We start from the raw sequence: 57,671 nt of genomic DNA, 5'->3' as shown, positions 1-57,671 counted from the left end.
CGTCCGAGTTCGCCTCCAAGGAACTGCCGGACCTGGACGTGAGCCTGCGCGGCGCGGTGTCCATCGCCCGCCGCCTGCAAGACCCGCTGGCCGAGCTGGTCAAGATCGACCCCAAGAGCATCGGCGTCGGCCAGTACCAGCACGACGTCAACCAGAGCGAGATGGCCCGCGCGCTGGACGCTGTGGTGGAAGACTGCGTGAACAAGGTGGGCGTGGACCTGAACACGGCGTCGAGCGCGCTGCTGGCCCGCGTGTCCGGCCTGTCGGCCTCGGTGGCCGCCAGCATCGTGCGTTGGCGCGACGCGCACGGCGCGTTCAAAAACCGCCAGCAGCTGCTGGACGTGACGGGCCTGGGCCCCAAAACTTTCGAGCAGTCCGCTGGCTTCCTGCGCATCCGCGGCGGCGACAACCCGCTGGACTTCTCCGGCGTGCACCCCGAAACCTACCCACTGGTGGAAAAGGCGCTGGGCCTGCTGAAGCGCCCGGCGGACGAAGTCATCGGCCGCAGCGAGGTGCTGCGCACGCTCAAGCCCGAATTGCTGGCGGACGAGAAGTTCGGCCTCATCACCGTGAAGGACGTGCTGGCCGAACTGGAAAAGCCCGGCCGCGACCCGCGCCCGGACTTCAAGGTGGCGCGCTTCAACGACGGTGTGGAAGACGTGAAGGACCTGCAACCCGGCATGCTGCTGGAAGGCACGGTCAGCAACGTGGCGCAGTTCGGCGCCTTCGTCGACCTGGGCGTGCACCAGGACGGGCTGATCCACGTCAGCCAGCTGAGCAACAAGTTTGTCAACGACGCCCGAGAGGTGGTCAAGACCGGCGACATCGTCAAGGTGAAGGTGCTGGAGGTCGACCTGGCCCGCCAGCGCATCTCGCTCACGATGAAGCTGGACGCCCAAGCCCCGCGCGGCCCCAAGACGGACAACGCCTTCCGCCCGGCCGCTCGGCATGAGCGCCAAGGCGGTGGCGGTGGGCGCGACGTCCAGCCGGCCGGCGGCAACGCCATGGCGGCGGCCTTCGCCAAGCTCAAGCGCTGACGCAGCTCGCTTCCGAGGGTGCCGGTGGGAATCTGACCTTCGTCACCGTCACACCACGCTGTCATGATCGCGGCCCGCGCCCCGGGCTGTCGATTGACGCCCCGGAAACGGCAACTGGTCGCACACCAGATGCGCGCACCCCGCCGCGCCGCTACGCTGCCGGCCGCATCGAACCCTCGGAGTCCTGTTCTTGAAAACCACCGCCCTCGCCTCGCTGCTGTTGCTCAGCCCTGCCTTGGTTCTGGCCCAGCAGGAGGTGGACCGCGCCACCAACGCCGCCCCAACGCCCAGCAACCAGCAGCTGGAGCGCGTGTCGGTCACGCGCCAGCAAACCGACACCGACCTGCGCCGCCGCGAGCCGGTGGCCAAGCAGCTGTACGGCCGCGAGGAGCTGGACAAGTTCGGGGACTCGCAACTCAGCGACGTGCTCAAGCGCCTGCCGGGCATCAATGTGTCGGGCGGCCAACTGCGCATGCGCGGCCTGGGCGGCGCCTACACGCAGATCCTGGTGAACGGCGAGCCCGCGCCCCCGGGATTCAGCCTGGACAACCTGAACCCCGCACAGGTGGAACGCCTGGAGGTCACCAAGGCCCCGACCGCCGACCAAAGCGCCCAGGCCATCGCGGGCACGCTGAACATCATCCTGAAAGATGCCCCGCGCATCGTGCAGAAGGACCTGCGCCTGGGCCTGGCCTATGCCAATGAGAAGCCGGTCATCAACGGCGGCTTCACCTACGGCAACCGCACGGTGGGCGGCCTGGGCTTTGTGCTGCCGGTGTCGGTGTACCAGTGGGACAACCGCAACCACACGGACGGCGAGCGCCTGCGCGACGGCGGCCTGACGCGCCTGAGCAGCACCGGCACCGACCACAGCCACGGCCGCGGCGCCAACGTGTCGCCCCGCCTGAACTGGAAGTTGGGCGACGACGAAACCCTCACGCTGCAGGGCTTCTTCGTCACCAACCGCTTCTTCAACGATGGCGACAACACCACGACCGAAGTGTTCTACGACCCGGTCAAGAGCGTGCGCCCACGCAGCGTGCTGGACACCACGCACAACCGCGGCACGTTCAACGCGCAGCGCTTGAACCTGCAATACAACAACCGCTTCGACGAAGACAAGCGCATCGAGCTGCGGGCCGGCGCCGGCAGCGGCGGCGCGGACTTCAACTTCGACTTCCTCGGCCGCGACAAGAACGGCGTGCAAACCGTGGCCCGCAGCACCACGGGCGAGAATCGCAACCGCAACGCCACGCTGGCCGGCAAGTACAGCCAGTACGCCGGCGAAGCCCACACCGTGACGGTGGGCAGCGAGCTGGAACGCCGCACCCGCGACGAAACCCGCCGCACCACCGAAAACGGCGTGGACCTGCTGCCCGGCATCGAAGGCCAACCCTTTGACGCCACCATCACCCGCAGCGCCGTCTACGCGCAGGACGAGTGGGAAATCAGCAAGCAGTGGTCCGCCTACTTCGGCATGCGCCACGAGCAGATCAAGACGGTCAGCGCCGGCGTGGGCAGCGACTTCAACAGCACCAGCAAGGTCACCACCCCGCTGCTGCACCTGAACTACAAGCCCGATCCCAAGGGCCGTGACCTGGTGCGCGCCAGCCTGACGCGCAGCTACAAGGCCGCCGATGTGCAGCAGCTCATCGCCCGCCCGACCATCAACACCGACTACCCCGCCACCGGCCTGAACGCGCGCACCAACACGCAGACGGCGCCCGACCGCGTGGGCAACCCCAACCTCAAGCCCGAACTGGCCACTGGCCTGGACGCAGCCTGGGAGACCTACCTGCCGGCCGGCGGCATGGTGTCGGTCGGTGTGTTCCACCGCCGCATCACCGGCCTCATCCGCAACGCGCTGGCCCTGGAAAACAGCGTCAGCTGGTCCAGCCAACCGCGCTGGGTGGCCAAGCCGATCAACCTCAGCAAGGCCACCACGGAAGGCCTGGAGCTGGAGGTCAAGGGCCGCGCCGCCGAGCTGTTCCCCAGCCTGTTCGAGCCGACCACGGCGCTGAGCCTGCGGGCCTCGCTGAACCTCTACCGCTCGCATGTGGCTGACATCCCGGGCCCCGACAACCGCCTGGAAGGCCAGCAGCCCTGGCAGTTCAACTTCGGTGCGGACTACCGGTTCAAGGCCGTGCCGCTGAGCATGGGCTTCAGCGCGCAGATTGCGCCGAAGTTCACCGTGCAGCAGACCGCGCTGCAAAGCCAGGACAGCCTCGCCTCCCGCTCGCTCGATGCATTCGCCGCGATGCAACTCAGCAAGCAAGACAGCGTGCGCCTGAGCGTGAATGGCCTGTTCCAGCCCAAGCAGGGCACCCGCGTGCTGATTGCCGGCCTGCCGGACTACAACCTCAGCGAACGCAAGCCCGTGGCGTGGTGGTCCGCGAACTGGGAACACAAGTTCTGAGTTCACGGCGAGTGGGGGCTGACGTCGCCAGAGCAGCACGCAGCCGCCCGGTGCTCGGCTATGGTGTCGGGCAATGACTGCTCTTGCCCTTCAACTCTTTGCCGGCCCGGCCGCCCGGGCCCGCTTGGCCGAGCGCGGCCTGCGGCCCGAGGATGTGGGCCTGATCCCCGCCGCCGCGGGCGGGCCCAAAGGCTTGATCCTCAACGGGCTGGACCGCCTGATATTTGGCGACTGGCTCGCCCAGAGCCGCCACACCGTGCACCTAGTGGGCGCCAGCATCGGCGCCTGGCGCATGGCCACGGCCGCCCTGGCCCACCGGGGCGTGGCCCATGCGTTCGAGGTGATGGCCGAGGCCTACGTCACCCAGGAGTACGACGTGCTGCCGGGCGAAACCCGACCGCGCCCGGAGGGCGTGAGCCGGCGCTTCGGCGAAATCCTGGCGGAGATCTTCGAAGGGCGCGAAGCCGAGGTGCTGGCCCACCCGCGCCTGCGCCTGCACATCGTCACCTCGCGCGGCCGCGCCGGCCTGCTGGCCCGCGAAGGCAAGCTGCGCACGCCGTTGGGCTACTTGGGCGCGTTCGCGGCCAATGCGATGTCGCGCCCGCTGCTGGGGCGGTTCCTGGAGCGGGTGGTCTTCTCCGATCCGCGCGACCGGCTGCCGCTTGGGCTGAACGACTTCACGAGCCGCGAGGTGCACCTGTCACGGGCCAACCTGCGTGGGGCCTTGCTGGCCAGCTGCTCCATCCCGTTCTGGCTCCAGGCCCAACACGACCTGCCGGGCGCGCCGCGCGGTGCCTACTGGGACGGCGGCATCACCGACTACCACCTGCACCTGGACTACCGCGCGCTGCAGCAGGCCAACGCACCGCTGGTGCTGTACCCACACTTCCAGCGCCAGGTCGTGCCCGGCTGGCTGGACAAGGCGCTCAAGCACCGCCACCGGGCAACCGCCTTCCTGGACAACGTGGTGCTGCTGTGCCCGTCGCCCGAGTGGATTGCCAGCCTGCCCGGGGCCAAGCTGCCCGACCGCAACGACTTCATCAAGCTCGACGCCGAGGAACGCCGCCGCCGCTGGCGCACCGCCGTGGCGGCCAGCCAGCGGCTGGCCGATGATTTCGCGGCGCTCACGCGCCAGGACACCATCCAGGCCCTGAGCCTTTAGAATCCGGGCTCCCTCCCCTCACAAGAGCGAGAAAGGCACCCTGGTTATGACACCGCGAACTACGACCACCTTCACCGGTACCTAGTCGGCCGCGGCTCGTCACGCCTGCCTTCGGGCAAGAAACCAAGCGCGGCAAGTGGCCGCGCTTTTTCATTTCTGCCCCACGAACGGAGCACCCCATGATTTCCATCCAACTGCCCGACGGCTCGCGCCGTGAATTCCCTGCCGCCTTGACGGTGGGCGAGGTGGCCGCCAGCATCGGCACCGGCCTGGCCAAGGCGGCCCTCGGCGGCAAGGTCGACGGCAAGGTCGTCGACCTGTCGCACGTCATCGACCGCGACGTGCAACTGTCCATCGTCACCGACAAGGACGAAGACGGCCTGGACATGATCCGCCACTCCACGGCCCACCTGCTGGCCTACGCGGTGAAGGAGCTGTACCCCGACGCCCAGGTCACCATCGGCCCGGTCATCGAGCACGGCTTCTATTACGACTTCGCCTACAAGCGCCCCTTCACGCCGGAAGACCTGGCCGCCATCGAGTCCAAGATGACCGAGCTGGCCAAGAAGGATGAAAAGGTGGTGCGCCGCGTGCTGCCGCGTGACGAAGCCGTGGCGCACTTCAAAGCCATGGGCGAGGCCTACAAGGCCGAGATCATCGAAAGCATCCCGGCCGACCAGGATGTGTCGCTGTACGCCGAAGGCAAGTTTGAAGACCTGTGCCGCGGCCCCCACGTGCCCAGCACGGGCAAGCTCAAGCACTTCAAGCTGATGAAAGTGGCCGGCGCCTACTGGCGCGGCGACCACCGCAACGAGATGCTGCAACGCGTCTACGGCACGGCGTGGGCCAGCAAGGACGACCTGCAGAAGTACCTGACCATGCTGGAGGAGGCCGAGAAGCGCGACCACCGCAAGCTCGGCAAGGAACTGGACCTCTTCCACATCGACGAGCACGCCCCGGGCGTTGTCTTCTGGCACCCCAAGGGCTGGACGGTGTGGCAGGAGGTGGAGCAGTACATGCGCCGCGTCTACCGCGACAACGGCTACCAGGAGGTCAAGGGTCCGCAGCTGCTCGACAAAACGCTGTGGGAAGCCACGGGCCACTGGGACAAGTACCGCGACAACATGTTCACGACCGAATCGGAAAAGCGCGACTACGCGCTCAAGCCGATGAACTGCCCGGGTCACATCCTGATCTTCAAGCACGGCGTGAAGAGCTACCGCGACCTGCCGCTGCGCTTCGGCGAATTCGGCCAGTGCCACCGCAACGAGCCCACGGGCGGCCTGCACGGCATCATGCGCGTGCGCGGTTTCACGCAGGACGACGGCCACATCTTCTGCACGGAAGACCAGATCCTGCCCGAGTGCGTCGCCTACACGGCCTTGCTGCAGAAGGTCTACCAGGACTTCGGCTTCACGGACATCATCTACAAGGTCGCGACGCGGCCGGATGCCCGCATCGGCTCCGATGAAATCTGGGACAAGGCCGAGCATGCGCTGATGGAAAGCCTGCGTGCCTCGGGCGTGGATTTCGTCATCGCCCCGGGTGATGGCGCCTTCTACGGCCCCAAGATCGAATACACGCTGAAAGACGCCCTGGGCCGCCAGTGGCAGTGCGGCACGATGCAGGTCGACTTCTCCATGCCGGGCCGCTTGGGCGCCGAGTTCGTGGACGAAGACGGCCAGCACAAGAACCCCGTGATGCTGCACCGCGCCATCGTCGGCAGCCTGGAGCGTTTCATCGGCATCCTGATCGAACAGCACGCCGGCGCACTGCCCACCTGGCTCGCTCCGACGCAGGTGGTCGTGGCCAACATCACCGATTCCCAGGCCGATTACGTCGCGGAAATCGTGAAATCGCTGCAAAAACAAGGGCTTAGGGCTCAGGCCGATTTGCGCAACGAGAAGATCACCTATAAAATCCGTCAGCATTCCATGCAAAAGCTGCCGTACATCCTCGTCGTGGGTGACAAGGAAAAGGCGAACGGCAGCGTTGCGGTACGCGCCCGTGGCAACCAAGACCTTGGTGTGATGCCCCTGCAGGACTTCCTCGACCGGATCTCCGCAGACATCACCAACAAAGTCTGACCGCCGTCCGGGCGCGATTCGTTTTTGTTTGGGCCCTCGCCTGGGCCCCTTGAAAGGTCCACACCATCGCTACGTTTGCCGACCGTCGTGCGATTCCAGAGCGCAAGCACCGCCTGAACCGCGAAATCATGGCTCCCGAAGTCCGTCTGAACGGCCCCGAGAATGAACCCATCGGGATCGTCAGCATCCAGGAAGCCCTGCGCATGGCGGGCGATATGGATGTGGACCTGGTCGAGATCTCTGCCACCGCCAACCCGCCGGTCTGCCGGCTGATGGACTACGGCAAGTTCAAGTACCAGGAACAAAAGCGCGCTGCGGAAGCCAAGGCCAAGCAGAAGATCATCGAGATCAAGGAAGTCAAATTCCGCCCGGGCACGGACGAAGGCGACTACCAGATCAAGATGCGCAACCTGCGCCGCTTCATCGCTGAAGACGGCGACAAGGGCAAGGTCACGCTGCGCTACCGGGGCCGCGAGATCACGCACCAGGACATTGGCATGCGCCTGCTGGAGCGGATCCGCGACGAACTGGCGGACGTGGCGGTGGTTGAAAACATGCCGAAGCTCGAAGGTCGGCAGATGATCATGGTCCTGGCGCCCAAGAAGCGCTGAGATCGAAGCAGGTTTAACCCGTCGGTTTGGTCGCTGGCGGGTTCACAAGTCTCCTGAGGCCAACAAGTGTGTCGGAGTCTCCGGCACCGCCCCAGGGACATACTTAAAAGGAGCATTCACATGCCCAAGATGAAGACCAAGAGCAGCGCGAAGAAGCGTTTTCGCGTTCGTCCGGGTGGCACCGTCAAGCGCGGTCAGGCGTTCAAGCGCCACATCCTGACCAAGAAGACCACGAAGAACAAGCGTCAGCTGCGCGGCGCTGTGAACGTGCACGAAACCAACATGGGCCACATGGCTCAAATGTTGCCTTTCGCCGGCCTGTAATCCACCAAGACTAGAAGGAGAAACATATGCCTCGCGTCAAACGTGGTGTTACCGCTCGCGCCCGTCACAAGAAGGTCCTGGCCCTGGCCAAGGGCTTCCGCGGTCGTCGTAAGAACGTTTTCCGCATCGCCAAGCAGGCGGTGATGAAGGCGGGTCAATACGCCTACCGTGACCGCCGCACCAAGAAGCGCGTGTTCCGTCAGCTGTGGATCGCCCGTATCAACGCCGCCTCGCGTGGCCTGGGTCTGTCCTACAGCAAGTTCGTGGCAGGTCTGAAGAAGGCCCAGATCGAGATCGACCGCAAGGTCCTCGCCGATCTGGCCGTCAACGACCCGGCTGGTTTCGCCAGCATCTTCGCCAAGGTGAAGGCCGCGCTCGCCTGATTGCGACCCGCTCCGGTTTGCGCCGGAGCACGCAAGCTTTGAGGGCCGGCCCACCAGGGTCGGCCCTTTCTCATTCCAAATTCCCGATGTCTGATCTCGACGCCCTCTTGGCTGCCGCGCAAGCGGACTTTGCCGCTGCCCCGACGCCCGCCGAACTGGAAAACGCCAAGGCGCGCTTCCTCGGCAAGTCCGGCCGCGTGACCGAACTGATGAAGGGCCTGGGCGCCCTCAGCATCGAAGAAAAGAAGACCCGCGGCGCCGAGATCAACCAGACCAAGGTGGCCATCGAGGCCGCCCTGACCGCCCGTCGCGACGCGCTCGCCGCCGCAGAGCTCGAGAAGCAGCTCAAGGCCGAGGCCCTCGATGTGACGCTCCCCGGCCGCCAACGCGGCACCGGTGGCCTGCACCCGATCACCCGCGCCATGGAGCGCATCGAGGCCATCTTCGCCTCCATGGGCTTCGACGTGGCCGACGGCCCCGAGATCGAGACCGACTGGTACAGCTTCTCGGCGCTGAACAACCCCGAGAACCACCCCGCCCGCTCCATGCAGGACACGTTCTACGTCGACATGAAAGACGAGAACGGCAGCTGGCTGAACCTGCGCCCGCACACCAGCCCGATGCAGATCCGCTACGCGCAGGCGCACGCCAAGCGCTACGCCGGCCAGGAAACGATGCCCGAGATCCGCGTCATCGCGCCGGGCCGCACCTACCGCGTGGACAGCGACGCGACCCACTCGCCCATGTTCCACCAGGTCGAAGGCCTGTGGGTGGGCGAGAACATCTCGTTCAAGGACCTGAAGGCGGTCTACCTGAATTTCATCACCGCCTTCTTCGAGACCGACCAACTGCAGCTGCGCTTCCGCCCCAGCTACTTCCCGTTCACCGAACCCAGCGCCGAGATCGACATCATGTTCGAGAGCGGCCCGCTGAAGGGCCGCTGGCTGGAAGTCTCTGGCTCCGGTCAGGTGCACCCGCTAGTCATCCGCAACATGGGCCTCGACCCCGAGCGCTACATCGGTTTTGCCTTCGGCTCTGGCATCGACCGCCTGGCCATGCTGCGCTACGGCGTCAACGACCTGCGCGCCTTCTTCGACGGCGATCTGCGCTTCCTGTCGCAGTTCAAGTGATCCGCCCAGCCTTCTAGTTCACGAGTCATCATGCAATTTCCCGAGTCCTGGCTGCGCGAGTTCTGCAATCCGTCGCTGTCCACCGCCCAACTGGCTGAACTGCTGACCATGTCTGGCATGGAAGTGGAAGAGCTGCGCCCGGTCGCGCCGCCCTTCCACGGCATCGTCGTGGCCGAAATCCTCGAAGCCGAACAGCACCCCAACGCCGACAAGCTGCGCGTGTGCAAGGTCAACGCCGGCGCCGCCTTCAACAACGGCGAACCGCTGCAAATCGTCTGCGGCGCACCCAACGCCCGCGTGGGCATCAAGGTGCCCCTGGCCACGGTCGGGGCTGAACTGCCGCCGGGCGCCGATGGCAAGCCGTTCAAGATCGGCGTCGGCAAGCTGCGCGGCGTGGAGAGCTTCGGCATGCTGTGCTCGGCCCGCGAACTGAAGCTGAGCGAAGACCATGGCGGCCTGCTGGAGCTGGCCGCTGACGCCCCGGTCGGTGAAGACATCCGAAAGCACCTGGCGCTGGACGACACCCTGTTCACCCTCAAGCTCACGCCCAACCTGGGCCATTGCCTGAGCGTCTACAGCATCGCACGCGAGGTGTCTGCGCTGACCGGCGCGCCGCTGCTACAGCCCGAGTTCCCGGCGGTCAAGCCGACGCTGGGCGACAAGCTCGCGGTGCGCGTGGAAGCCCCGGACCTGTGCGGCCGCTTCTCGGGCCGCGTCGTCAAGGGCATCAACACCACGGCGGCCACGCCCGCGTGGATGGTGCAGCGCCTGGAGCGTTGCGGCCAGCGCTCGGTCACGGCGCTGGTGGACATCTCGAACTACGTGATGTTCGAGTACGGCCGCCCCACCCACATCTTCGACCTGGACAAGATCAGCGGCGACCTGGTCGTGCGCTGGGGTCAACCTGGCGAACAGCTGAAGCTGCTCAACGGCAACACCATCACCGTGGACGAGAAGGTCGGCGTCATCGCGGATGCGCGCGAGGTCGAGTCCCTCGCCGGCATCATGGGCGGCGACCACACCGCCGTGTCCGACGACACGAAGAACGTCTACGTCGAAGCCGCCTTCTGGTGGCCCGAGGCCGTCATGGGCCGCGGCCGTCGCTACAACTTCAGCACCGACGCCGGCCATCGCTTCGAGCGCGGCGTGGACCCGTCCAAGACCGTCGAACACATCGAGCGCATCACGCAGCTCATCCTCGACATCTGCGGCACGGCGGACACCCAAGTCGGCCCAATGGACGACCAGTCGCCCAACGTGCCCGTGGCCAAGCCCGTGACGCTGCGCGTCGCGCGCGCCGCCAAGGTTATCGGCATGCCGGTCACCCAGGCGCAATGCGAAGGCGTGTTCACACGCCTGGGCCTGCCGTTCACCGCTGCTGACGGCACCATCACGGTGACCCCGCCGAGCTGGCGCTTCGACATCCAGATCGAGGAAGACCTCATCGAGGAAGTCATCCGCGTGCTGGGCTACCCCACGCTGCCCTCCACTGCGCCGCTCGCGCCCATCGTGGGTCGCACCGGTTCGGAATCGCGCCAGGCCAAGCACGCACTGCGCCGCGCCGTGGCTGCGCGCGACTACTTCGAGACCATCAACTTCAGCTTCGTCGAGGAACGCTGGGAGCGCGAGCTGGCCGGCGTCACCGACCCGATCCAGCTGCTCAACCCCATCGCCGCACCGCTGTCAGTGATGCGCACCAGCCTGATCGGCAGCCTCGTGCAGGTGCTGCGCCACAACCAGGCCCGCCGTGCGACGCGCGTTCGCGTGTTCGAACTGGGTCGCGTGTTCAAGCGCGATACGTCCGTCGCCAACGGGCCGCTGTCCGTCGCCGGTATCGACCAGCCGCTGCGCCTGGGTGGCCTGGCCTGGGGCCCGGCCGAGCAACAGCAGTGGAGCCAGAAAGACCGCGCCGTCGACTTCTTCGACGTCAAGGGCGACCTGGAAGCCCTGTTCGCCCCGCAGGCCTTGACCTTTGAAGCCGCCGAGCATGCTGCGCTGCACCCGGGCCGCAGCGCCTGCGTGCGCCTGAACGGCACGCCCATCGGCATCGTCGGTGAACTGCACCCGCGCTGGCGCCAGGCCTACGAAATCACCGGCGGTGCGCCCGTGGTTTTCGAACTGGACCTGGACGCTGCCCTGACCCGCACGCTGCCGCACGGACAGCCGCTGCCGCGCCAACAGGCGGTGCAACGCGACTTGGCCTTGGTGGTGAAGGACAGCACCTCCCATGACGCGCTGATGGCCGCCATCACCACCGCCGGCGGCGCCCTGCTGCGCTCGGCCAAGCTGTTCGACGTCTTCAAGCCCGCGGCCGGTGCCACCACCGACCTGCAAGCGGATGAGCGCTCCTTGGCCGTTCGCCTGGAACTGCTCGACGACGAGACGACCCTGACCGACGAGCGCATCGACGCCGCCGTGGCGGCCATCGTGGCCGCTGCTGCGAGCCAAGTCGGCGCCCGGCTGCGCGGTTGACCGGAGATTTCATGGACGCCCACGACACCAAGAAGGACGCGGCCGCTGTCGTCATCGGCAGCCTCGAGACGCCCACGCTGACCAAGGCCGAGTTGTCGGAACTGCTGTTCGACAAGCTCGGCCTGAACAAGCGCGAGTCCAAGGACATGGTCGAAGCCTTCTTCGACATCCTGCACGACAGCCTCGTCAAGGGCCAGGATGTGAAGCTGTCGGGCTTCGGCAACTTCAACATCCGGCGCAAGGCCTCGCGGCCCGGCCGCAACCCGCGCACCGGGGAATCCATCCCCATCAAGGCGCGAAACGTGGTCACCTTTCACGCCAGCCACAAGCTCAAGGGCCAGGTTCAAGGCGACGCGCCCGCGACCGAAGACTTCGAGTAGAGTCCGAAGTCCCCTCGGCAAACCTGTTGATTTGCAATGGAAAAGGCGCTTCCCGCCATCCCCGCGAAACGCTACTTCACCATCGGTGAGGTGAGTGAACTGTGCGGCGTGAAGCCCTACGTGCTGCGCTACTGGGAGCAGGAGTTCACGCAGCTCAAGCCCATGAAGCGGCGCGGCAATCGGCGCTATTACCAGCACCACGAAGTGCTGTTGATTCGCCGCATTCGCGACCTGCTGTACGACCAGGGCTTCACCATCAGTGGTGCCCGCAATCAACTCAGCGAAGGCTTGGCGGCTGCCTCCGCGGCCCAGAACTTTCGCGATGAGGCCCACGCGGCAGCCTCGCTGGCCGACAACCTCGACGATCTGCCCGATGAGGACGACGACGGCGAATCGGGTCTGGCTGCTTTGGCGTCGCGGGTCATGCCTGTGAAAGCCGCACCCACTCCTCAACACGCGCGCCCGTTGAAGGCAGCCGAAGCGTCGATCACGCTGCCCGTGCTGGCCGCGGAGAACATCACCTCCCTGGAGCAAGTGCGCGCCGAACTGCTGGCCATTCGCTCCACGCTGCTGACCTGACGCACGAATTGCTCGCCGGCCCTCAAAATCCGGTTATACTTACAGGCTCAGTCGGGGCGTAGCGCAGCCTGGTAGCGCACTTGCATGGGGTGCAAGGGGTCGCGAGTTCGAATCCCGCCGTCCCGACCATTTTATCGAAGTAGATCAACGGGTTACGCCGCAAGGCGTGACCCGTTTTTCGTTGCCGGATCGCGTTCATGAACATCATCTCGTCCTTCTCTCGCCGCCGCCTAGCCCGTTTGAACCGCCGCCAGCGCAAGAAGCTCTGCGTGGGCGAATTCCAGCAAGTGGGATGCTGGATCGAACTGAGCTTCACGCAGCCCCTGGACGAGCAGGGTCTGGATCAACTGCTGGAAGCTGCTGAAGGCCTGACCTCGCCGCTGGGTGTTCAATTGGGCGGTCTGGGCGGCGCCCTGCCGCTGTCGCAGACCGAAGCCTTCCTCGGCGGGGTGAACGGTCAGTCGGTCACGCAAGAGGAGCGCGACGCGATGCTGGCGGGCCTGAAGGCGCTGCCCCAGGTGGCGCAAGTGCGCGTGAGCGATTGGATCGACGTGTGGCACCCGGGCACCGTGCCGGCGTCCCTGCAAACCGTCTGAGTCCACGGCGCCGGGCGGCTGGCCGCCGAGTCAATCGCCCGGGCCCAAGCCCACCTCAGCCTCCAACGGCGCCAGCAAGCGTTCCACATCCGGGACGCTGAATTTGGTGAGCGCACTGCCGTCATCCGCCCCGAGCAGACCATCGGCCAACGCCCGCTTGCGGGCCTGCAGTTCCAGCATGCGCTCTTCGATGCTGCCCTCGGCCACCAGCTGGTAGGCGAACACCGGCTGATCTTGCCCGATGCGGTGGGCCCGGGCGCTGGCCTGGGCTTGTACGGCGGGGTTCCACCAGGGGTCGACATGGATGACCGTGTCGGCCGCCGTCAGGTTCAGCCCCACGCCGCCGGCCTTCAGGCTGGCCAGCAGCACCGGCACCTCGCGCGCCTGGAAGCGCCGCACGATGTCGCCGCGCTGGGACGCAGGCGTGTCGCCGGTCAGGCGCAGATGCGGCACGGGCACCTCGGCGGCAATGAGGTCCAGCATCTCGGTGAACTGCGAAAACACCAGCACACGCCGGCCTTGCGCCACCAGCGCCGGCAGGTGCTCGCGCAGCCATTCGAGCTTGGCGCGCTCGGTGTGCGGCGCCATCTCCACGCCCTTGACGAGGCGCGGGTCGCAGCAGACTTGGCGCAGCTTGAGCATCGCGTCCAGCACGCTGATGAGGCTGGTGGGCGTGAAGCCGTCGCGCTGCAGGATGCGGCGCACCATGTGGTCGGCTGCGACGCGCACGCTCTCGTACAGCTGCTTCTGCTGGCCGACGAGCGGCACGCGCTTGACCAGCTCGGTCAGCGGCGGCAACTCGGTGGCCACCTCGGTCTTGAGCCGGCGCAGGATGAAGGGCCGCACGCGCGCCGCCAGCAGCCGCGCGCGCGGACCGTCGCGGTTGACCTCGATGGGCTTGCGCCAGTGGCGCCCGAACGTGCGCGAGTCGCCGAGGAAGCCGGGCATCAGCAGGTCGAACAGCGACCACAGCTCGCCAAGGTGGTTCTCCAGCGGCGTGCCTGTCAGCGCCAGCAGGTGCCGCGCGTCCAGCCGGCGCAGCGCGCGCGCGGCGCGGGCCTGCGCGTTCTTCACGGACTGGGCTTCGTCGAGGATGAGCAGATGCCAGGGCCGGGCCGACAGCGCGCGCAGGTCGCGCCAGACGAGGTTGTAGGTCGTCAGCACGAGGTCGGCGTCGGCGAGGTCGACGCCTGCGCGGTCCGGGCCGTGCCAGGTCTTGACGCGAAGTCCTGGCGCGATGCGCGCGGCTTCCTGCTGCCAGTTGAACAGCAGCGAGGTGGGCACGACCACCAGCGCCGGGCGGTCCAGCCGGCCCACCTGCTTTTCCGCCCACACATGGGCCAGCGCCTGCGCCGTCTTGCCCAGGCCCATGTCGTCCGCCAGGATGCCGGCGACGTGTTGCTCGCGCAGGTACTGAAGCCAGGCCAGGCCGTGCAGCTGATACGGCCGCAGCGCCAGGCCCAGCCCGGGCGGTTGCTCGAACGCCACCGGCGCGCCGGCCGCCAGCAGCCGCCGGCCCAGCGCCTTCAGGCCGGCATCGCCGTGGATCTGCCAGCGACCGCGCGATTCGTCCTCGATGACACGGATGCGATCCGCGTCCCATTCGTTCAGCTTGAGCGGCTTGCCCTTCTCCAGCTCGGCGGGCTTCAGCAGGTCCAGCAGCGCCAGCATCATGGCCTTCAGCGGCGCGGCGACGGCGTGATAGCGCCGCCCGCCCGGCGCGCGCAGCGACACGATGGCGTCATCCTCGATGGCGCCAATGGCCACGGCGTCCAGCCAGCGCTTGTCGCGGCGCAGCAGGTTGGCGATCAGCGGGGCCAGGTCCAGCGTCTTGCCGTCCACCTCCATGCCAAGGCTGACGAGCCAGGCGCCCGTGCGGCGCTCCAGCGCCAGGCCTTCGACGCGGCGGCTGGGCTTGGGTTCTGCTTCGGTATCTTCGGTCAGCCCCAGCTGCCAGCCGCTGACAAACTGGCTGTGGTGGGCAAAGCCCGGCTCGGTCGTGATCTGCCAGCCCAGCGCCTGCAGCGCCGGCACGGCCTCGGCGTGGAAGTCGCCGAAGAATTCTTCCTGGACCAGTGTCCAGAGGGACTCACCTCCCAGCACCAGCGGTGAACCGCGCCATTGCAGCAGCGCGGGATCGAGGGCGATCAAGCCGTGCTTGAGGAGGATTTGCTCGGCGTCGGCATCTCGCCGCGCCAGCGTTGCCACCGTCACCTGCTCGCCGCGCGGGCCGAGCGGGCCGCGTGGGCGCAGGCCCAACAGGCCATCGCCGCGCGTCAGTGTGCGCAGCGTGAGGTGGGGTGGAGCAACAGACATCGCGACAGTCTCGCAGCCCGCGAGACCGTCGCGAGGATCGGATCCTCAGGCCAGGACCGACTTGATGTAGGAAGCGATGGCGTCGTCCTGGCAGTTCGTGAAGAACAGCTCCTGGAACTTCTCGCCCGACACGGCGGCCTTCAGCAGGTCCTGGTCGACGCTCTTCAGCACGGTCAGCATGTCCTTGCACGAGGCGGCCTTCAGGTCCTTCAGGATGCCGCGGTTCTTGGCCATGATGGCAGCGCGCTCCTTGGGATAGCCGGCGCCGCGCTCGTTCTCCAGCAGCTTGCGGTAGCAGTCCTGCAGGTTCAGCTCGGCGGCCCAGCCGAAGCCCTTGGCGTAGGGCATGGACATGGCGTTGCCGTCGTTGATCTGGCCGAACAGGAAGGCGTCGGTCGGGTCGATGACCAGGCCGCAGAACACGCCGGGCATGCTGTTGCAGGCCAGCATGGAGCCCATGCCGGTGCCGCAGCCGGTGATGACGAAGTCGGCGGCCTTGCTGTTCAGCAGGATGCCGGCCAGCAGGCCGTTCATCACATAGGTCAGCGAGGCCTTGTCTTCCGGCGTGTACATGCCGTAGTGGTGGACTTGGTGGCCCAGCGGCTCGGCCACGGTCTTGAGCGCGTTGTGGACGATCTCGGACTTGGCGGCCTGGCTGTTCTCGATGATGAGGGCGATCTTCATGGCGGGTGGCTTTCGGGGCGAATCGGGACGAGGGCGAAGGGCCGGCCGCCCGCGGCCAGAGGGGCCGAGAGCGCTGACCGTCATGCCAGAGACGTGCCCCCGAGCGGGGTGCCGGACGGCAGGGTCCGGGTCGCCACCTGGCCAACCGCGCACCGCAAGGTGCTGACGCGGGCCCCATTGTGCCGCGTTATTGGAACGCCGTTTCAGAAAACCACGATGCGCCGAACCGGGCGTGGTTTCAGCCCGCGTCCCCGGCTGCCACGAGTGGCGTGGCCGGCGTCAGCTTGTTGAGCTTGCGCCCTTGCGTGGGCAGCGCCTTGAGGTACTTGAAGGTGCCCGTGGCGTGAGCGCACAGCTGGCCGTCGCCCCCAAACACCGAGCCCTCGCAGAAGGCCATGGTGGTGGAGCGGTGCAGCAGCTTGGCGTGGCAGCGCAGCTCGCCTTCGCCGGGGCGCATGAAGCTGGTCTTCATCTCGATGGTGACCACGCCCGGCCCCATGCCGGGGTCGTGGCGGTGGATGCTGCGTGCGGCGTGGGCCATGGCCACGTCCAGCAAAGTCATCAACACCCCACCGTGCGCCACCTCCCACGAGTTGAGGTGGCCTTCCTGCAGGTCGACCCGGATCTCCGCCTCGCCGTTGCCCAGGCTGTGCAGCTCCAAGCCCAGTTGCTGGACGAACGGGATGCGCACCGGGAAGTGCAGCGGCGGGGCGGGTCGTTGGCTCATGAGCGGATTGTCGGATCAGCCACCATGCACGGCGCTGACACCGCCATCCACCGCCAGGATCTGCCCGGTGATGTGCTTGCCGGCCTTGGACGCGAACAGCAGCGCGGCACCCTTCAGGTCTTCGTCGTCGCCCAGGCGGTTCAGCGGCGCGTGTGCGGCCAGCTTTTCTTCGCCGATGGCGGCCAGCAGGCCCTTGGTCATCTTGCTCGGGAAGAAACCCGGCGCCAGCGCATTCACGGTGATGCCGTAGGCACCCCACTCGCCGGCCAGCGCCCGCGTGAAGTTCACCGCCGCGCCCTTGCTGGTGTTGTAGGCGATCGTCTTCATCGCGCCCAGATTGCCCGACAGCCCGGCGATGGACGCCACGTTGATGATGCGACCGGACTTGCGCGGAATCATGCTGGCCTTGGCCACGGCCTGGGCGAACACGAACAGGCTGCGGATGTTCAGGTCCATCACCTTGTCCCAGGCCTCCAGCGGATGGTCTTCGGCCGGGGCGCCCCAGGTGGCGCCGGCGTTGTTGACGAGGATGTCGATGGCGCCCAGGCGCTCCATCGTCTCGGCCACCACACGCTGCACGTCGTCGTCCTTGGCCGCATCAGCCGCAATCCAGCGGGCATCGATGCCGCGCGCTTGCAGGTGGGCCGCGGCCTCCTCCAGGTCGGCTGCCTTGCGCGAGGTCAGCATGATCTTGGCGCCGGCTTCGCCGAGGGCCTCGGCGATCTGCAGCCCCAGCCCGCGCGAGCCGCCCGTGACGAGGGCCACCTGGCCGGTGAGGTCGAAGAGGTCTTGGACTTTGGTGGTCATGGTGTTGTCTCTCAGAAGTATTCGGTTTTGATGTCCCGGCACAGCGGCTCGCGGCGGGCGACGACGTCGAGCCACGCGCCGATCTTGGGCAGCTCGTAGGCGAAGAAATAGCGCGCCGCGGCCCGCTTGCCGTGGGCGAAGTCGGTGTCGGCTGCCACCGCCAGCGCCACGTCCAGCCACAGCCAGGCCAGCACGGTGTGGCCGAAGGCTTGCAGGTAGGGCACGGCGTTGGCCAGCGCTTCTTCCGGCTCGCCGGTGCTCCACGCCTTCTTGGTGGCGCCGCCCACCTGGGCCAGCGCCGCAGCCAATTGGTTGGCCTGGGGCGCCCAGTCGGTTTGCATGGCGCGCTCGATGGTCTGCTGCACGCGCGCAGCCAGCGCAGCCAGCGACGCCCCGCCCTGCTGCACCACCTTGCGGCCGAGCAGATCCAGCGCCTGGATGCCGTGCGTGCCCTCGTGGATCATGTTCAGGCGCTGGTCGCGCCAGTACTGCTCCACGGGGAAGTCCCGCGTGTAGCCGTAGCCGCCCAGCACCTGGATGGCCAGCGAGTTGGACTCCAGGCACCACTCGCTGGGCCAGCTCTTGGCGATAGGGATGAGCACGTCCAGAAGCGCCTGGGTGCTGGCCTTGTCGTCCCCGGTCGCCAGTTCGTCAACCAGGCGGGCGCAGTACAGCTCCAGCGCCAGGCCGCCTTCGACATAACTCTTTTGTGCGAGCAACATGCGGCGCACGTCGGCGTGTTCGATGATGGGCCGCTGCGGGCTCGCGGCGTCTTTGCCCGCGGCCGTCATGGGCCGACCTTGCGGGCGTTGCTTGGCGTAGTCCAGGCTCGCCTCGTAGCCGGCGTAGCCCAGCATCACCGCGCCCAAGCCCACGCCGATGCGGGCCTCGTTCATCATGTGGAACATCGCGCGCAGACCCTCGCCGGGCTTGCCGACGAGGTAGCCGATGGCGCCCTTGCGACCGCCCGGCGTGAAGCGGCCTTCGCCGAAGTTCAGCAGGCAATTGGTGGTGCCGCGGTAGCCCAGCTTGTGGTTCAGGCCCGCGAGGCTCACGTCGTTGCGCTCGCCCGTCAGCTCGGCGCGCTCGTTCACCAGCTTCTTGGGCACGATGAACAGCGAGATGCCCTTGGTGCCTGGAATCAGCTTGCCGTCCGGCCCCGGCACCTTGGCCAGCACCAGGTGAATGATGTTCTCGGTGATCTCGTGCTCGCCGCCCGAGATCCACATCTTGTTGCCGGTCAGGCGGTAGCGCGGCCCGAGCACATCGGACTCGTCCTCCAGTTCGGCGCGCGTGGCGATGTCGGACAGCGACGACCCGGCCTGCGGCTCGGACAGGCACATGGTGCCAAACCAGCGGCCCGCGAACTCGTTCTTGGCAAACACCTCGCGCTGCAGCGGCGTGCCGTGGGCCATCAGCAGGCTGGCGTTGCCCGAGGTGAGCATGGCGTAGCCGCCCGTGGCCACGCTGGCCTTGCTGAAGAAGGCATTGCCTGCCATCTCGATGACGCAGGGCAACTGCATGCCGCCCACGTCGTAGTCTTGCGCCGCGGCCAGCATGCCGGACTCGGCATAGGCCAAGGTTGCGTCGTGCGTGGCCTGCGGCAGGTGCACGCGCTCGCCGTCGAAGTGCGGCTCCTGCGTGTCGGCCAGGCGGTTGAACGGCGCGAATTTCTCGCGGGCGATCTTTTCGCAGGTGTCCAACACGGCCGAGAAGGTCTCGGCGCTGTGCTCGGCAAAGCGCTCCCGCGCGGTCAGCTCGCCGGCTTTCAGCCAGTCGAACAACAGAAAGTCCAGCGTCTCACGCATGGTGGGACCTCATCGAAGGAATGAACGCACCCGGCCAGCGGCCGGTGCGGGGTCGTCAGTCGTCGCCCAGGCCTGCGCGCACGATGGTGCCCTGGGCCAAGGCGCACAACTTCTCGGTGCCGCCGCGCACGGCGAACACCTCGCAGCGGCACACCGCTTGGGTGCGGCTCACGGCCTGCGCTTCGGCGCGGGCAATCAGCCGCTCGCCCACGGCGGGGCGCACGTAGTTGATCTTGAACTCGGATGTCAGCACCGGCACACCCATCGCGGTGCCGCCAGCGTAGGTGAGCGCGTTGTCCGCGAGGTAGCTAACGGCACCGCCATGGGCAAAGCCGTTTTGCTGCATCAGCTCCTCGCGCAGCGGCAGGTGCAACTCCACCTGCCCCGGCGCCAAGGCCGCCAATTCAGCACCCAACAGCCGGCTGAACGGCTGCTGGGCCAGCACCTCCCGGCCCATGGCCAGAAAGTCTTCGGGGCTGATGGACACGCTCACCGCGCCGCGCTCACAGCACCTCGAACACGCCGGCCGCGCCCATGCCGCCGCCGATGCACATGGTCACGCACACCCGCTTGGCGCCACGGCGCTTGCCTTCGATCAGCGCGTGGCCCGTCAGGCGCTGGCCCGACACGCCGTAGGGGTGGCCCACCGCGATGGCGCCGCCGTTGACGTTGAGCTTGTCCATCGGGATGCCCAGCGTGTCGGCGCAGTACAGCACCTGCACCGCAAAGGCTTCGTTCAGCTCCCAAAGGTCGATGTCGGCGACCGTCAGGCCCAGCTTCTTCAGCACCTTGGGCACCGCGAACACCGGGCCGATGCCCATTTCATCGGGCTCGCAGCCGGCCACGGCGAAGCCGAGGAAACGGCCCAGCGGCTTGAGGTTGTGGGCCGAGGCGTACTGCTCAGACACCAGCGCGCAGGCGCCGGCACCGTCGCTGAACTGGCTGGCGTTGCCGGCCGAGATCAGGCCGCCCGGGATGGCCGAGCGCAGGTCCTTGATGCCTTCGTAGGTCGTGCCTTCGCGCAGGCCTTCGTCGGCGCTGACGGTCACTTCCTTGCTCATCAGGCCCATGACCTTGTCGGCCACGCCCATGGTGGCGGTCACCGTGATCAGCTCGTCAGCGAACTTGCCGGCGGCCTGGGCGGCGCAGGCCTTTTGCTGGCTGCCCGCGCCGTAGTGGTCCATGCGCTCGCGCGAGATGTTGTAGCGCTTGGCCACGTTCTCGGCGGTCTGCAGCATGTTCCAGTAGATCTCGGGCTTTTGCTTCATCAGCGCCGGGTCCACAAGCATGTGCTTGTTGGCTTCCTGCTGCACGCAGGAGATGCTTTCCACGCCGCCGGCGATGTAGACATCGCCCTCGCCCGCGATGATGCGCTGCGCGGCCATGGCGATGGTCTGCAGGCCGCTGGAGCAGAAGCGGTTGATGGTGACGCCGCTCACCGTGATGGGCAAGCCGGCCTTCAGCGCAATTTGGCGCGCGATGTTGCTGCCCGTGGCGCCTTCCGGCGTGGCGCAGCCCATCAGCACGTCTTCGATGGCGCCCGCCTCAATGCCGGCGCGCTCGACGGCCGCGGCCACGGCCCAGCCGCCCAGCGTGGCACCGTGGGTCATGTTGAACGCGCCCTTCCAGCTCTTGGTCAGCGGGGTGCGGGCGGTGGAGACGATCAGTGCGTTGCTCATGTCTTGATCCTTGTTCGGTGGTGCTGCGGCTTTAAGTGAAGGACTTGCCTTCAGCGACCAAGCGAGCCAGCAGCGGCGCCGGCTTCCAGAATTCGCCGTCGTCCATCGGGTTCTTGGCAAAGCGGTTCATCGCCTGCACGACGTTGAAGAGGCCCACGGTGTCGGCGTAGCACATCGGGCCGCCGCGCCAGATGGGGAAGCCGTAGCCGGTCAGGTAGACCATGTCCACGTCGGATGCGCGCTGGGCGATGCCCTCTTCCAGCAGGTGCGCGGCCTCGTTGACGAGCGCGAACACCAGGCGGTGCACGATCTCTTCGTCGCTGATGTCGCGCTTCTTGGCGCCAATGGCTTCGCGGTGCTTGGCCAGCATCTCGTCCACCACGGGCGACGGGATCGCATCACGCTTGCCGGCTTGGTAGTCGTACCAGCCCGCGCCGGTCTTCTGGCCGAAGCGGCCCAGCTCGCACAGGCGGTCGGCGCTGGCCGAGTACTTCATCGTGGCGCGTTCGACCGCGCGGCGCTTGCGGATGGCCCAGCCGATGTCGTTGCCGGCGAGGTCGCCCATGCGGAACGGGCCCATGGCGAAGCCAAACTTCTCGACCGCCTTGTCCACCTGCTGCGGCGTGCAGCCTTCATCGAGCAGGAAGCCAGCTTGGCGGCTGTACTGCTCGATCATGCGGTTGCCGATGAAGCCGTCGCAGACGCCGGACACCACCGCCGTCTTCTTGATCTTCTTGCCAATGGCCATGACCGTGGCCAGCACGTCCTTGGCGGTTTCCTTGCCGCGCACCACTTCCAGGAGCTTCATCACGTTGGCCGGGCTGAAGAAGTGCATGCCCACCACGTCTTGCGGACGGCCGGTGAACGAGGCGATCTTGTCAACGTCCAGCGTGGACGTGTTGGAGGCCAGGATGGCACCGGGCTTGGCCACGGCGTCCAACTGCTTGAACACCGCTTCCTTGACGCCGATTTCCTCGAACACCGCTTCGATGATGAGGTCGCAGTCCTTCAGGTCGTCGTAGCTCAGCGTGGTGCTCAGCAGCGCCATGCGTTGGGCGTACTTGTCTTCCTTCAGCTTGCCCTTCTTGACCTGGGCTTCGTAGTTCTTCTTGATCGTGGCCACGCCGCGATCCAGCGCTTCCTGCTTGGTCTCCAGGATGGTGACCGGCAGGCCGGCGTTCAGGAAGTTCATCGAGATGCCGCCGCCCATCGTGCCGGCGCCGATGACGCCCACCTTGGCGATGGTGCGCAGCGGCGTGTCTTCGGGCACATCGGCAATCTTGCTGGCCACGCGCTCGGCAAAGAACAGGTGGCGCAGGGCCTTGGACTCGGGCGTCTGCATCAGGGCGGCAAAGCCCTCGCGCTCGGCGCGCATGCCGTCGTCGAACTTCAGCTTGACCGCACCGGCCACCGCCTCCAGGCAGCGCAGCGGCGCGGGGTAGTTCTTGCTCATGCCGCCCACCATGTTGCGGGCGAACTGGAAGTACGCGTCGGGGTTGGGGTGGCGGGCCTTGAGGTCACGCACCTTGGGCAGCGGGCGCTTCTCGGACACTTCTCCCGCGAACTTGATGGCGGCGTCCAGCACGTCGGCGTCCACGACCTTGTCGAACAGCTTCTGGCCCGGCACCATGGCCAGCATCTGGGCTTCGACGAGCTCGCCGCTGACGATCATGTTCAGCGCGGGCTCCACGCCGAGTGCGCGGGGCAGGCGTTGCGTGCCGCCGGCGCCGGGCAGCAGGCCCAGCTTCACTTCCGGCAGCGCCACCTTGGTGCCGGCTTGGGCCACGCGGTAGTGGCAACCGAGGCTGAGCTCCAAGCCACCGCCCATGCAGACGCTGTGAATGGCGGCCACCACCGGCTTGCTGCAGTTCTCCACCACGGCAATCAGGCTCAGCAGGTTGGGCTCGGCCAGCGCCTTGGGCGAGCCGAATTCCTTGATGTCCGCCCCACCCGAGAAGGCCTTGCCGGCCCCGGTGATGACGACGGCCGTGACGGCCGGGTCGGCCTCGGCACGTTCCACGCCGGCCGCGCAGGCCGAGCGGGTGGCGAAACCCAGACCGTTGACCGGCGGGTTGTCGAGGGTGATCACGGCGACGCTGCCGCGAACTTCGTAATGGGCTGTCATGGGCACGACCTCGGTTGAAGGGCCGTGCCGCGTCTCCTGCAGCCGGCCCAGAAATAGAACGACCGTTCGATTCTAGGCAGCGGCTTTGACGCCGTCTTGTCCCGGCAGTGACAAGGCGGCGACGCGGGTCACTCGCCCCGCTTCAGCACCACGGTGTCGCGGAAGCCGCTGTTCTGCGGCTTGGGCGCCGCCGGCTGCATCTTGGACTCGGCGTACAGGCGCGCCGCCTCGGCCGGGTCGACCGCAGGCTCCGGCGCGGGCGCGGGGCGCGGGGCAGGCCGCACCACCAAACGCAGCTCGTGGTTCTCGCGCTGCAGCTGCTCGATCTGCTTGCGCGCCTGCGTGACTTGCTGCGCCGACAGCTGGCGCGCCTGCTCCACGTGGTGCAGCCGGTCACGCTCGCGCTTGACCTGCGCTGAGAACCAGGCAAACACCCCGGCCGCCCCCGCAGCGGCGCCCATGGCTGCAGCACCCAGCATTGGCAACAGTTGTCCGTCGTCCATTTCTTCTCCCTGAGGTGGTGACTGTTTGCAAATGTAAAGCGCTCCGGCGACGGCAACCAAGCGGCCTGCGCCGTGTGGCTCGCGGCCACCACAATCGCGTCACGATGCAGCAGTTTTTCTCCTGGGCCACTGCCCCCGCCCGCACGCCCTGGTGGCGCGCCGCTCTGGCCGCGCTGACCGTGGTGATCACCACCCTGGCGTTGATACCCCACCCTCCCGCACAAGCCACGACCGGCTGGGACAAATCCAACCACGCGCTGGCCTTTGCGTCGCTGGCGTTTTGCGGGGTGTGGGCGCTGTGGCGCGAGCCCCGGCAGTGGCCGGCGCTGGCGGGTGCCGTGCTGGCCTATGGCGGCGCCATCGAGGTCGCACAAAGCTTTTTGCCCCCCCGCTCGGGCGAATGGGCCGACCTGCTGGCAGACGCCTTGGGCATCGCCCTGGGCTTGGTGGCTGCCGCCACGGTGCGCCGGGTGGCGCGGACTTAACTCAGGCGCAAGTCAGGCGCGCCATGGGCTCGAGGCGAGCGAGGCGCGCTTGCAGCGCGGGCCGGCTCAAATCGCCAGCCGCTCCCGCACGCCGTCGGCCTTCATGTCCGGGCCCCGCCCGCGCATGACGATTTCGCCGCGCTGCATCAGCAGGTACTGGTCGGCCAGCTGTTCGCAGAAGTCGTAGTACTGCTCCACCAGCACCACGCACAAGCCCTTGTTGTGCGCCAGGTGCCGGATGACGCGGCCGATGTCTTGAATCACGTTGGGCTGGATGCCTTCGGTCGGCTCGTCCAGCAGCAACACCTGCGGCCCGGGCGCCAGCGCTCGCGCAATGGCCAGCTGCTGCTGCTGCCCGCCGGACAGGTCGCCCCCCCGGCGGCTGCGCATCTGGTTCAGCACCGGGAACAGCTGAAACAGCTCGTCCGGCAGCGGCGTGCCCGCGGGCTGGCTGGCCAGGCCCATCTGCAGGTTCTCCATGACGGTGAGCCGGCCGAAGATCTCCCGCCCCTGCGGCACGTAGCCCAGGCCGGCGCGCACGCGCTGGTGGGTTTTCAGTTTGTCGATGGCCTCGCCCGCCAGCGTGATGCGGCCGGAAGTGACCGGCACCACACCCATCAGGCTCTTGAGCAGCGTTGTCTTGCCCACGCCGTTGCGGCCCATGACGACGGTGATCTCGCCCGCCTTCAGCTCGAAGCTCAGGCCGCGCAGGATGTGCGAGCCGCCGTAGTGCTTGTGCAGGTCTTCGACCTTCAGAAGATCATCGGCCAAGGTACACCTCGATCACTTTTTCATCCGCTTGAACGGCCGCCATCGTGCCCTCGGCCAGCGTCTTGCCTTCATGCAGCACCGTCACCGTGCGGTGCGCGCCGGCCAGCGTGGCCACAAAGCTCATGTCGTGCTCGACGACGACCAGCGAATGCTTGCCTTCCAGGCTCAGAAACAGCTCGGCGGTGCGCTCGGTTTCCTCGTCCGTCATGCCGGCCACAGGCTCGTCCAGCAGCAGCAGCTTCGGGTTTTGCGCCAGCAGCATGCCGATCTCCAGCCACTGCTTCTGGCCGTGGCTCAGCAGCCCGGCGACGCGGTACTGTTCGTCGGCAAGGTGCACCGTCTTCAGCAACTCGGACAGGCGATCGCGCTGCTCGCCGCTGAGTCTGGCGCGCATCGCGAAGCGGGCGCGGCGGTCGCCGGCCAGCGCCAGTTCCAGGTTCTCGGTGACCGACAGCGCCTCGAACACCGTGGGCTTCTGGAACTTGCGGCCGATGCCCGCGCGGGCGATCTCAGCCTCGTTCATGGTGCGCAGGTCCAGGTTGCTGCCGAAGAACACCCGGCCGCTGTCGGGCCGGGTCTTGCCGGTGATGCAGTCCATCGTCGTCGTCTTGCCAGCCCCATTGGGGCCAATGACGCAGCGCAACTCGCCCACCCCAATGGTGAAGCTCAATCCGCCCAGCGCCTGGAAGCCGTCGAACGCTACACGCAGGTCTTCCACGTACAGCGCCACGCCCTGGTTGAAGATGGGTTCGCCGGCGGTCGCGATCCGGGTGATGGCGCGCGAGCGCGTCTCGGCACCGGCTTCAAGCAGCTCAGGTGTCATTTCTTGAACCTCTTGGCGAGGCCAACCAGCCCGGTCGGCAGGAACAGCGTCACGGCAATGAACAGCCCGCCCAGTACGTACAGCCAGCCTTCCGGCCACACCGCCGTGAACACGGACTTGGTGCCGTTGACGAAGAACGCCCCGAGCACCGGCCCGATCAGCGTGCCGCGCCCGCCCACCGCGGCCCAGATGGCCATCTCGATGCTGGCCGCCGGGCTCATCTCGCCCGGGTTGATGATGCCCACCTGCGGCACGTACAACATGCCGGCCAGCGCGCACATCACGGCCGAGATCACGTAGGCGCTGAGCTTGAACGCCACCGGGTCATAGCCCAGGAAGCGCACGCGCCCCTCGGCATCACGGATGGCCTGCAGGATGCGCCCCCAGCGGCTTTGCGTGAGCCACCGTGCGACGAAATAGCAGCCGATGAGCGCCGCGCCGCTGGCCATGCACAGCGCCACCTTCATGCCCGGCGTGTTCAGCGAGTAGCCTGCCAGGCGCTTGAAGTCGGTGAAGCCGTTGTTGCCGCCAAAGCCGGTTTCATTGCGGAAGAACAGCAGCATGGCGGCCACCGTCAGCGCCTGCGTGATGATGGAGAAGTACACGCCCTGGATGCGCGAGCGGAATGCGAACCACCCGAACACCGCGGCCAGCAGCCCCGGCACGGCCAGCGCCAGGACGATCTGGCCAACCAGCGAATCGCTCAGCGCCCAGTGCCACGGCAGTTCCTTCCAGTTCAGGAACACCATGAAGTCCGGCAAGTCCGACTGGTACTGCCCTTCCCGGCCGATCTGGCGCATGAGGTACATGCCCATGCCATAGCCCCCAAGGGCAAAGAAGAGCCCATGGCCCAGCGACAAGATGCCGCCGAAACCCCAGATGAGGTCCAAGGCCAGGGCACAAATGGCAAAGCAAAGAAACTTGCCCAGCAGGCCCACGTAGAACTCGCTGAGGTGCAGCACGTGGCCCGGCGGGAACGCCAGGTGCAGCAAGGGCACGCACAGCATCAGCGCGGCCACGGCGATGAACAGCGCCTTCTTCATTCGACGCTCCGGCCCTTGAGGGCGAACAGGCCTTGCGGCTTTTTCTGGATGACCAGCACGAGCAGCAGCAGCAGTGCAATCTTGGCCAGCACCGCGCCCTGCCAGCCCTCCAGCAGCTTGGACAGCACGCCCAGCCCCAGGCCCGCGTACACCGTGCCGGCCAGCTGGCCCACACCGCCCAGCACCACCACCATGAAGGCGTCGACGATGTAGCTCTGGCCCAGGTCGGGGCCCACGTTGCCGATCTGGCTCAGCGCGCAGCCGGCGAGGCCCGCGATGCCGGAGCCCAGCGCGAAGGCCAGGGTGTCGACCTTGGCGGTGTTGACGCCCACGCAGGCGGCCATGCGGCGGTTCTGCGTGACGCCGCGCACCATCAGCCCCAGCCGCGTGCGCGACAGCAGCAGGGCCATGCCAATGAGCACCAGCGCCGCAAACGCCAGGATGGCCAGGCGGTTGTACGGCAGCGTCAGGTTGGGCAGCAGCGCCCAGCCACCGGACAGCCATGACGGGTTCTCCACCGCCACGTTCTGCGCGCCGAAGAGGCTGCGCACTGCTTGCATCAGCACGAGGGAGATGCCCCAGGTGGCCAGCAGCGTTTCCAGCGGCCGGCCGTACAGCCAGCGGATGACGCTGCGCTCCATGGCCGCGCCCACCAGCGCGGCGGCGAGGAAGCTGGCCGGCAAGGCCAGCCACAGGTAGTGATCGAAGGCCCCCGGCGCCCAGGCGCGAAACGCCTGCTGCACGCTGTAGGTGGCGTAGGCGCCCACCATCAGCAGCTCGCCGTGGGCCATGTTGATGACGCCCATCAGGCCGTAGGTGATGGCCAGGCCCAGCGCCACCAGCAGCAGCACCGATCCCAGGCTCAGGCCCGAGAACAGCAGCTGTGCCCGCTCGCCCCAGGCCAGACGGTCGCCGATGTCGGCCACGGCCTTTTGCATCGCGGCTTTGGCGGCCGGGTCGGTTTCGGCCGCGAGCTTCTCCAGCAGCAGCGCCCGCGTGGCGGGGTCGGCACCGCCGGCCAGTTCGGTGGCGGCAATGCGCCGCTGAGACGGGTCGGTGGACGACAGCTTGGCGCCAGCCACCAGCGCGTTCAGTTGCGCACGCAAGCTGGCGTCGCTCTCGGCGGCCAGCGCTTTTTCCAGCAGCGGCAGCTTGCTGGGGTCGGCATCGTCCCGCAGGGTGGCCAGGGCCTTGGTGCGCACCGCTGCGTCATGCGACAGCAGGTCCAGCCCCGCCAACGCCGACTCGATCTCGCGGCGCATGCGGTTGTTCAGCATCGGCTCTTCGGCATCGGCCGGCGGCGTGGCGCCCTCGGCCAGCACCAGCGCCTGGCCCGCCTTCACACGCACCCGGCCGTCCTGCAGCGCCCGCAGGAACGGGCCCAGCGACGCGTCCCCCGCCGCCAGCGCCTGCTGCAGCGCGGCGACCCGGTCGTCGCCCTCGCCCGCCGCGATGCGCGACGCCAGCTCGGGCGGCAACGCCCAGGCCGACAAGCCGAACACGGCCAGCAGCCACCCCAATACAAGTCGTTTGAACATGCCAATCCAGGCGAACGCAAACAAGTGACGCGCGCAGCGCGCACGTCCCTCCAGCGACTGCCGTGGATCCGGCTTTAGTTCCGGCATCACATCGCTACGCGATATGAGCCTTCACTGAAGCGCAAAGCGCTTTGCCGGTCCACTGGCAGTGCCCCCTTGAGGGGGCCGCGGCTTCGCCGCGGTAGGGGGTGGGCCTTATTTCGCGGGCTCGTCCTTCTTGCCCTTGTTCTCAGGGATGTACGGGCTCCACGGCTGGGCCTTGACCGGGCCCGGCGTCTTCCACACCACATTGAACTGGCCGTCCGCCTTCACTTCGCCGATGAAGACCGACTTGTGCAGGTGGTGGTTCTTCTCGTCCATCTTGGACGTGATGCCCGACGGTGCGGTGAAGGTCTGGCCGGCCATGGCGGCGATGACCTTGTCGGTGTCGGTGCTCTTGGCCTTGGTGACGGCCTGCGCCCACATGTTGATGCCGATGTAGGTGGCTTCCATCGGGTCGTTGGTGAGCGGCTTGTCCTTGTGGCCAGCAATGCCCTTGGCCTTGGCGTAGTCGCTCCACTTCTTCACGAAGCCGTCGTTGGCGGGCGACTTGATGGACATGAAGTAGTTCCACGCGGCCAGGTGGCCTTGCAGCGGCTTGGTGTCCACGCCGCGCAGCTCTTCCTCACCCACCGAGAACGCCACCACCGGCACGTCGGTCGCCTTCAGGCCCTGGTTGCCCAGTTCCTTGTAAAAGGGCACGTTGGAGTCGCCGTTGATGGTGGACACCACGGCCGTCTTCTTGCCCTCGGCCGAGAACTTCTTGATCTTGGCGATGATGCTTTGGTAGTCGGAGTGCCCGAAGGGGGTGTACTCCTCCATGATGTCTTCGTCCTTGATGCCCTTGCTGTGCAGGAAGGCGCGCAGGATCTTGTTGGTGGTGCGCGGGTACACATAGTCGGTGCCCAGCAGCACGAAGCGCTTGGCACCGCCGCCGTCCTTGCTCATCAGGTATTCCACGGCGGGAATGGCCTGCTGGTTGGGCGCGGCGCCCGTGTAGAACACGTTCTTGCTCAGTTCTTCACCCTCGTACTGCACGGGGTAGAACAGCAGCGAGTTGGTTTGCTCGAACACCGGCAGCACGCTCTTGCGGCTGACCGACGTCCAGCAGCCGAACACCACGGCGACCTTGTCCTGCGAGATGAGCTGCTTGGCCTTCTCGGCAAACAGCGGCCAGTTGGAGGCCGGGTCCACAACGACCGGCTCCAGCTTCTTGCCCAGCAGGCCGCCCTTGGCGTTGATCTCGTCAATGGCCATCAGCACCGTGTCCTTGAGCACGGTCTCAGAAATGGCCATGGTGCCCGACAGCGAGTGCAACACGCCGACCTTGATGGTGTCGGCCGCGAACACGGCGGGGGTGAACAGGCTGGCGCCCAGGGCCAGGGCAAGTGCGGAACGGCGAAGCATCGGGAAACCTCCGGGTTGGATGTGAGGGAGACGGGTAGCCACGCCGTACTGCGCAAGCACCGTGCCAACCCTGTGTACTTCGTCACACCCTGCACCGCCCGCCCCCGGCGCACGGTTACCGCCCAGAACGGCCCCGCGCCGGTGCATCACGCACCGCCATCGCCCGCTTGCCGCACCGCCCGCACCGATTCGTGCGCAACCTGCCCCGGTTTGAATCAGCCCCGCGCAGCGGCACCTCCCCGCCCGTCACCCCGGCCACTTCCTAACGCTGCCATCGTTTTCAACGACCGCAGCGTGCGGAACACCACGACCCGACAAAACGGAGGTGAATGTTCCACATTCCCTTCCCACCGATTGCTGAAGAAGATCGCGCCTTGCAGCCCACCCCGGCTGCACACCGATTCACAGGTGCAGGGAGCGAACCGAACCATGAGCGACAGACTCGCGGTCAATCAGCACTATTTCGACCATCTCGTCGAAACCGGGCAGTCACGCGGCATCGAAGCCACGGAAGACATCGTCAGCGGCACGGGCGTGAAGCTCGTGGCCAAGGGCGCGGCCATCGACGCCCGCATGCGCGACCGCCTGCTGCAGCACAAGCTGCTCAAGCCGCTGGAAGCCTGCACCCGCGTGGTGGCCGGCGTGGCCACCCGGCCCATGGACGCCATTGCCGACCGGCTGATGCATGAACACGCCCTGCTGGCCAGCCTGTGCAGAGAAGAGCAGGCTGCGGCCGTGCTGCAGGGGTTTCGGCAGCTGCACCTCAGCCCCCAACTCGACACCCTGCTCACCGTCTACGCCGACAGCGGCCCCGACAAGCTCGCCCACGCGGTGGGGGTGAGCCTGATCGCCGGCGCGCTGCAGTTCACGCTGCACCCCGAGCGCCCGCTGGGCCCGGCGTTGACTGCCGGCCTGATGCACGACGTGGGCGAGCTGTACATCGACCCCGCCATCCTGCGCGCGCCGGCCCCGCTGTCGCCGGCCCGTTGGCGCCAGGTGGTGGCCCACCCCGTGATCGCGGCCGGCTTGCTGCGCGACCTGCCGGGCGGTGGCCCCGAGGTGGCCGAGGCGGTGCTGCACCACCATGAGCGGCGCGATGGTCTGGGCTTTCCGCTGGGCGTGGAGGGCACGCGCATGTCAGGCCTGGCGCAAGCCGTGGCCATGGCTGAGTTGATGATGGAAACCCTGGAAGCCGGCCCCCGCCCGGGCCTGCAGGCCGCCGTGCGGTTGCGCTTGCTGAACAGCCAGTTCGAGCGCCCGCTGCTGAACTGGGTGGGCCGCTGTGCCAAGCAGGCCCACGGCGCGCCTGAACCCGAACCGGCGCCCGGCCTGCAGCCCCCGCCCACGCCGGCCCTGCTGCGCCCGCGCATCCACCAACTCAGCCACCACATGGCGGCGCAGAAGGAGTTCCAGGCGCGCTGGCAGGCCCGCGCCCGCACCACCGCCGTGGCCGACCTGCTGCGCCGGCTGGAGCGGCGGCTGCACCGCGTGAACATCGCCTTCGCCAGCGCCGGCCTGGGTGAAGACCTGCAGACCCTGGGCCTCGCGCCTGACGAGTTGCACGAGGTCAGCGCCCTGGTGCTGGAGTTGGAAAGCCGGCTGGCCGAGATCGGCTATGAGCTGCACTGGCGCGCCGGCCAGCTGCCCGCCCAGGACGGCGAGGCCATGCGCCAGGACTTCATGGCCTCGGTGCCCGCGCCGCTGGCCGCTTGAAGCGGGGCGCGCTCACGCCCCGCGTGGTGTGCCCGTCGGTCAGGCCGCGGGCAGGATCACGCCGTCACACGCCCCGAACCCGATGCGCCGGAAGCCCGGCTTATGGGCCGCCGCGCGCAGGCCGAGCTGGTCGCCGTCGAGCAAGAAGGTGCGCGTTTCGCCGTTGGGCAGCGTGATGGGCTGCTTGCCGCCCACGGTCAGCTCCAGCAGCGAGCCGGACTCGGCCTGCGTGGGGCCGCTGATGGTGCCGGTGCCCAGCAGGTCGCCCGGCTGCAGGTTGCAGCCGTTGCTGGCGTGGTGGGTGAGCATCTGCGCCAGCGTCCAGTACGCGTGGCGCAGGTTGGAGCGCGACAGGCAGGTGGGCTCGGCCATCGCCGGGGTCTTGAGCCACACCTCCAGCTCGATGTCGAACGCCGCGTTCGCGCGGTGGGCGGGCGAGTCGAGGTACGGCAGCGGCTGCGGGTCCCCTTCGGGCCGCGTGAACGGGATGCGGAACGGCGCGAGCGCTTCCATGGTCACGATCCACGGCGAAATGGTGGTGCCGAAGTTCTTGGCCAGGAAGGGGCCCAGCGGCTGGTACTCCCAGGGCTGGATGTCGCGAGCCGACCAGTCGTTCAGCAGCGTGAGGCCAAAGGCGTGTTCGTTCGCCTCGTCGATGGAAAACGGCTCGCCCAGCGCATTGCCGGGGCCCACGAAGAGGCCCAGTTCCAGCTCGCAGTCGATGCGGGCGCTGGGCTTGAACACGGGCGCTTCAGCATCCGGCGGCTTGACCTGGCCCTTGGGCCGGCGCAGTGGCGTGCCACTGACGACGATGGAGCTGCTGCGGCCGTGGTAGCCGATGGGCACCCACTGGTAGTTGGGCAGCAGCGGGTTGTCCGGGCGGAACAGCTTGCCCACGGCGCGGGCGTGGTGGATGCCGGTGTAGAAGTCGGTGTAGTCGCCGATGCGGCAGGGCAGCGCGAACTCGGCCTGGGCTTGCGGCACCAGGTCCACCTCGGGCGCGCCGGCCTTCAGGGTGTCGAACAGGCGGTGGCGCAGCGCGCGGCGCTCGGCACTCGGCCGGGCCATCACGGCGTTCAGGTCGGTGATGCCCCAGCCGGTCAGGTCCAGGATCTGATCGCCAATGCCCACGCCCACGCGGAACGGCTCCAGCGTGCCTTGGCGGCGGAAGCTGCAGAACGGCAGGTTCTGCAGCGGGAAGTCAGTGGCGGGGTCGTTGGCCGAGGCCACCCAGGACAGGGCCGCGGCGTCGTGCGTGTGGTCGAGTTGAGCGTCAAGCATTTTGGAATTCGTCCTTCAGGCCTTGCCAGCACTGGGCGTAGGTGGTTTCGAGCGGCGCGTCGTTCAGCGCCCAGGCGGTGGGCTTGAGGGGCCAGCGGGTCTCGAACATGAAGGCCAGTGTGGCGTCGAGCTTGTGGGGTTTCAGGTCGGCGTGGCTGGCCTTGTCGAAGGCTTCTTCATCCGGCCCGTGGGGCACGTAGCTGTTGTGCAGGCTGGCGCCACCGGGCTTGAAGCCTTCGGGCTTGGCGTCGTACTGGCCGAGCACCAGGCCCATGAACTCGCTCATCACGTTGCGGTGGTACCAGGGCGGGCGGAAGGTGTCTTCGGCCACCATCCAGCGCGGCGGGAAGATCACGAAGTCCACGTTCGCCCAGCCGGGCGTGTCGCTGGGGCTGGTGAGCACGGTGAAGATGCTGGGATCGGGATGGTCGAAGCTGACGGTGTTGATCGTCATGAACCGCGCCAGGTCGTACCGGTAGGGCGTGAGCGTGCCGTGCCAGGCCACCACGTTGAAGGGGCTGTGCGGCTGCGTGGCCCGCCACAGCTGGCCGCCGTGACGCTTGACGATTTCGTAGGCGCCTGCCTCCTGCTCATGCCATGCGGACGGCGCTTCAAAGTCGCGAGCGTTAGCCAGGCCGTTGGAGCCGATCGGGCCCAGCTCCGGCAGGCGAAAGGCGGCGCCCAGGTTCTCGCACACATAGCCGCGGGCCACGCCGTCCAGGGGGTCCACCTTGAAGGCCATGCCGCGCGGCAGCAGCGCGATGAAGCCGGGCGCCACGTCCAGCCGGCCCAGCTCGGTGGTGATGAGCAGGCGGCCCTGCTGGGGCACGACAAGCATTTCGCCATCGGCGTTCACCAGCGCGCGGCGGCCCATGGGGCGGTGGGCCACGAAGGCCAGCGCCGTCATGCCGCCCACGCCGGGCTCGCCGTTCACGGCGTAGCTGCGCAGGCCGTCGATGAAATCGCCCTGGCCTTCCAGCGGCGTGGGGCCCCAGCGCAGCGGGTCGGGCGGCGCGGCCTCACCTTGGGCGGCGCCGCTCTTCCACAGCGCATGCGGCAGCGGCTGGTAGCCGCCCACCACCACCGAGGGTTGGCGGCGGTACAGCCACGTGCGCTGGTTCTCGGCACGCGGCGCGGTGAAGGCGCTGCCGGACAGCAGCTCGGCGTACAGGCCGTGGGCGCAGCGCTGCGGGCTGTTGCGGCCCACGGGCAACGCGCCGGGCACGGCCTCGCTTTGATGCAGGTTGCCGAAGCCGGCCAGGTAGGTCAGGTCGTCAGTCATGGGGGGTTGAGGCCTTGTGGGCCAACGGGTCAACGGGGCGCGTGCGGTGGCACGCGGTCGGGGTCAGGGGTGGGCGACGTGCCCGGTTCGCGCGTCAGCGGCGCGGCGGTCTCGCGTGCCAGCTGGAAGGCCTGCCGCAACACCTGGCGGTCGCCGATGTGGTTGCACAGAATCAGCGTCAAGCGGGCCAGCCAGTCGGCCGCAGCGTCGTCGCTCAGGTCGGCCTGCGCGGCAATCAGCTCGGCATAGAAGGCATCGGCCTCCGCGCCAAAGCGGGGGTGCAGGTTCAAGCCGGGTTGGGGCTGGGTCATTGGGGCCTCCCAAGGGCGCGGTCGAGGGCCTGCTGCACGGCCGCGGCGTCAAAGCGGTGCCAGCGCGCAGCCACGATGGCGTCGGGCCGAATCAGCACCACGCTGCCCGGCGCCGCACCGTAGCGTCGCGCCGCCAGCCCATCGGCCGGCAGCGGCACCACCCGCAGCCCCGGCATCTCCACCGGCCAGCCGAAGGCCAGCAACGCAAAACCGCCGGCCAACGTGTGCAGCAACCAGCCGCCGTCGTCCAGCGGGGCGTCGGGTGCAGGCCAGCCGGGTGCGGGGCCGGCCGCCCAATGGGCGTCGTCCGGCGTGCTGAGGGGCGATTCCAGGTGCTCGGTGGGCAGCGAGAGCCGCCCGCTGTTCACCAGCGGCTGCGCAAAGGCGGTGTGGGCGGCCAGGTCCAGCGCGGCCTTGCGCAGGCGGCGGCTCAAGGCGCTTTTGGGGCTGATGAAGTCGGTCGCGCGGGTGGAGTGGCCGATGTTGTCGTCCGCCGCCTCCATGCGCTCGAACTCGTAGGTGTCCAGCAGCGCCTCGGCGCCCTCGCCTTTCAGCACGGCGGCCAGCTTCCAGCCGAGGTTGTCGGCGTCCTGCACGCCGCTGTTGGCGCCGCGCGCGCCGAAGGGCGACACCTGGTGCGCCGCGTCACCCGCCAGCAGCACGCGCCCCACGCGGAAGCGCTCGGCCCGCCGGCAAGCGAATTGGTAGATGGACGACCACGCCAGCTCGAACGGCGCGCCATCCAGCATCGCCGCCACGCGGGCCTTGATGCGCTCGGGCTGGCGCTCGGCCTCCACATCGGCGTCACGGCCCAGCTGGAAGTCAATGCGCCACAGCCCCTCGGCCTGCGCGTGCAGCAGCACCGACTGGCCGGGGTGGAACGGCGGGTTGAACCAGAACCAGCGCTCGGGCGTGGCGGGGTCCAGCCCGCGCGGGTGGGCGTCGGGTGCCAGCGTCACGTCGGCAATCAGGAAGCGGTCTTCAAACACCTGGCCGGTGAAGCCCACGCCCAGCAGCGTGCGCGTGGGGCTGCGGGCGCCGTCGCAGGCCACCACCCACTCGGCCTGCAGGTCGAACACGCCCTCGGGCGTGCGCACGGTGAGCGTCACGGCAGCCGCGTCTTGCTGAATGTCGATCAGCTCATGCTGGCCGCACAGGGTAATGCGCGCGTCCTGCTGCACGGCGCGCACCAAACGCGCTTCCACCTGGTCTTGCTGCAGGTTGACCATGGCGGGCATCTGGTGGCCCGCCTCGGGCAGCAGGTCGAACTGATAGGCCTCGTGCTCGCCATGGAACACCCGGCCGCGCTGCCAGCGCACGCCGGCTTGGGCAATGTCCTCGCCAATGCTCTTGGCCCCGCCGAGGCGATTGAACACCTCCAGCGTTTTCTTGGCCCAACACACCGCACGCGATCCGCTGCCGATGCGGTCGTTGTCGTCGATGACGACCACCGGCACCTCGCGCTGTGCCAAGTCCAACGCCAGCGTCAGCCCCACCGGGCCGGCGCCGACGATGACCACCGGCCGGCGCCCGGCCGCGGGCAGTGGCGCGTAGGGGTAGCGGGGCAAGTTCATTCATCGACCTCGCTGTTCACGGAGGGCCTTCCTGCGGGCCGAGCGCCGGGCCGCTCCCAAGCCGGCCCGCTCTGGCGATGTGCTTGCGGCTCAACGCCGCAAGCATCGCCGTCCCCTCGGGGGACCGGCCAAGGCGAGCCTTGGACGAGGGGCGTCATGTCAAGCGCCTTCCAGGGCTTTCCACATCTCGATGTCGCGCTCCGCCGTCCAGATGCGCGGGTGGGCCGTGCCGCCGGCTTCGTCGTAGGCGCGGGTCACGTCGAAGGGCATGCAGTGGTCAAAGATCACCCAGTGGCCGTACTTGGGGCGCAGCGCGGCCATGGTGCGTTGGTACACGGCCTTCAGTTCCTCACCGGCCTGCACGCCGGCCTGCACGGCCGTGTAGAGCTCGCTCACGAAGGCGCGCGTGCCAGCGAGGCCGGCAGCCACCTGCTCGGCGCCCTTGAGCGCGGGGCCGCGGCCCGGCACCAGGGCGGCGGCGTCCAGCTGGGCGATGGCGTCCAGCGTGGCGGGCCAGTCGGCAAAGTGCGCGTCACCGCAGTAGGGCGTGGCGTCGAACTCCACCAGGTCGCCGCTGAACAGCACGCGCTCGCTCGGCAGCCAGGCCACCGTGTCGCCGGCGGTGTGGCCGCGGCCGGGGGAGAACATCTCCACCTTCACGCCGCCCAGGTCCAGCGTGAGCTTGCCGGAGAAGGTGAGCGTGGGCCAGGTCAGGCCCGGCGGCACCGACTCGACGTTGCGGAACAGGCGCGGGAAGCGGCCGATCTCGCTGGCTTTGTCTTGCTCGCCGCGCTCTTGAATGAGGGCCAGCGTGGCGTCGCTGGCAATCACCTGCTCCAGGCCCTCGGCCTTGAAGGCGCTGGCGCCCAGCACGCGCACCGCGTGGTAGTGGCTGAGCAGCACGTACTTGATGGGCACCGCGCTCACCTCGCGGATGCGGCGGATCACATCGGCCGCCATCACCGGCGTGGCTTGCGTGTCGATCACCATGGCCGCGTCGCGCCCGATGACGATGCCGGTGTTGGGGTCGCCCTCGGCGGTGTAGGCCCAGGCGTGTTCGGACAGGCGCTCGAACGTGACCTTCTTTTCTTCCAGGTCGGCTTGCGAGGCAAAGGCTTTGGTGCTCATCGGCGGGTCTCCAGCAACAGGCCGAAATTTAGCCTATTGCGAATGAATTCAGCAATATAGAATTTTCCGCATGACCGACGCCGACCTGCCCAGCCGCGAGCCGCGCGGCATCCAGAGCATTGAAGTGGGCGGCCAGCTGCTGCTGGCGCTGGCCCACCACGGCCGCCCGATGGCGCTGAAAGACCTGGCCCGCGAAGCCGGCATGACGCCGGCCAAGGCCCACCCCTACCTGGTGAGCTTCATCAAGCTGGGCCTGGTGGAACAAGACGGCGGCGCGGGCCGCGCAGGGCTGTACGGCCTGGGGCCGCTGGCGCTGCAGCTGGGGCTGATCTCGCTGCAGCAGTACGACCCGGTGCGCCTGGCCACGCCGGTGATTGAAGAGCTGGCGCTGCAGCTGGGCCACACGGTGGCGATTGCGGTGTGGGGCACGCGCGGGCCCACCATCGTGCGCGTGGCCGAGGGGCCCACGCCGGTGCATGTGAGCATGCGCCACGGCACGGTGATGAGCCTGGCGGGCACGGCCTCGGGCCGGCTGTTTGCGGCCTGGCGTGCGGCCGAAGCCACCGCGCTGGGCGAGCCGCTGCCGGGCGCCGCCACCTGCGCCGAGGTGCGCGAGCGGGGCCTGGCCGTGTCGCGCGACGGCGTGGTGCCGGGCATCAGCGCCGCCGCCGCACCGGTGTTCGACGCCGCCGGCCGCCTGGTGGTGGCCCTCACCGCCATCGGCGCCAGCGCCGCGTTCAGCACTGACGACACCGGCCCCGTGCTGCCCACGCTGCGCGAGGCCGCGCAGCAGCTGTCTCGCCGGCTTGGGCACGCGCCGGCCTGAAGCGCACCGGCCTGAAAGCTTGCCGACAGGCCTTTTCTCAAAACCCCAGACACACTGGGGCAATCTCGATGCCAGCCCACGGCACCGCAGTTTCAGCCGCGAGTCATTTCAAACCACCCCACAAATGACACTCGCACCCATGATTCACATCATGGACACCGCTTGAAACCCATTCCTGATCGCTGGGAGGCGGAGTTTTTCTAACCAGTCAAGTTTTGTAAAAACGGATTGCCATTTGGCAAACCGCCGCATTTCCTGGGCTTTACACGGCTTGACGCCGCGCCACTTCCTTTGTGAATCAATGACTTGAGAATCACACCCATCACTTCCGGCATGGGTTTTGTGTGAATTAAGTATTTACCCTTTATTCATCGTCTTTTCACACGCTCCGAAAATTTTCAGCAGCCACCGCCCAACCGGGCCTCTTTTGTGGTGGCTGAGCCGTTTGGCCGCACCCCCTGCCAAACTTTTTCTGGAGCAGTAATGCATAAGCAAACCCAAATCGCCGCTGCGGTGTTGTTGACCCTTGGTGGTTTCAACGCCTGGGCCCAACAGGCCGAGCCGCAGCAGATCGAACGCGTCACCGTGACGGGTTCGGCCATCAAGCGCATCGACGCCGAAACCGCCGTGCCGGTCACGGTCGTGAAGATGAACGACCTGCGCAACGCCGGCGTCACCTCCGTCGAGCAGATCCTGTCCAGCCTCACCGGCGTGCAGAGCTCGGGCAACACCGCGCAGTCCATCGGCTCGGGCACCGGCGGCGCCTCGTTCGCCGACCTGCGCGGCATCGGCGCCGACAAGACCCTGGTGCTGCTGAACGGCGAGCGCATCGCCAACAACGCGGTCGACGGCTCGGCGCCCGACCTGAACATGATTCCGTTTGCGGCCATCGACCGCATCGAAGTGCTGCGCGACGGCGCCTCGGCGCTGTACGGCACCGATGCCATCGGCGGCGTCATCAACTTCATCACCAAGAAGACCTACCAGGGCGCCACCATCACGCTGGGCTACGACTCGCCCAAGCACGGCGGCGGCAAGGCCCGCAGCGCCAACGTGGGCTTCGGCCTGGGCGACCTGAGCAGCCAGGGCTTCAACGTGCTGGGCTTCGTGAGCGCCAAGAAGGAAGACGCGATTGCGGGCGACCAGCGCAGCTTCAACAAGCGCATCGTGGGCGGCCTGTCCAACAGCACCGACCCGGCCAACTACACGCAAGACTTCTCCACGCTGTACAACCCGGCCGCCCCCACCTGCTCGGGCACCTCGCTGATCCCGATCACCGGCGGCACGCAGTGCAAGATCGTCACGCCCAATTTCGTGGACTTCGCGCCCAAGTCGGACACCGCCTCCGGCATGCTCAAGGGCACGCTGCGCGTGAGCGACTCGCTGGAACTGGGCGCTGAAGGCTTCTACACGCAGAACAAGGTCACCACGCGCATTGCGCCCGTGCCCTACGGCGGCTACCTGATGAACCCGACCATGCCCAATGGTCAGAAGAACCCGTACTTCCCGACCGCGCACGTCGATCCCAACTTCACCGACCCGGACGTGGTGGGGCAGACGGCCTTCAGCCCGTCCAGCGCGTTCGCCAACCCGGTGGCTGTGCAGCCAGGCTTTGTGTACGTGTTCTGGCGCGACTTCCCCAACGGCTCGCGCACCCAGCGCAACGACAACAAGCAAAGCCGCCTCGTGCTGTCGGCCGACGGCACGGCCGCCGACTGGGACTACTCCGTCAAGGTTTCGCTGAACAAGAACACCGTCGACCAGAACCTGGTGGGCGGCTACGGCGACGGCGACATGATTGGCGAAGGCCTGCTCGAAGGCGTCATCAACCCGTTCGGCGCCCAAAGCGCCGAGGGCACGGCGCTGCTGCAAAAGGCCGCGCTGAACGGCCTGCTGCAAACGGCCACCGGCAAGGTGCGCATCTTCAAGGCCACGGCCAGCCGCGAGCTGGGCGACTGGCTGGGCGCCGGCCGCGGCGCGCAGATCGCCGTGGGCCTGGAACGCCGCCACGAAGACTTCGACTCCCACGCCAACAAGGACTTCGCCAAGCTCGTGTCCGCCTCCACCGGCCTGGACCCCGAGTTCGTGGCCAAGGGCACGCGCAACGTGTCGGCGCTGTACTCCGAGCTGAACGTGCCGGTGCTCAAGAGCCTGGAAGTGACCGGCTCGCTGCGCTATGACAAGTACAGCGACTTCGGCAGCAGCACCAACCCCAAGCTGTCGTTCCGCTACCAGCCCAGCAAGGAAGTGCTGTTCCGCGGCTCGGCCTCCACGGGCTTCCGCGCGCCCACGCTGTTCGAGCTGTACGGCTCGCAGGCCTACACCAACACGGCCGGCAACGTGAACAACCCGATCAACTGCCCGGGCGGCACGCCGATCGCGGGGGCCTCGTCGGGCGCCAACTGCAACACGCAGTTCCAGGTGCTGACCGGCGGCAACACCGCGCTCAAGCCCGAGAAGTCCAAGGGCTACACGCTGGGTGCGGTGTTCGAGCCCATGACCGATGTGAGCCTGGGCATCGACCTGTGGGCGATCAAGATCACCAACTCCATCGCCGCGCTGCCGGAGTCGACCCTGTTCGCCAACTACGCGCAGTTCCAGCAGTACTTCCACTTCGCCCAGCCGGGCAACCTGCTGTCCATCACCAGCAACTGCCCGGGCAGCAAGTGCGGCTACGTGGAGCGCCTGAACCAGAACCTGGGCGGCAGCAACACCAACGGCGTGGACCTGAGCGCCCAGTACCGCCTGCGCTCGCAAGTGGGCCAGTTCGACTTTGCGCTGAACAGCACCTTCGTCAACAAGTACGAGTACCAGGACTACCCCAACGGCCCCTGGAACCAGAACGTGGGCGTGTACGCCGGCTCGGGCCCCGTGTTCCGCTGGCAGCACAACCTGACGGTGAACTGGGCCTACAACGCGTTCGCCCTGGGCACGGCCGTGCACTACAAGTCGGGCTACCAGGACTTCATCCCGACGAACCGCGTGTCGGCCTACACCACCACCGATTTGTTCGGCAGCTGGTCGCCCGTCAAGGGCAGCTCGCTGGTGCTGGGCGTGCGCAACCTGTTCGACCGCGACCCGCCATTCAGCAACCAGGCCGACCTGTTCCAGTCCGGCGGTTGGGACTCGCGCTACGCGTCGGCCGCCGGCCGCACCTACTACGTGCGCGGCACCTACTCGTTCTGACGCACCCGGGGCGCGTGCCGCACGCGCCACCGGCACACCGCACAGGGGCCCTTCGGGGCCCCTTCTTCTTGGGCGATCAGCGCCAAGGCGGGTGCGATGGCGTCGCCCAAACCGCTTAGCGAGCGTCCATTAGGGCATCGTGAAAGTCGTTTTCATGCACCAGCACGATACGAACACCCTTGCGGCGCAGAGCCACGGCCTTTTCAACTTTGCGCCCGTAGCACGCAAAGGCCCAGCACGGATTGCCCTCAGCACCAATAACCAAATAGTCGAGGGAAGCCGTCACGTTCTGTTGGGCTTGGCCACCCAGCTCGGACACAACAGCCTCGAATTCAGCCCGACGGAACTTGGACGAGGCACCAGTAAAACAGAAGGCCTTGCCGTCGAATGAAACTTCAGGGGCAACTGCGCACAACGCGCTCATTGCCTGCCGCGCCTCATCCAAAACAAGAGGCCGCTCAATCGTTCGCTCGTCAAGGACCGCGAGGAACTCCATAAAGAAGTCCAGGAGCATTTGATGCTCAGCGGCATCGATACGCCCATCTGACAAGACCTTGGTCGTCAACGTCTCAATCTCGTCATAGGGCCAGCAGGTCTTTAGGTGCTCATGTTCCTGCAGCCAATCGGACAAACCACGCATCTCCTCCACCGAAATCACACCGTCTGCCGCGATTCCGCCGACTACAGCATGCAATCTCTGCAAATCAGCTGTCACAAGGCTGAGGAACTCCGGGTTCTGCAGACGACGGCAAAGCCAGAGCAGATCGGCGTGCTCCTCGCTGTCAACAACTCCGTCCTCAATCGCACCCGTGATGGCAGGAACCAGTTCATTGAAGGGGTGCTGCGCAGCCACGTCCGCATGGTCCTCCAGCCACATCCGAAGCATGGAAACCTCGCCGCTGGAAACCTTGCCATCAATGCCGATCCCTTCCAAGAGGCCAATGAGCGTATTGATCGATTTTTCAACGCGGTCCTTTCTGGTGAACCGGAAGTAGCCTCGAACGTCTGGATTCATCAAATTCGCTCCCTAATGGCGTGATCAGACGCAGAGTCTATGAGTGCCCCTCTCGCACTCAACATGGATATCCCGCATCCAGTCAACGGAGCAAGCGATCCCGTTGAGCGCCAAAGCAAGGACAGAAGTCTGCGATTACGGAAGTTCCACAGCAACCGTCATAACTGCTCGACGGAGCGCGATCGCCCGCCGCCTCACTGCGCAACTAACTCACAGGCCGGTTCACCTGCGCAATGCCGGCCAGCACCAGCAGGCCGCCGGCCACGAAGGCCGGGGTCAGCCGGTCGCCCAGCAGCACCACACCAAAGCCCACGCCGAACAGCGGCGTCAGAAACCCGAACACCCCCAGCCGCGACGCCGAGTGCCGCGTGAGCAACCAGAACCACACCAGAAAGCTCGCGAACGACACCACCAGCGTCTGAAACGCCAGGTGCGCCCACACAGCGGCCGATGGCCAAGCCAGCGACGCCAGTCCGTCTGGCGCCTTTGGCCCCTCCAGCCACCCTCCGCTCAACCCGGCCGCGGGCAGCAGCAACGCCGCGGCGGCCAGCAGTTGGTACAGCAGGGTCTCGGTGGCTGGCGCGTCGGCCAGGCGGGTGCAGCGCAGCGTTACGGTGGTGGCCCCCATGGCCAGCCCGGCCAACACGGCCAGCGCGTCGCCCCACAGCGCCTGCGGCCCGGCCGCTGCGCTGCCGCCTCCCAGAAACGCCAACGCCAGCCCGGCAAACGCCAGCCCCAGGCCCACCCAGCCGCCGCGGCCCAGGCGCTCTTGCGGCCGCCACAGGTGCAGCCCAAGCGCAGTGAACAGCGGCGAGGTGTACAGAAACACCACCACGTGCGAGGCCTGCGTCCACTGCAGCGCCTGCGCCACCAGCAGGTACTCCAGCGCAAACAGGCTGCCGGCGGCCGCGCCCAGCGCCCAGCGGTGGCGCGGCACCCGCTCGCCCCGCCAGGCCATCAACGCGCCCAGCAGCAGCGCCGCCCCAGCCGAGCGCACGCCAATCATCCACATCGGGCTGGCCTGCGCGGCCACCGCCTTCAGCGACACCTGCTGCAAGCCCCACAGAGCGCACAGCAACACCATCAGCCCGGCGGCTCGCGCGTCCAGCGGCTGCAACCCGGGCTCCGGCCGTACCGGCACGGTGGAGCAAGGGCCCGGGGCCGACCCGGGTTGTGCGGTGTGAACAGCAGCCGTCATGCCGCCAATGTGCCGTGCTGGCTGAATTCCGAAAATCACATAATCTGCAACGCAACCATTCGCTTATCGAAACCCATGCGTGACCTGCAGATCGACTGGCTCCAGTGCTTCGTGGCCGCGGTGGACGCGGGCTCGCTGTCCAGCGCGGCGGGCGAGATCCACCGCTCGCAGTCGGCCGTGAGCATGCAGCTCAAGAAGCTGGAAGCCGCCGTGGGGCACCCGCTGCTGGTGCGCGGCGCCCGCCGGTTCGAGCTGACCCCCGAAGGCCGCACCCTGCTGGGCTACGCCCGCCGCATGCTGGACCTGCAGGCCGAAGCGCAGGCCGCGCTGGGCGCTGCCGACCTCACCGGCCGCGTGCGCCTGGGCGTGCCGGACGACTACGCCAGCCGCTACCTCACGCCCGTGCTCAAGCGCTTTGCGCCGCGCCACGGGGGCGTGGAGATCGAGCTGGACTGCGAACAGTCCACCTCGCTGATTCCGCGCGTGGCCCGGGGCGAGCTGGACCTGGCCCTTGTCTCGCGCGACCACGCCCGCCGCGGCACCCTGCTCTTTCACGAACCCATGGTGTGGGTGGGCTCGCCGCAGTTCGACGTGTGGCGCCGCAACCCGCTGCCGATTGCCGTGTACGAACCCACCAGCCTGGGCCGGCGCAGCGCGCTGAACGCCCTGGCGTTGCAGGGGCGGCCGTACAAGATCGTCTACAACAGCTCCAACCTCGCCGGCCAGATTGCCGCCGTGGAAAGCGGCCTGGCCGTGGCCGTGCTCACCAAATGCAGCGCGCCCGCCCACCTGCAACTGCTGGGCGCCGAACACGGCCTCGGGCCGCTGCAACCCATGGAAGTGGCCGTGTACCGCAGCCAGGCCTCCAAGGGCAACAAGGCGGTGGACAGCTTGCAGCGGATGCTGATTGAAACGCTTAGGGTGTCGGCGTGACGCGAACCATGATGACGCCGTGAGGCGCCACGCGGCCGCCCACCTCACCCACCACGCCGCGCGTCTTCTTGCCGGACCACAAATCCAGCACCTCGGCCTTGAGCCGCGGCGCCAGGTCCAGTTGCTCCCACGTGACCTTCATGTCCGCCGGCGCCTCGCCGCGGTTGAACAGCACGGCCGCGCGTTCGCCGCCGGCCAGCACGCGCACCCACACCTCCAGGTCGCCCTGGCGCCACACGCGCCGGCCCTGGCGGCCCAGGGGGTCTTGGTCCACGCGAATGACCTCGGCGTTCATCAGGATGCGCTTCGTGTCGGCGTCCATCTGGCGCAGGTCATTGCCGGCAATTAGCGGTGCGGCCAGCATGGCCCAGAGCGAGAAGTGGCTCTCGTACTCGGTGGTCGTCATGCCGCCGTTGCCCACCTCCAGCATGTCGGGGTCGTTCCAGGCATTGGGGCCGGCATCGGCCCACAGGTCGGCATTCATGTCGATGATGTCCAGCAGGCCGTGCGACCACTCCTTCTTGCCCTTCCAGGCGTCCCAGATGTCGCCCGTGGTGCGCCACAGGTGGCCGATGGAGCCGGCCCACTTGCCCGGCTGGCTGCTGCCCCACTCGCAGATGGACAGCACGATGTCGCGGCCCGATTCCCGCAGCGCCTTGGCCATCAGCGTGTAGGCCGCCTCAGGGTTGCGCGGGCCGGTGTAGCACCAGTCGTACTTCAGCCAGTCCACGCCCCAGGCGGCGTACTGGCGCGCGTCTTGAAACTCATGCCCCGCACTGCCCGGGCGGCCGCCGCAGGTCAGCACGCCGGCGTCGGAGTACAGGCCGAACTTCAGCCCCCGGCTGTGCACGTAGTCGGCCAGCGCCTTCATGCCGCTGGGGAAGCGGTCAGGGTCGGGCTGGATGCGGCCTTCGCCGTCGCGGCTCTTTTGCCAGCAGTCGTCGATGACAAGCGTGTTGTAGCCCGCTGCCTTCATGCCCGAGGCCACCATCGCATCGGCCTGCTCGCGAATGAGTTGCTCGCTCACGTTGCAGCCGAACTTGTTCCACGAGTTCCAGCCCATGGGCGGCGTCAGCGCCAGGCGCGGCTTGGGCGCGTCGAGCTTCAGGGTTTCGTGCGGTGCGGCATGGGCGCTGGGGCTGAGGCCCACGCAAAGCGCCGTCGCTGCAGCGAACCACCGCAAGCACTTCATCACGCGCCCCTCAAACAGAACCACGGCGGGCCTCCAACTCAGCTCGGATTTCATGCATGCGCTGCTCGGTCAGGAAGTACCGCGACACCACGAACAACGCCACCGCCAGGCCCACGATGGGAATGCCGGACAGGAACACGCGAATCAGAAAGATCGCCTCCTCGCTTTGCGCCGGCAGCTTGGCGTCAAAGCCCGTGAACATCAGCACCCAACCCGAGGCGCTGTTGCCCAGGGCCAGGCCCACCTTGGAAATCCACGACCCGCAGGCCGCGAACGAGCCCTCGCGGCGCTGGCCGCTGTCGAGTTCGTCGTGGTCGATCACGTCGGCCATGGCCGAGCCGTAGATCGTCCAGAACCCCGCGCCGATGAAGGCCACGCCGCCGCTGGCAAACAGCTGCAGCCAGGGCAGTTGCGGGTTGTAGAAGAACCAGTCGCCAATGAACGCGAAGATGCCCAGCACCAGCACCGTCATCAACGTGTTGCGCTTGCCGTAGCGGCGCGCCACCGCGCCGGCAAAGCTGATGCCCAGCAGCCCGCACACCAGGCCGGCCACGCCCATCAGCGAGTTCCACTTCGTGGCTTCCACCACATTGCCGCCGCACACGTAGTACACGGTGGCGTAGTAGCCCAGCAGGCCCACCATGGCCGTGGCCATGTTGTAGGCGAGCATGGTGCCCAGCATCTGGCGGAAGGGCCGGTTCTTGAGCGTGCGGTACAGCGTGTCTTTGAAGGGCACGCGCTGCGTGCTGCGGGCCACCACGGCTTCGTAGTAGCGCTCGCGCGTCAGCGCAAAGATGGCCACCGACACCAGCACCATGATGGCGCCCAGGATGCTCGTGTACACCTGTGCGCCCAGCAGGATGTCGGGCTTGCCGTCGGCGCTGTTGAAGATGGCCAGCGTCGTGAACTGCGCGGCCACGAACATCGCCAGCTCCGGAATTTTCTGGATCGCGTTCTTGACCGACATCACCCGCGTGCGCTCGTGATAGTCCGGCGTCATCTCCGCGCCCAGGCTGTTCCAGGGCATGTTGAAGCAGCTCATCACCGGCACGTACAGGCAGGTGGAGACGAGCATGAACACGAAGTACTCGCTGTCGCTCCAGCCCCGGCCCACCGCAAACATCAGCGGCAGCCCGATGCCCGAGAGCACGCCACCCACCAGGATGTACGGCCGGCGCCGCCCCCAGCGGGTGCGGGTGTTGTCCGACAGCCAGCCGAACAGCGCGTCCGACACCGCATCCACAAAGATCTTCAGGCCCAGCGCGGTGGAGATCAGCCCCGGCGCCACGCCCAGGCCCACGTTGAACACATGGAAGGCCAGCGACTGGTAGAGCCAGTGGCCCCACATGTCCAGAAACGAGCCCAGCCCGAAGCCCACCTGCTGCGACAGCGGCACGCTGCCCGTGGGCGGCGCGGCAGCGGCAGCGGCCGGTGAAGGGGATGAATGGCCTGAAGCGGCCCCGCGGGCTGGCACCACCGCGGAAGGGGAATCGGCAAGCACGGCTGTCTCCTCGGCCGCCTTCAGGCAGCACTTTTAGTAAACAGCTTGATTTTTGTTGCTTGTTTGCAGGCGCGACTAGGCGGTGAAACACCTAGGCCACCGGACGGCACCGGGGCCGGCGCCGAGGCTGGGGCCAGTCAGGCCGCCGTCTTGCGCGCCTTGCGCTCGGGCGCGGCCGCCACGGCCGGCACCTGCGGCAGCACCGAGCTCTCACGCACCACCAGCTCCACCGGCAGCGAGGCGTCGTTCGGCGCCACATCGCCCTCAATCAAGGCGCGTGCTGCCACGTAGCCCAGGGCTTCCTTGTCCATCTTCACGGTGGTGAGCGGCGGCTTGCAGTGGGCAGCGGCCTCGATGTCGTCATAGCCCACGAAGCGCACGTCCTCCGGCACGCGCAAGCCCTGCTCGCGGCAGTACTCGATGGCGGTCATGGCGGTGGAGTCGTTGTAGGCAAACACCGCATCGGGCCGCTCGGGCAACTCGAGCAAGCGGCGCATGGCGTCGCGCCCGGCGTCGCGGTATTCCAGCGAGGGGTCGAGGATGACTTCGTAGTCGGGGTCGAACAGCCGGCCCGCCTCGTACAGCGCGCGGCGGAAGCCCTTGGCCCGCAGCGACGTGGAGTAGTGCGCCAGCGGGCCAAAGATGGCCGCAATGCGCTGCGCCTGCCCGTCCAGCAGGTGCTGCGTGGCCAGCCAGCCGCCGCGCAGGTTGTCGTCGTTCACACAGCGCACGCCGGGGTAGAAGTGGTCCACCAGCACCAGGGGCAGCTCGCACTGGCGCACCGCCTCCATGGCCTCGGGGTCGATGTAGCCGGCCACCAGCAGCGCGTCGGCCTCGTGCCGGCGGATCTGCCCGGCAATGTCTTCTCCGCCCAGCACCGACATGATGCTCAGCGGCACGCCCGGGTCACGGCAGGCGGTTTCGGCGCCGTGCAGCACGTAGGAATAAAACGGGTTGGCCGCCAGCGAGCCAATGCTGCGGCTGTAGATGAACAGCAGCCGGCGGGGCTTGCCGGTGCGCAGCTTGGCGGTGTCGTAGCCCATCTGCTGCGCCACGCTCAGCACCTGGGCGCGGGTGGCCTCCGACAGGCCGGGCTGGCCTTTGAGGGCGCGTGACACCGTGCCAATGGACACGCCCGCGGCCTCGGCCAACTCCCGAATCGTCACACCCTTGTCGGCCATGGCCCCTCGCTTCCGCTGCTGTGTTTAGCACCCCAAAACGGCCGCGATTGTGTCACCGGCCCTGGGGTTGCCCCAGAGGCAACCGCCATCGCAGCCGCCTCGGGGCAAAACCTAGGGTGCAAATTGTTCACTAAACATTTTGTGTTGCCTAGAATATTTCGCATGCCAGTGCCCTGCGTTGCCGTGATCGGCGAAGCCCTCGTCGATGAATTCCAAGACGGCCCCGTGCCGGGCGGTGCGCCCTTCAACGTGGCGCGCTCGCTGGCCGGCCTGGGTGCGCCGGTGGCGTTTGTCAGCCGCATCGCGGCGGGTGACGCCCCCGGCCAGCTGCTGCGCGACAGCGCCCGCCGCTACGGCCTGAGCGAGGTCGGCCTGCAGCTGGACCCCACCCAACCCACCGGCCGCGTGCGCGTGGTGGAACACGCGGGCGGCGGCCATGCGTTCGAGATTCAGGCCCCCGCCGCGTGGGACTTCATTCAAACCGCGCCCGCCCAGGCCCTGCTGGCGCAGCAGCCCGCCGGCTGGCTGTACTTCGGCACCCTGGCCCAGCGCCACGCCACCTCGCGCGCCACGGTGCGGGCGCTGGTGCAAGGCTTTGCCGGCCGCCGCCTGCTGGACCTGAACCTGCGCCCCGGCACTGACACGCGCGAGCTGGCCGAAGCGTCGCTGGCGCTGGCCGACTGGGTGAAGCTCAACGACGACGAACTGGCCCAACTCGCCGCCTGGCTGGCGCCCGACGCGCCGGACGAAGCCCGGCAGGTGAGCGCACTGATGACCCGCTTTCAGCTCGACCGCGTGGTGCTGACGCGCGGCGCCGAGGGCTGGCGCCTGCACGCCCCCGAGGGCCGCGTGCTGGCCCAAGGCCCCGGCGTGCGCCAACCCGCGCTGCAAGACACCGTGGGCGCGGGCGACGCCTTCACCGCCCTGCTGCTGGCCGGCCTGGCCCTGCGGCGCGACCTGCACGCCACGCTGGCCCTGGCCAACCGCTACGCCGCCTTCATTTGCGGCGTGCGCGGCCCGCTGCCGGCCGACCCGCTGGCCCTGCAACCGTGGCGCACCGCGTTGCATGCCCTGCCCACCGAACTTTCCGCCGATCTCGCCCCGCGCTGAACTTCAGCCGCCCTTCCGCTCGCCACTCCCTCCCGACTGCCGCCCATGGACCTGACCCCGCCCCCCACCTCGCTGGCCGACCTCGTTTCGCCCCCCGTCGGCTCGCCCATGCGGCACCGCGACTTCGTGTTCGGCTGCGGCACCTCGTCGTACCAGATCGAAGGCGCCGCGCACGACGACGGCCGGCTCGAGTCCATCTGGGACCGCTTCTGCGCCACCCCCGGCAAGGTGCTGCGCGGCGAGAACGGCGCCGTGGCCTGTGACCACTACCACCGCCTGGAGCAAGACCTGGACGTGCTGAAACGCCTGGGCGTGGACGCCTACCGCTTCTCCATCGCGTGGCCGCGCGTGATGCACCTGGACGGCACGCCCAACCCGCGCGGCATCGACTTCTACAAGCGCCTGCTGGACGGCCTGGCCGCGCGCGGCATTCGCGCCTTCGTCACCCTCTACCACTGGGACCTGCCCCAGCACCTGGAAGACCGCGGCGGCTGGCTCAACCGCGACACCGCCTACCGCTTTGCCGACTACGCCGACCTGATGAGCCGCCAGCTGGCCGGCCACGGCGACGTGGCCGCCTGGACCACGCACAACGAGCCCTGGTGCTCGGCCTACCTGGGCTATGGCGACGGCCACCACGCCCCGGGCCTGGCCCAACCCCGCTGGGCCGCGCAGGCCATGCACCACCTGCTGCTGGGCCACGGCCTGGCGCTGCCGGCCCTGCGTGCCAACGCGCCGCAGGCGCAGCACGGCATCGTGCTGAACTGCGCGCCCGGCTACCCCGACAGCGACAGCGCCGCCGACCGCGACGCCGCCCACCTGTTCGAAACCTACCAAAACCGCTGGGCGCTGGACCCGCTGCTCAAGGGCGAGTACCCCGCCGACCTGTGGCGTTACTGGAAGGGCGCCGAGCCCCTGGTGCTGACGGGCGACATGGACGTCATCCGCCGCCCCATCGACTACCTGGGCATCAACTTCTACAGCCGCGCCGTGCTGCGCTCCAAGGGGCCGGACACCATCGACTGGGTGCGCCACCCCGACGTGGAGCGCACCACCATGGACTGGGAGGTGTACCCCCAAGGCATGCAAGACCTGTTCGAGGCCTTCAAGCGCGACTACCCCAACCTGCCGCCGCTGTACGTGACGGAAAACGGCATGTCCAGCCAAGACGCGGTGGACGCCACCGGCGGGCTGGACGACACGCAGCGCCAGTCCTACATCAAGCGCCACTTTGCGGCCTGCTCGCGCGCCATGGAGAACGGCGTGGACGTGCGCGGCTACTTCATCTGGAGCCTGATGGACAACTTCGAGTGGGCCTTTGGCTACGAGCGCCGCTTTGGCCTGGTGCATGTGGACTTTGAAACCCAGCAGCGCACCCTCAAGCGCAGCGCGCTGGCCTACGCCGACTTCCTGCGCGAACGGGCCGCCGGCGGGGCCTGAGGCGCCCGCCGCAGCCACGCGGGCCGTGCCCGCCACGCGCCCCGGGATAGCGCCGATTCGGCCGCCCCGGGGCGCCGCCTAAGCTCACGGCGCCGCGCCCCTCAGCCCAACGTCACCCTGCCCCACCCCGCGCCATGACGCCCGCCCACGCCCTGCCCGCTCGCATCGTCATCCTGGGCGGCGGCGCCGCGGGTTGGATGTCGGCCGCGGGCCTGGCCACCGCGCTGCCGGGCACGGCGGTGGAGGTGGTGGAGTCCGAAGCCATTGGCACCATCGGCGTGGGCGAGGCCACGTTTCCGTCCATCCGGCAGTTCAACCAGCTGCTGGGCATTGACGAGGCCGAGTTCCTGGCCGCCACCGGCGGCACCTACAAGCTGGGCATCCAGTTCCGCGACTGGCGCCGCCCCGGCACGCACTACTTCCACACCTTTGGCGACTTCGGGCCGCTGACCGGCCCCATGGCCCTGTGGGGCCAGTTCCAGCGCCTGGGCGCCCAGTGCGACGGCGGCCTGGGCGAGTTCTGCCTGCCCACGGTGATGGCGCAGCACGGCCGCTTTCAGACGCCCAGCGCGGGCGACGGCCTGGGTGCGCGCTACACCTACGCCTACCACTTTGACGCCACGCGCTACGGCGCCTTCCTGTGCCAGCTGGCCCAGCAGCGCGGCGCCCGCCGCACCGAAGGCCAGGTGGTGGCCGTGGCCCGCCATGCCGACGGCCGCGTGCGCGCCCTGCAACTGGCCGACGGGCGCGAGGTGGCGGGCGATTTGTTCATCGACTGCTCGGGCTTTGCCTCGGTGCTGATGGGCCAGACCCTGGGCCAGGGCTTTGTGGACTACAGCCCCTGGCTGCCGCTGGACCGCGCCTGGGCCGTGCCCGCCGCGCGAGCGGGCGACGCGCTGGCCCCCTACACCCGCGTGACCGCGCTGGAGGCGGGCTGGAGCTGGCGCATTCCGCTGCAAGAGCGCACCGGCTTTGGCCATGTGTTCAGCAGCCGGCACATCTCCGAAGAACGCGCCCGCGAGCAGTTGCTGGCCCAGCTGGACGCCCCGCCGCTGGACGGCGCCCGGCTGCTGCGCTTTCAGGCCGGCCACCGCGAGCGCTTTTGGCACCACAACGTGATTGCCATCGGCCTGGCCGGCGGGTTCTTGGAGCCGCTGGAGTCCACCGCCATTTTTCTGGTGCACAACGCCATCGGCCGGGTCATTCAGCTGCTGACGCAAAGCCCCGCCCCGCAGCCCGAACTGGCGGCCGAGTTCAACGCCCAGCAAACGCGGCAGTACGCCCGCATTCGCGATTTCATCTTGCTGCATTACTGCCTGAGCGAGCGGCGCGACAGCGCCTTCTGGCAGCACATGACGCAGCAAGCCCTGCCCGACACGCTGGCCTACAAGCTGCACGCCTGGCGCGAAACCGGCGTGCTGCACAACTACGACGACGAGGGCTTTGACGAAACCAGCTGGCTGGCCATTCACACCGGCATGGGCCACTGGCCGCAGCGCACCAGCCCCTGGCTGAAAGAGGTGCCGGTAGCGTTCGCCCAAGCGCAGCTGGCCCAGCGGCACGCCGCCATTGCCCAGCTGGCAGCGCACATGCCCCGGCACGAAGACTTTTTGAACACGAGGCTGGCCGGCACGCGCCGCGCCCGCCCACCACGAGGAGACACCCCATGACCCAACCCGGAGCCCCCCTGCGCAAGGTGGTGATCGTGGGCGGCGGGGCGGCGGGCTGGATGTCGGCCGCCGCACTGAGCGCCGTGCTGAAGCCGCCGTACGAAATTCGGCTGGTGGAGTCGGACGAGATCGGCATCGTGGGCGTGGGCGAGGCCACGATTCCGCCCATTCGCGTGTTCAACGGCCTGGCCAAGCTGGACGAAGCCGAGTTCCTGAAAGCCACGCAAGGCACCTTCAAGCTCGGCATCGAGTTCGTGAACTGGGGCCGCGTGGGCGACCGCTACTTCCACGGCTTTGGCGGCATTGGGCGCGAGACCCTGTGGCCCGTGGAGTTCTGGCACTACTGGCACCGCATGCGCGCCCTGGGCCGCGCGCTGCCGCTGGATGCGTACGCGCTGTCCAACGCGGCCGCGCAGGCCAACCGCTTCATGCTGCCGCGGCCGGAGATGAAGAACTCGCCGCTGGGCAACATCGGCTACGCCTACCACTTTGACGCCGCCCGCTACGCCCAGTACCTGCGCCGCGTGAGCGAAAGCCGCGGCGTGCGCCGCACCGAGGGCAAGGTGGTGCAGGTGCTGCAACACACCGAGCCCGGCGCGCAGCATGCCCACGTACAAGGCCATGTGCGCGGCGTGCAACTGGCCAGCGGCGAGGTGATTGAGGGCGACCTGTTTCTGGACTGCTCGGGCTTCCAGGCTCTGTTGATTGAGCAAGCCCTGCACACCGGCCATGAAGACTGGAGCCACTGGCTGCCCTGCGACCGCGCCGTGGCCGTGCCCAGCGCCCCGCACGGCCCGCTGCTGCCCTACACCCGCTCCACCGCGCACCGCGCCGGCTGGCAGTGGCGCATTCCGCTGCAGCACCGCGTGGGCAACGGCCACGTGTACTGCAGCCAGCACATGAGCGACGACGAAGCCGCCGCCACCCTGCTGCAACACCTGGACGGCCCGGCCCTGGCCGACCCGCGCCTCATCAAGTTCCGCACCGGCATGCGCCGCGCCGCGTGGAAGGGCAACGTGGTGGCCATTGGCCTGGCGGCGGGGTTCATCGAGCCGCTGGAGTCCACCGCGCTGCACCTCATTCAAATGGGCGTGGCCAAGCTCATCGAGTACTTCCCGCACCAGGGCTTTGAGCCGCACGAGGTGGCCGAATACAACCGCCAAAGCCGCGCCCGGTACGAGTCGGTGCGCGATTTCATCGTGCTGCACTACCACCTCAACCAGCGCAGCGACAGCCCCTTCTGGCAAGCCTGCGCGGCCATGAGCATTCCGCCCGACCTGCGCCGCCGCATCGACCTCTACGCCGCCAGCGGCCGCCTCGTGTACGAAGAGGGCGACCTCTTCCGCGAACCCAGCTGGCTGGAAGTGATGGAAGGCCAAAACCTGCACCCCCGCCACGGCCTGGCCCTGACCGAACTGCAAAGCGCCGACGACACGGCCAACTACCTCAAGGGCATCTCCGACACCATCGCCCAATGCGTGAGCGTGATGCCGCCGCATGAGGAGTTTGTGAGGCGGTATTGCGGACTAGCGGGGTGAGAGGCTGAAAAGCCTTCCGCAGTGTCTAGCGCGCGGCTTGGTGGCTGCGGACCTCGGCTACCGAGAAGTTCAGGACCGGCGACTGAATGGCGGCAATAGGCTGGGAGCGGATTGCCGCCACAGCCTGCTTTGAGGGCAGCCGATCGGGACTCAAGGAAGTTGCAAAGGGCTGGCTGCCCCCCCCCTCCTTGATGATGGGAATGGCAATTCTGGGCCCCGTTACGGCACCGGGCCAAGGCAGTTCGAAGTAGTCTCTGGCGACTGGTCAAATACAGCTAACTCTTTTAAATCGGACGACACCAAATGGGCGACCCAATGCACGACCCCATCCTGATTGATGGTGAACAGCTTAAGCCTCCGCATGAAGAAGCCTTGGCCGCTGCGCCAACGTCTGATGCTGAGATAGACGAGCGCTACGTAAGCGGCGAGGTCCGGATCGTCCTTGAGCAAGCGCGCTACCCGCTCAAACAAATCCCGGACGTAGTGCAGTCAGCGGATTACAACCTGCAACCCGACTTCCAACGGAGGCCGAGGTGGAGTCGAGAAAAGCAGTCACGGCTCATTGAATCGCTGATTCTTAATGTCCCAATTCCGCCTGTATTCCTGTATGAACAAGAATTTAGTCGGTATGAGGTCATGGACGGCAGACAGCGCCTCACAGCAATCAGCCAATTCTATGGAAATGAATTTCAACTACAGGGTTTAAAGCTTTGGCCGGAACTGAATGATCGCAAGTATGCGGATCTACCAGAACAGGTTCGAAGGGGAATAGACCGTCGCTTCTTGTCTGCAATAGTACTGCTCCACGAAACCGCAAAATCCGCCGATCAGGCGGACAGACTTAAGCAGTTAGTTTTCGAGCGAATTAATACCGGCGGCGAAGATCTTTCACCCCAGGAAAAGCGGAACGCACTATTCCCTGGGGCAATGAATTCACTCTGCATTAAGCTCTCTCGCCACCCTGCGCTATGTCGAATGTGGGGAATCCCGGAGCCAGAGGAAGGTGAAATTTCAAAGGCACCGAATTGGAATCCTCCCCAGGACCTCTTGGACAATGAGGCCTACAAGACGATGGAAGATGCGGAATTGGTATTGCGATTTTTCGCTCACCGCCAGCGCCAGAAATTCTGGCGAGGCGGGACGCGGCTTGACGAGTATCTAGACCAATACTTGAAGGCGGCTAACGCAATGCCGCCAAGCACGCTAAGCGCACTAGAAGAGACATTCAAGAATACGGCGGATTTTGCTTATTCGGTATTGGGTGAATCGGCATTTTGGCTTTGGCGCTCAAGGCGAGGCGTGGACGCCTTGATTCAACGAGCCACGTACATTGCCTACGATCCAATTATGTATGGGTTCAGCCGATTTCTTGAGCATCGCGATAAGATTCTTGCGAGAAAATCCGAAGTAAAAGATAAGCTCCAAGGCTTCTACATAGCGCATTATGAGGACTTTGACGGAAGAAAAACAAACCCGGTCGACATTCGGCGCCGCGATGAAGCCTTTTTGAATTTCCTCAAAGAATTCACTCAGGAGGCGTAAATAGTGAGGGCCGCCTTTAAGAGCCTAGAGGCTAGCGTCTGTGACATTTATCGATTTCTGGAGTTTGCCTCGTCGCTTGAGAGTCAAAAGGCAGCCTTGCCCGCCATAAATCCGGCTGGTAATCCGGTAGTGCAATACCTGGCATCGACCGCATGGAGGAAGCACGTTTATGCCTTCGCAATCGTTGGCGTCTACGGTGCCCATGAGCGATTTATTCGCGATTTTTGCGCTGAAGTTGCAGTCGTAATATCGAAGATTCATGGTGCGTACAAAAAACTTCCCGAGCGGATGCGCACAGCACACGAGAAGTTCTCCATTGAACGTGCGCAGGCAATCTCTGAAGGGCGCACCGGTGACAAGGCGGACCTACAGGTCCTGATCGCTAATCTGCATTCTTGCCTCGAAGGGGGGAGTGTTTTGAACTACGATGTATTTGCAACCTCAAGTGCAAATTTTCGCTCCCACACCGTAAGGGAAACCTTCTCGCGGCTTGCTATTGACTTGTCGAATGAGGAACCGGAGCACCTCAAGAAAGTTGTAGCCAATGAGCTTGCAGGTTACTATCCAACGTCGTTTACTGTGCTCGATGGATTGGCCGACCTCAGAAATGAAATCGCACACGGCTCGGATTTTCAGACTTTGGATCGCGGCACGCTCACATCAATCGTCCGGGTGGTCCATTTATACGACCACTGGCTGGTTGGTCAAGTCGCATGCAGTTTGAAAAATCTATTACTTTCCACATACGGGGAGCTCGTAGGGACGATAACCAAGACATACAAAGGGGCTGGAGAAATTCGATCCATTGGCTCTCTGGACAGCCTTGCTGCGAAAGTATCCATTGGCGATCCCGTGCACATTTCAAAACCTAACGGGGACTTTGAGAAGTCGATCGTCGCAAGCATTGAGTTCAACTCAAATCCAATGCCATCGGCTGCAGGACTCGGCCCGTTTGGCATTGATTTCGGGATTCTTGTGAGGGAGAAAGCGGAAGTGCGACGCGTGCCACCAATTTATGCCGGCATATGGGCGGAACTAGAGCTCGCTTTGACGGTCGCTCCAACTCAAATCCCCGGGATCCAATAAGTTCTCGGGTTATTTAAGGTCGTCTCTGCTGCACCTCGTGCGGACGACGAATGTGCCCAGCGGATCGGTGTCCTACGACTTAGCGCGAGGCACTGAAGGCCCCATGCGCCGGGCGTTGAACTGCGGCTATGGGGCACCGGATTGAGCAAGGCGAACGACCGCAGCCGGTACCAAGGGGTCTTTCAAGTCTCACGGCACGCCTTCAACTGCCGCAGGTAGCGCATCGCGTAGACGCCACACCCAATCTCTACCCAATATCCCGCCCAGCACCCGCCCCACCACCGCCTCCGCCGTCAGCGCCGTGGTGTCCACCACATGCCGCTCCCACGACCCCAGGGCCTCGAACTGGGGGTGCATGGCGGCCACCACGGCGTCCAGGCCAGGGCCGCTGCGGGCGCGAACGCGGCGCAGGGCTTCGTCGTGGGTCGTGCGCAAGATGACGTAGTGCACCGGGCCCGCCCAGCCGGCCAACTCAGCCTGCACCAAGGGCAGCACCCAGGGGCCCAGCACGCCTTCCAGCACCACGGGGTAGCCGCGGCGCAGCAGCGCGAGTGCGGCTTGGCAGGCGGCGGCAATGGCGGCTTCGTTCTGCCGCTGGGCCTGCGGCAGGTGCGGCGGCACGGGGTGGCGGAAGAAGGTGTAGACGAGGTCACTTTCCAGGTGCACGCCGTCGGGCAGTTGCTCGGCCAGCAAGCGGGCCACAGTAGTTTTGCCGCTGCCCAGCGAGCCACTGAGCAGGATGAGCGGTGGGGTGGGTGAGGACATGAAATGCGGGAGAGCGTGCGGGTGGGTGAGCCTTGCAGAACCGGGTTGGCGCGTGGGTGTGGGCGAAGCCTAACGCAGGGTTCGCGTGCCGTTGTCAGTCGGCTGATCAGGCCGTTTGCCAGGCACGCACAGGCGTGCCATCGGCCGGGCTGGCAGCGCCATGCGTCGCCATCCAGAACCATCCAGCGCCCTGCAGCGCCCAACCAAGAGCGCAAGTCCGGGGCTGCAGGCAAATGCAAAAAAGCCCTGCGGCGCCACGCGCCCCAG

The 57,671-nt window shown here is 67.2% G+C and carries 48 protein-coding genes and 1 tRNA gene (1 of these 49 only partly in view); 24 read left to right on the top strand and 25 right to left on the bottom strand.

Annotated elements, in window-relative coordinates; genetic code table 11:
- The 13 genes from ACG01O_RS19905 to ACG01O_RS19845 all read left to right on the top strand — a co-directional run.
- Window positions 1-1,037, top strand: the 3' portion of a protein-coding gene (locus ACG01O_RS19905; protein ID WP_394387153.1) for a Tex family protein. It extends 1,255 nt beyond the left edge of the window; only the last 1,037 of its 2,292 coding nucleotides appear in the window; its start codon lies beyond the left edge, outside the window; the stop codon is at window positions 1,035-1,037.
- Window positions 1,038-1,227: 190 nt separating this feature from the next.
- Window positions 1,228-3,453, top strand: a complete 2,226-nt coding sequence (locus ACG01O_RS19900) for a TonB-dependent receptor plug domain-containing protein (protein WP_394387152.1) — start codon at window positions 1,228-1,230, stop codon at window positions 3,451-3,453.
- A 73-nt stretch (window positions 3,454-3,526) separates the two neighbouring features.
- Window positions 3,527-4,615, top strand: a complete 1,089-nt coding sequence (locus ACG01O_RS19895; RefSeq protein WP_394387151.1) for a patatin-like phospholipase family protein — start codon at window positions 3,527-3,529, stop codon at window positions 4,613-4,615.
- Window positions 4,616-4,794: 179 nt separating this feature from the next.
- Entirely contained in the window at window positions 4,795-6,702 is a 1,908-nt protein-coding gene (thrS, locus tag ACG01O_RS19890; protein WP_394387150.1) for a threonine--tRNA ligase, read from the top strand.
- Between the two features lie 65 nt (window positions 6,703-6,767).
- Entirely contained in the window at window positions 6,768-7,313 is a 546-nt protein-coding gene (gene infC / locus ACG01O_RS19885; RefSeq protein WP_132570088.1) for a translation initiation factor IF-3, read from the top strand.
- A gap of 120 nt (window positions 7,314-7,433) precedes the next feature.
- Window positions 7,434-7,637, top strand: a complete 204-nt coding sequence (rpmI, locus tag ACG01O_RS19880; RefSeq protein ID WP_028601240.1) for a 50S ribosomal protein L35 — start codon at window positions 7,434-7,436, stop codon at window positions 7,635-7,637.
- 26 nt (window positions 7,638-7,663) lie between these two features.
- Window positions 7,664-8,020 carry a 50S ribosomal protein L20 gene (gene rplT, locus ACG01O_RS19875; RefSeq protein WP_025564000.1) on the top strand — a complete coding sequence of 119 codons (357 nt, stop codon included), beginning with the start codon at window positions 7,664-7,666 and terminating at the stop codon, window positions 8,018-8,020.
- Window positions 8,021-8,106: 86 nt separating this feature from the next.
- Window positions 8,107-9,150 (top strand): phenylalanine--tRNA ligase subunit alpha, encoded by a 1,044-nt coding sequence (pheS, locus tag ACG01O_RS19870; RefSeq protein ID WP_394387149.1) that lies wholly within the window; start codon window positions 8,107-8,109, stop codon window positions 9,148-9,150.
- 30 nt (window positions 9,151-9,180) lie between these two features.
- Window positions 9,181-11,622: a phenylalanine--tRNA ligase subunit beta gene (gene pheT / locus ACG01O_RS19865; RefSeq protein ID WP_394387148.1), complete on the top strand. Its 2,442-nt coding sequence runs from the start codon at window positions 9,181-9,183 to the stop codon at window positions 11,620-11,622.
- A gap of 11 nt (window positions 11,623-11,633) precedes the next feature.
- Window positions 11,634-12,002 carry an integration host factor subunit alpha gene (locus ACG01O_RS19860; protein ID WP_394387147.1) on the top strand — a complete coding sequence of 123 codons (369 nt, stop codon included), beginning with the start codon at window positions 11,634-11,636 and terminating at the stop codon, window positions 12,000-12,002.
- 36 nt (window positions 12,003-12,038) lie between these two features.
- The gene (locus ACG01O_RS19855; RefSeq protein WP_394387146.1) at window positions 12,039-12,581 is read left to right on the top strand and encodes a MerR family transcriptional regulator; all 543 of its coding nucleotides are present in this window, start codon (window positions 12,039-12,041) and stop codon (window positions 12,579-12,581) included.
- A 52-nt stretch (window positions 12,582-12,633) separates the two neighbouring features.
- Window positions 12,634-12,710: transfer RNA gene (locus ACG01O_RS19850), tRNA-Pro, on the top strand.
- Between the two features lie 68 nt (window positions 12,711-12,778).
- A complete protein-coding gene (locus tag ACG01O_RS19845; protein ID WP_394387145.1) occupies window positions 12,779-13,177 on the top strand; it encodes a 50S ribosome-binding protein YggL in 399 nt (132 codons plus the stop codon).
- 30 nt (window positions 13,178-13,207) lie between these two features.
- Here ACG01O_RS19845 and ACG01O_RS19840 read toward each other — a convergent pair whose 3' ends face one another.
- The 9 genes from ACG01O_RS19840 to ACG01O_RS19800 form a co-directional block, all read right to left on the bottom strand.
- The gene (locus tag ACG01O_RS19840) at window positions 13,208-15,493 is read right to left on the bottom strand and encodes a DEAD/DEAH box helicase (RefSeq protein ID WP_394387144.1); all 2,286 of its coding nucleotides are present in this window, start codon (window positions 15,491-15,493) and stop codon (window positions 13,208-13,210) included.
- 45 nt (window positions 15,494-15,538) lie between these two features.
- Entirely contained in the window at window positions 15,539-16,177 is a 639-nt protein-coding gene (locus ACG01O_RS19835; protein ID WP_394387143.1) for an RpiB/LacA/LacB family sugar-phosphate isomerase, read from the bottom strand.
- Window positions 16,178-16,415: 238 nt separating this feature from the next.
- The gene (locus tag ACG01O_RS19830; RefSeq protein ID WP_394387142.1) at window positions 16,416-16,904 is read right to left on the bottom strand and encodes a PaaI family thioesterase; all 489 of its coding nucleotides are present in this window, start codon (window positions 16,902-16,904) and stop codon (window positions 16,416-16,418) included.
- Window positions 16,905-16,919: 15 nt separating this feature from the next.
- A complete protein-coding gene (locus ACG01O_RS19825) occupies window positions 16,920-17,711 on the bottom strand; it encodes an SDR family oxidoreductase (protein WP_394387141.1) in 792 nt (263 codons plus the stop codon).
- A gap of 11 nt (window positions 17,712-17,722) precedes the next feature.
- The gene (locus ACG01O_RS19820) at window positions 17,723-19,519 is read right to left on the bottom strand and encodes an acyl-CoA dehydrogenase (protein WP_394387140.1); all 1,797 of its coding nucleotides are present in this window, start codon (window positions 19,517-19,519) and stop codon (window positions 17,723-17,725) included.
- Between the two features lie 55 nt (window positions 19,520-19,574).
- A complete protein-coding gene (locus ACG01O_RS19815; protein ID WP_394387232.1) occupies window positions 19,575-19,976 on the bottom strand; it encodes a PaaI family thioesterase in 402 nt (133 codons plus the stop codon).
- 46 nt (window positions 19,977-20,022) lie between these two features.
- On the bottom strand, window positions 20,023-21,198 hold the full coding sequence (locus ACG01O_RS19810) for an acetyl-CoA C-acyltransferase (RefSeq protein ID WP_394387139.1): 1,176 nt from the start codon (window positions 21,196-21,198) through the stop codon (window positions 20,023-20,025).
- 31 nt (window positions 21,199-21,229) lie between these two features.
- Window positions 21,230-23,323 carry a 3-hydroxyacyl-CoA dehydrogenase NAD-binding domain-containing protein gene (locus ACG01O_RS19805; RefSeq protein WP_394387138.1) on the bottom strand — a complete coding sequence of 698 codons (2,094 nt, stop codon included), beginning with the start codon at window positions 23,321-23,323 and terminating at the stop codon, window positions 21,230-21,232.
- A gap of 128 nt (window positions 23,324-23,451) precedes the next feature.
- Entirely contained in the window at window positions 23,452-23,826 is a 375-nt protein-coding gene (locus tag ACG01O_RS19800) for a hypothetical protein (RefSeq protein ID WP_394387137.1), read from the bottom strand.
- A 104-nt stretch (window positions 23,827-23,930) separates the two neighbouring features.
- Between ACG01O_RS19800 and ACG01O_RS19795 the strand changes: the two genes are divergently transcribed.
- Entirely contained in the window at window positions 23,931-24,311 is a 381-nt protein-coding gene (locus tag ACG01O_RS19795) for a VanZ family protein (RefSeq protein ID WP_394387136.1), read from the top strand.
- Window positions 24,312-24,377: 66 nt separating this feature from the next.
- Here ACG01O_RS19795 and urtE read toward each other — a convergent pair whose 3' ends face one another.
- From urtE to urtA, 5 genes are all read right to left on the bottom strand, one after another.
- Window positions 24,378-25,082 (bottom strand): urea ABC transporter ATP-binding subunit UrtE, encoded by a 705-nt coding sequence (gene urtE, locus ACG01O_RS19790; RefSeq protein WP_394387135.1) that lies wholly within the window; start codon window positions 25,080-25,082, stop codon window positions 24,378-24,380.
- Complete coding sequence (gene urtD / locus ACG01O_RS19785; protein WP_394387134.1) at window positions 25,072-25,905, bottom strand: urea ABC transporter ATP-binding protein UrtD; 834 nt, start codon at window positions 25,903-25,905, stop codon at window positions 25,072-25,074. Before urtD ends, urtE begins: the two co-directional genes overlap by 11 nt.
- Complete coding sequence (gene urtC / locus ACG01O_RS19780; RefSeq protein ID WP_394387133.1) at window positions 25,902-26,948, bottom strand: urea ABC transporter permease subunit UrtC; 1,047 nt, start codon at window positions 26,946-26,948, stop codon at window positions 25,902-25,904. Before urtC ends, urtD begins: the two co-directional genes overlap by 4 nt.
- A complete protein-coding gene (urtB, locus tag ACG01O_RS19775; RefSeq protein WP_394387132.1) occupies window positions 26,945-28,486 on the bottom strand; it encodes an urea ABC transporter permease subunit UrtB in 1,542 nt (513 codons plus the stop codon). The genes urtC and urtB overlap by 4 nt, the downstream gene beginning before the upstream one ends.
- A 195-nt stretch (window positions 28,487-28,681) precedes the next feature.
- Window positions 28,682-29,932 (bottom strand): urea ABC transporter substrate-binding protein, encoded by a 1,251-nt coding sequence (urtA, locus tag ACG01O_RS19770; protein WP_394387131.1) that lies wholly within the window; start codon window positions 29,930-29,932, stop codon window positions 28,682-28,684.
- 429 nt (window positions 29,933-30,361) lie between these two features.
- Here urtA and ACG01O_RS19765 point away from each other — a divergent pair, with 429 nt between their 5' ends.
- Complete coding sequence (locus tag ACG01O_RS19765; protein WP_394387130.1) at window positions 30,362-31,645, top strand: HD-GYP domain-containing protein; 1,284 nt, start codon at window positions 30,362-30,364, stop codon at window positions 31,643-31,645.
- 39 nt (window positions 31,646-31,684) lie between these two features.
- Here the strand turns inward: ACG01O_RS19765 and fahA are convergent, their stop codons facing one another.
- From fahA to ACG01O_RS19740, 5 genes are all read right to left on the bottom strand, one after another.
- Window positions 31,685-32,926, bottom strand: coding sequence for a fumarylacetoacetase (fahA, locus tag ACG01O_RS19760; protein WP_394387129.1), 1,242 nt, complete (start codon window positions 32,924-32,926; stop codon window positions 31,685-31,687).
- Entirely contained in the window at window positions 32,919-34,208 is a 1,290-nt protein-coding gene (gene hmgA, locus ACG01O_RS19755) for a homogentisate 1,2-dioxygenase (protein ID WP_394387128.1), read from the bottom strand. Before hmgA ends, fahA begins: the two co-directional genes overlap by 8 nt.
- Window positions 34,209-34,237: 29 nt before the next feature.
- Window positions 34,238-34,519, bottom strand: coding sequence for a DUF2783 domain-containing protein (locus tag ACG01O_RS19750; protein WP_394387127.1), 282 nt, complete (start codon window positions 34,517-34,519; stop codon window positions 34,238-34,240).
- Window positions 34,516-36,093, bottom strand: coding sequence for an FAD-dependent oxidoreductase (locus ACG01O_RS19745; RefSeq protein ID WP_394387126.1), 1,578 nt, complete (start codon window positions 36,091-36,093; stop codon window positions 34,516-34,518). Before ACG01O_RS19745 ends, ACG01O_RS19750 begins: the two co-directional genes overlap by 4 nt.
- A 159-nt stretch (window positions 36,094-36,252) precedes the next feature.
- Window positions 36,253-37,221: an MBL fold metallo-hydrolase gene (locus ACG01O_RS19740; RefSeq protein ID WP_394387125.1), complete on the bottom strand. Its 969-nt coding sequence runs from the start codon at window positions 37,219-37,221 to the stop codon at window positions 36,253-36,255.
- Window positions 37,222-37,291: 70 nt separating this feature from the next.
- Here ACG01O_RS19740 and ACG01O_RS19735 point away from each other — a divergent pair, with 70 nt between their 5' ends.
- Both ACG01O_RS19735 and ACG01O_RS19730 read left to right on the top strand, forming a co-directional pair.
- A complete protein-coding gene (locus ACG01O_RS19735; RefSeq protein WP_394387124.1) occupies window positions 37,292-38,047 on the top strand; it encodes an IclR family transcriptional regulator in 756 nt (251 codons plus the stop codon).
- Window positions 38,048-38,530: 483 nt separating this feature from the next.
- A complete protein-coding gene (locus ACG01O_RS19730; RefSeq protein ID WP_394387123.1) occupies window positions 38,531-41,233 on the top strand; it encodes a TonB-dependent receptor in 2,703 nt (900 codons plus the stop codon).
- 115 nt (window positions 41,234-41,348) lie between these two features.
- On the opposite strand, the gene ACG01O_RS19725 is transcribed toward ACG01O_RS19730, so the two are convergent.
- Both ACG01O_RS19725 and ACG01O_RS19720 read right to left on the bottom strand, forming a co-directional pair.
- On the bottom strand, window positions 41,349-42,248 hold the full coding sequence (locus tag ACG01O_RS19725) for a BRCT domain-containing protein (protein ID WP_394387122.1): 900 nt from the start codon (window positions 42,246-42,248) through the stop codon (window positions 41,349-41,351).
- A gap of 205 nt (window positions 42,249-42,453) precedes the next feature.
- Window positions 42,454-43,446, bottom strand: a complete 993-nt coding sequence (locus tag ACG01O_RS19720) for a DMT family transporter (RefSeq protein ID WP_394387121.1) — start codon at window positions 43,444-43,446, stop codon at window positions 42,454-42,456.
- A 75-nt stretch (window positions 43,447-43,521) separates the two neighbouring features.
- Here ACG01O_RS19720 and ACG01O_RS19715 point away from each other — a divergent pair, with 75 nt between their 5' ends.
- Window positions 43,522-44,379: a LysR family transcriptional regulator gene (locus ACG01O_RS19715; RefSeq protein WP_394387120.1), complete on the top strand. Its 858-nt coding sequence runs from the start codon at window positions 43,522-43,524 to the stop codon at window positions 44,377-44,379.
- Here the strand turns inward: ACG01O_RS19715 and ACG01O_RS19710 are convergent.
- The 3 genes from ACG01O_RS19710 to ACG01O_RS19700 form a co-directional block, all read right to left on the bottom strand.
- Complete coding sequence (locus ACG01O_RS19710) at window positions 44,363-45,595, bottom strand: glycoside hydrolase family 27 protein (RefSeq protein WP_394387119.1); 1,233 nt, start codon at window positions 45,593-45,595, stop codon at window positions 44,363-44,365. The genes ACG01O_RS19715 and ACG01O_RS19710 overlap by 17 nt on opposite strands.
- A complete protein-coding gene (locus tag ACG01O_RS19705) occupies window positions 45,582-47,072 on the bottom strand; it encodes an MFS transporter (RefSeq protein WP_394387118.1) in 1,491 nt (496 codons plus the stop codon). Before ACG01O_RS19705 ends, ACG01O_RS19710 begins: the two co-directional genes overlap by 14 nt.
- Window positions 47,073-47,209: 137 nt before the next feature.
- Window positions 47,210-48,253 carry a LacI family DNA-binding transcriptional regulator gene (locus ACG01O_RS19700; protein ID WP_394387117.1) on the bottom strand — a complete coding sequence of 348 codons (1,044 nt, stop codon included), beginning with the start codon at window positions 48,251-48,253 and terminating at the stop codon, window positions 47,210-47,212.
- 162 nt (window positions 48,254-48,415) lie between these two features.
- Between ACG01O_RS19700 and ACG01O_RS19695 the strand changes: the two genes are divergently transcribed.
- The 6 genes from ACG01O_RS19695 to ACG01O_RS19670 all read left to right on the top strand — a co-directional run bounded on the left by ACG01O_RS19695 (window position 48,416) and on the right by ACG01O_RS19670 (window position 56,639).
- Complete coding sequence (locus tag ACG01O_RS19695) at window positions 48,416-49,363, top strand: PfkB family carbohydrate kinase (protein WP_394387116.1); 948 nt, start codon at window positions 48,416-48,418, stop codon at window positions 49,361-49,363.
- Between the two features lie 45 nt (window positions 49,364-49,408).
- Entirely contained in the window at window positions 49,409-50,803 is a 1,395-nt protein-coding gene (locus ACG01O_RS19690; protein WP_394387115.1) for a GH1 family beta-glucosidase, read from the top strand.
- Between the two features lie 134 nt (window positions 50,804-50,937).
- A complete protein-coding gene (locus ACG01O_RS19685; protein ID WP_394387114.1) occupies window positions 50,938-52,473 on the top strand; it encodes a tryptophan halogenase family protein in 1,536 nt (511 codons plus the stop codon).
- A complete protein-coding gene (locus ACG01O_RS19680) occupies window positions 52,470-54,011 on the top strand; it encodes a tryptophan halogenase family protein (RefSeq protein ID WP_394387113.1) in 1,542 nt (513 codons plus the stop codon). Before ACG01O_RS19685 ends, ACG01O_RS19680 begins: the two co-directional genes overlap by 4 nt.
- A 315-nt stretch (window positions 54,012-54,326) precedes the next feature.
- Window positions 54,327-55,553 (top strand): DUF262 domain-containing protein, encoded by a 1,227-nt coding sequence (locus ACG01O_RS19675; RefSeq protein WP_394387112.1) that lies wholly within the window; start codon window positions 54,327-54,329, stop codon window positions 55,551-55,553.
- Window positions 55,554-55,682: 129 nt separating this feature from the next.
- Window positions 55,683-56,639 (top strand): HEPN domain-containing protein, encoded by a 957-nt coding sequence (locus tag ACG01O_RS19670; protein WP_394387111.1) that lies wholly within the window; start codon window positions 55,683-55,685, stop codon window positions 56,637-56,639.
- A gap of 189 nt (window positions 56,640-56,828) precedes the next feature.
- Here ACG01O_RS19670 and ACG01O_RS19665 read toward each other — a convergent pair whose 3' ends face one another.
- On the bottom strand, window positions 56,829-57,404 hold the full coding sequence (locus ACG01O_RS19665; RefSeq protein ID WP_394387110.1) for an AAA family ATPase: 576 nt from the start codon (window positions 57,402-57,404) through the stop codon (window positions 56,829-56,831).
- Window positions 57,405-57,671: the final 267 nt, after the last annotated feature.

The sequence above is a fragment of the Pelomonas baiyunensis genome, from assembly GCF_043555935.1.
Classification (GTDB): Bacteria; Pseudomonadota; Gammaproteobacteria; order Burkholderiales; family Burkholderiaceae_C; genus Pelomonas; species Pelomonas baiyunensis.
The sequence above is the reverse complement of the archived record's forward strand: the minus strand, read 5'-3'. Positions and strand labels throughout refer to the sequence as shown.

Coding starts and splice junctions, on each gene's coding strand:
- ACG01O_RS19895 (WP_394387151.1), top strand. CDS start 3,527: ATGACTGCTCTTGCCCTTCAACTCTTTGCCGGCCCGGCCGCCCGGGCC.
- thrS (WP_394387150.1), top strand. CDS start 4,795: ATGATTTCCATCCAACTGCCCGACGGCTCGCGCCGTGAATTCCCTGCC.
- rpmI (WP_028601240.1), top strand. CDS start 7,434: ATGCCCAAGATGAAGACCAAGAGCAGCGCGAAGAAGCGTTTTCGCGTT.
- rplT (WP_025564000.1), top strand. CDS start 7,664: ATGCCTCGCGTCAAACGTGGTGTTACCGCTCGCGCCCGTCACAAGAAG.
- pheS (WP_394387149.1), top strand. CDS start 8,107: ATGTCTGATCTCGACGCCCTCTTGGCTGCCGCGCAAGCGGACTTTGCC.
- pheT (WP_394387148.1), top strand. CDS start 9,181: ATGCAATTTCCCGAGTCCTGGCTGCGCGAGTTCTGCAATCCGTCGCTG.
- ACG01O_RS19860 (WP_394387147.1), top strand. CDS start 11,634: ATGGACGCCCACGACACCAAGAAGGACGCGGCCGCTGTCGTCATCGGC.
- ACG01O_RS19855 (WP_394387146.1), top strand. CDS start 12,039: ATGGAAAAGGCGCTTCCCGCCATCCCCGCGAAACGCTACTTCACCATC.
- ACG01O_RS19845 (WP_394387145.1), top strand. CDS start 12,779: ATGAACATCATCTCGTCCTTCTCTCGCCGCCGCCTAGCCCGTTTGAAC.
- ACG01O_RS19840 (WP_394387144.1), bottom strand. CDS start 15,493: ATGTCTGTTGCTCCACCCCACCTCACGCTGCGCACACTGACGCGCGGC.
- ACG01O_RS19835 (WP_394387143.1), bottom strand. CDS start 16,177: ATGAAGATCGCCCTCATCATCGAGAACAGCCAGGCCGCCAAGTCCGAG.
- ACG01O_RS19830 (WP_394387142.1), bottom strand. CDS start 16,904: ATGAGCCAACGACCCGCCCCGCCGCTGCACTTCCCGGTGCGCATCCCG.
- ACG01O_RS19825 (WP_394387141.1), bottom strand. CDS start 17,711: ATGACCACCAAAGTCCAAGACCTCTTCGACCTCACCGGCCAGGTGGCC.
- ACG01O_RS19820 (WP_394387140.1), bottom strand. CDS start 19,519: ATGCGTGAGACGCTGGACTTTCTGTTGTTCGACTGGCTGAAAGCCGGC.
- ACG01O_RS19815 (WP_394387232.1), bottom strand. CDS start 19,976: ATGGGCCGGGAGGTGCTGGCCCAGCAGCCGTTCAGCCGGCTGTTGGGT.
- ACG01O_RS19810 (WP_394387139.1), bottom strand. CDS start 21,198: ATGAGCAACGCACTGATCGTCTCCACCGCCCGCACCCCGCTGACCAAG.
- ACG01O_RS19805 (WP_394387138.1), bottom strand. CDS start 23,323: ATGACAGCCCATTACGAAGTTCGCGGCAGCGTCGCCGTGATCACCCTC.
- ACG01O_RS19800 (WP_394387137.1), bottom strand. CDS start 23,826: ATGGACGACGGACAACTGTTGCCAATGCTGGGTGCTGCAGCCATGGGC.
- ACG01O_RS19795 (WP_394387136.1), top strand. CDS start 23,931: ATGCAGCAGTTTTTCTCCTGGGCCACTGCCCCCGCCCGCACGCCCTGG.
- urtD (WP_394387134.1), bottom strand. CDS start 25,905: ATGACACCTGAGCTGCTTGAAGCCGGTGCCGAGACGCGCTCGCGCGCC.
- urtC (WP_394387133.1), bottom strand. CDS start 26,948: ATGAAGAAGGCGCTGTTCATCGCCGTGGCCGCGCTGATGCTGTGCGTG.
- urtB (WP_394387132.1), bottom strand. CDS start 28,486: ATGTTCAAACGACTTGTATTGGGGTGGCTGCTGGCCGTGTTCGGCTTG.
- urtA (WP_394387131.1), bottom strand. CDS start 29,932: ATGCTTCGCCGTTCCGCACTTGCCCTGGCCCTGGGCGCCAGCCTGTTC.
- ACG01O_RS19765 (WP_394387130.1), top strand. CDS start 30,362: ATGAGCGACAGACTCGCGGTCAATCAGCACTATTTCGACCATCTCGTC.
- fahA (WP_394387129.1), bottom strand. CDS start 32,926: ATGCTTGACGCTCAACTCGACCACACGCACGACGCCGCGGCCCTGTCC.
- hmgA (WP_394387128.1), bottom strand. CDS start 34,208: ATGACTGACGACCTGACCTACCTGGCCGGCTTCGGCAACCTGCATCAA.
- ACG01O_RS19750 (WP_394387127.1), bottom strand. CDS start 34,519: ATGACCCAGCCCCAACCCGGCTTGAACCTGCACCCCCGCTTTGGCGCG.
- ACG01O_RS19745 (WP_394387126.1), bottom strand. CDS start 36,093: ATGAACTTGCCCCGCTACCCCTACGCGCCACTGCCCGCGGCCGGGCGC.
- ACG01O_RS19740 (WP_394387125.1), bottom strand. CDS start 37,221: ATGAGCACCAAAGCCTTTGCCTCGCAAGCCGACCTGGAAGAAAAGAAG.
- ACG01O_RS19735 (WP_394387124.1), top strand. CDS start 37,292: ATGACCGACGCCGACCTGCCCAGCCGCGAGCCGCGCGGCATCCAGAGC.
- ACG01O_RS19730 (WP_394387123.1), top strand. CDS start 38,531: ATGCATAAGCAAACCCAAATCGCCGCTGCGGTGTTGTTGACCCTTGGT.
- ACG01O_RS19725 (WP_394387122.1), bottom strand. CDS start 42,248: ATGAATCCAGACGTTCGAGGCTACTTCCGGTTCACCAGAAAGGACCGC.
- ACG01O_RS19720 (WP_394387121.1), bottom strand. CDS start 43,446: ATGACGGCTGCTGTTCACACCGCACAACCCGGGTCGGCCCCGGGCCCT.
- ACG01O_RS19715 (WP_394387120.1), top strand. CDS start 43,522: ATGCGTGACCTGCAGATCGACTGGCTCCAGTGCTTCGTGGCCGCGGTG.
- ACG01O_RS19700 (WP_394387117.1), bottom strand. CDS start 48,253: ATGGCCGACAAGGGTGTGACGATTCGGGAGTTGGCCGAGGCCGCGGGC.
- ACG01O_RS19695 (WP_394387116.1), top strand. CDS start 48,416: ATGCCAGTGCCCTGCGTTGCCGTGATCGGCGAAGCCCTCGTCGATGAA.
- ACG01O_RS19690 (WP_394387115.1), top strand. CDS start 49,409: ATGGACCTGACCCCGCCCCCCACCTCGCTGGCCGACCTCGTTTCGCCC.
- ACG01O_RS19685 (WP_394387114.1), top strand. CDS start 50,938: ATGACGCCCGCCCACGCCCTGCCCGCTCGCATCGTCATCCTGGGCGGC.
- ACG01O_RS19680 (WP_394387113.1), top strand. CDS start 52,470: ATGACCCAACCCGGAGCCCCCCTGCGCAAGGTGGTGATCGTGGGCGGC.
- ACG01O_RS19675 (WP_394387112.1), top strand. CDS start 54,327: ATGCACGACCCCATCCTGATTGATGGTGAACAGCTTAAGCCTCCGCAT.
- ACG01O_RS19665 (WP_394387110.1), bottom strand. CDS start 57,404: ATGTCCTCACCCACCCCACCGCTCATCCTGCTCAGTGGCTCGCTGGGC.